The sequence below is a fragment of the Brevibacterium sanguinis genome (assembly GCF_039528855.1).
Taxonomy (GTDB): domain Bacteria; phylum Actinomycetota; class Actinomycetes; order Actinomycetales; family Brevibacteriaceae; genus Brevibacterium; species Brevibacterium sanguinis.
Window position 1 is genome coordinate 1 of sequence record NZ_BAAAMB010000005.1, and the last position, 40,864, is coordinate 40,864.

General features: G+C 68.5%; 39 protein-coding genes and 1 pseudogene. 13 read left to right on the forward strand and 27 right to left on the reverse strand.

The window, feature by feature from the left end; all coding sequences use genetic code 11:
* The 5 genes from ABD154_RS04830 to ctaE all read right to left on the reverse strand — a co-directional run.
* A partial coding sequence (locus tag ABD154_RS04830) for a hypothetical protein (RefSeq protein WP_344250424.1) occupies nucleotides 1-239 on the reverse strand: 239 nt, incomplete at its 3' end.
* Between the two features lie 790 nt (nucleotides 240-1,029).
* On the reverse strand, nucleotides 1,030-2,655 hold the full coding sequence (gene qcrB, locus ABD154_RS04835; RefSeq protein WP_198498745.1) for a cytochrome bc1 complex cytochrome b subunit: 1,626 nt from the start codon (nucleotides 2,653-2,655) through the stop codon (nucleotides 1,030-1,032).
* Complete coding sequence (qcrA, locus tag ABD154_RS04840) at nucleotides 2,652-3,695, reverse strand: cytochrome bc1 complex Rieske iron-sulfur subunit (protein WP_198498746.1); 1,044 nt, start codon at nucleotides 3,693-3,695, stop codon at nucleotides 2,652-2,654. Before qcrA ends, qcrB begins: the two co-directional genes overlap by 4 nt.
* A gap of 52 nt (nucleotides 3,696-3,747) precedes the next feature.
* Nucleotides 3,748-4,533, reverse strand: coding sequence for a cytochrome bc1 complex diheme cytochrome c subunit (gene qcrC, locus ABD154_RS04845; protein ID WP_198498747.1), 786 nt, complete (start codon nucleotides 4,531-4,533; stop codon nucleotides 3,748-3,750).
* Nucleotides 4,534-4,588: 55 nt separating this feature from the next.
* Nucleotides 4,589-5,227, reverse strand: coding sequence for an aa3-type cytochrome oxidase subunit III (ctaE, locus tag ABD154_RS04850; RefSeq protein ID WP_486005686.1), 639 nt, complete (start codon nucleotides 5,225-5,227; stop codon nucleotides 4,589-4,591).
* A 219-nt stretch (nucleotides 5,228-5,446) separates the two neighbouring features.
* Between ctaE and trpD the strand changes: the two genes are divergently transcribed.
* Nucleotides 5,447-6,568, forward strand: coding sequence for an anthranilate phosphoribosyltransferase (gene trpD / locus ABD154_RS04855; RefSeq protein WP_198498748.1), 1,122 nt, complete (start codon nucleotides 5,447-5,449; stop codon nucleotides 6,566-6,568).
* On the opposite strand, the gene ABD154_RS04860 is transcribed toward trpD, so the two are convergent.
* The 3 genes from ABD154_RS04860 to ABD154_RS04870 are packed head-to-tail and all read right to left on the reverse strand — an operon-like array spanning nucleotide 6,536 to nucleotide 9,593.
* On the reverse strand, nucleotides 6,536-8,290 hold the full coding sequence (locus ABD154_RS04860) for a DEDD exonuclease domain-containing protein (RefSeq protein ID WP_198498749.1): 1,755 nt from the start codon (nucleotides 8,288-8,290) through the stop codon (nucleotides 6,536-6,538). The genes trpD and ABD154_RS04860 overlap by 33 nt on opposite strands.
* Nucleotides 8,291-8,324: 34 nt before the next feature.
* Nucleotides 8,325-8,750 carry a hypothetical protein gene (locus ABD154_RS04865; protein WP_198498750.1) on the reverse strand — a complete coding sequence of 142 codons (426 nt, stop codon included), beginning with the start codon at nucleotides 8,748-8,750 and terminating at the stop codon, nucleotides 8,325-8,327.
* 15 nt (nucleotides 8,751-8,765) lie between these two features.
* Entirely contained in the window at nucleotides 8,766-9,593 is an 828-nt protein-coding gene (locus ABD154_RS04870; RefSeq protein WP_198498751.1) for an alpha/beta hydrolase, read from the reverse strand.
* A 101-nt stretch (nucleotides 9,594-9,694) separates the two neighbouring features.
* On the opposite strand from ABD154_RS04870, the gene ABD154_RS04875 reads away from it, so the two are divergent.
* Entirely contained in the window at nucleotides 9,695-10,426 is a 732-nt protein-coding gene (locus tag ABD154_RS04875) for a lysophospholipid acyltransferase family protein (RefSeq protein ID WP_198498752.1), read from the forward strand.
* 251 nt (nucleotides 10,427-10,677) lie between these two features.
* Complete coding sequence (locus tag ABD154_RS04880) at nucleotides 10,678-11,259, forward strand: MerR family transcriptional regulator (RefSeq protein ID WP_137826148.1); 582 nt, start codon at nucleotides 10,678-10,680, stop codon at nucleotides 11,257-11,259.
* Nucleotides 11,260-11,361: 102 nt separating this feature from the next.
* Here ABD154_RS04880 and ABD154_RS04885 read toward each other — a convergent pair whose 3' ends face one another.
* Entirely contained in the window at nucleotides 11,362-12,177 is an 816-nt protein-coding gene (locus ABD154_RS04885) for a ParA family protein (protein WP_137826149.1), read from the reverse strand.
* A gap of 176 nt (nucleotides 12,178-12,353) precedes the next feature.
* On the opposite strand from ABD154_RS04885, the gene ABD154_RS04890 reads away from it, so the two are divergent.
* Genes ABD154_RS04890 through ABD154_RS04900 form a run of 3 tightly spaced genes read left to right on the forward strand, consistent with a single transcriptional unit; the run spans nucleotide 12,354 to nucleotide 17,150 of the window.
* The gene (locus ABD154_RS04890) at nucleotides 12,354-15,755 is read left to right on the forward strand and encodes a pyruvate carboxylase (protein WP_198498753.1); all 3,402 of its coding nucleotides are present in this window, start codon (nucleotides 12,354-12,356) and stop codon (nucleotides 15,753-15,755) included.
* On the forward strand, nucleotides 15,748-16,248 hold the full coding sequence (locus tag ABD154_RS04895) for a peptide deformylase (RefSeq protein ID WP_198498754.1): 501 nt from the start codon (nucleotides 15,748-15,750) through the stop codon (nucleotides 16,246-16,248). The genes ABD154_RS04890 and ABD154_RS04895 overlap by 8 nt, the downstream gene beginning before the upstream one ends.
* Nucleotides 16,245-17,150, forward strand: a complete 906-nt coding sequence (locus ABD154_RS04900; protein WP_269780022.1) for a 3-hydroxybutyryl-CoA dehydrogenase — start codon at nucleotides 16,245-16,247, stop codon at nucleotides 17,148-17,150. The genes ABD154_RS04895 and ABD154_RS04900 overlap by 4 nt, the downstream gene beginning before the upstream one ends.
* 77 nt (nucleotides 17,151-17,227) lie before the next feature.
* On the opposite strand, the gene ABD154_RS04905 is transcribed toward ABD154_RS04900, so the two are convergent.
* The gene (locus ABD154_RS04905; RefSeq protein WP_198498755.1) at nucleotides 17,228-18,487 is read right to left on the reverse strand and encodes an aspartate aminotransferase type Ic; all 1,260 of its coding nucleotides are present in this window, start codon (nucleotides 18,485-18,487) and stop codon (nucleotides 17,228-17,230) included.
* 135 nt (nucleotides 18,488-18,622) lie between these two features.
* On the opposite strand from ABD154_RS04905, the gene ABD154_RS04910 reads away from it, so the two are divergent.
* Entirely contained in the window at nucleotides 18,623-19,345 is a 723-nt protein-coding gene (locus ABD154_RS04910; RefSeq protein WP_198498756.1) for a class I SAM-dependent methyltransferase, read from the forward strand.
* A gap of 57 nt (nucleotides 19,346-19,402) precedes the next feature.
* Here ABD154_RS04910 and ABD154_RS04915 read toward each other — a convergent pair whose 3' ends face one another.
* Complete coding sequence (locus tag ABD154_RS04915; RefSeq protein ID WP_198498757.1) at nucleotides 19,403-19,867, reverse strand: Hsp20/alpha crystallin family protein; 465 nt, start codon at nucleotides 19,865-19,867, stop codon at nucleotides 19,403-19,405.
* 91 nt (nucleotides 19,868-19,958) lie between these two features.
* On the opposite strand from ABD154_RS04915, the gene ABD154_RS04920 reads away from it, so the two are divergent.
* Entirely contained in the window at nucleotides 19,959-20,894 is a 936-nt protein-coding gene (locus ABD154_RS04920; protein ID WP_198498758.1) for an AEC family transporter, read from the forward strand.
* Nucleotides 20,895-21,007: 113 nt separating this feature from the next.
* Here the strand turns inward: ABD154_RS04920 and ABD154_RS04925 are convergent, their stop codons facing one another.
* From ABD154_RS04925 to ABD154_RS04945, 5 genes are all read right to left on the reverse strand, one after another.
* On the reverse strand, nucleotides 21,008-21,523 hold the full coding sequence (locus ABD154_RS04925; protein ID WP_137824099.1) for a ferritin: 516 nt from the start codon (nucleotides 21,521-21,523) through the stop codon (nucleotides 21,008-21,010).
* A gap of 124 nt (nucleotides 21,524-21,647) precedes the next feature.
* Nucleotides 21,648-23,081 (reverse strand): amidase, encoded by a 1,434-nt coding sequence (locus ABD154_RS04930; RefSeq protein ID WP_198498759.1) that lies wholly within the window; start codon nucleotides 23,079-23,081, stop codon nucleotides 21,648-21,650.
* Complete coding sequence (locus ABD154_RS04935) at nucleotides 23,078-24,319, reverse strand: amidohydrolase (RefSeq protein WP_198498760.1); 1,242 nt, start codon at nucleotides 24,317-24,319, stop codon at nucleotides 23,078-23,080. The genes ABD154_RS04930 and ABD154_RS04935 overlap by 4 nt, the downstream gene beginning before the upstream one ends.
* 27 nt (nucleotides 24,320-24,346) lie before the next feature.
* The gene (locus ABD154_RS04940) at nucleotides 24,347-25,078 is read right to left on the reverse strand and encodes a hypothetical protein (protein WP_198498761.1); all 732 of its coding nucleotides are present in this window, start codon (nucleotides 25,076-25,078) and stop codon (nucleotides 24,347-24,349) included.
* Nucleotides 25,079-25,088: 10 nt separating this feature from the next.
* Nucleotides 25,089-25,835, reverse strand: a complete 747-nt coding sequence (locus ABD154_RS04945) for a DUF5058 family protein (RefSeq protein ID WP_198498762.1) — start codon at nucleotides 25,833-25,835, stop codon at nucleotides 25,089-25,091.
* Nucleotides 25,836-25,963: 128 nt separating this feature from the next.
* Here ABD154_RS04945 and ABD154_RS04950 point away from each other — a divergent pair, with 128 nt between their 5' ends.
* Nucleotides 25,964-26,557 carry a maleylpyruvate isomerase N-terminal domain-containing protein gene (locus ABD154_RS04950; RefSeq protein WP_198498763.1) on the forward strand — a complete coding sequence of 198 codons (594 nt, stop codon included), beginning with the start codon at nucleotides 25,964-25,966 and terminating at the stop codon, nucleotides 26,555-26,557.
* Here the strand turns inward: ABD154_RS04950 and ABD154_RS04955 are convergent, their stop codons facing one another.
* Complete coding sequence (locus ABD154_RS04955) at nucleotides 26,558-27,913, reverse strand: MFS transporter (protein ID WP_198498764.1); 1,356 nt, start codon at nucleotides 27,911-27,913, stop codon at nucleotides 26,558-26,560.
* Nucleotides 27,914-28,083: 170 nt separating this feature from the next.
* On the opposite strand from ABD154_RS04955, the gene ABD154_RS04960 reads away from it, so the two are divergent.
* Nucleotides 28,084-28,287, forward strand: a complete 204-nt coding sequence (locus ABD154_RS04960) for a hypothetical protein (RefSeq protein WP_198498765.1) — start codon at nucleotides 28,084-28,086, stop codon at nucleotides 28,285-28,287.
* 256 nt (nucleotides 28,288-28,543) lie between these two features.
* On the opposite strand, the gene ABD154_RS04965 is transcribed toward ABD154_RS04960, so the two are convergent.
* The 8 genes and pseudogenes from ABD154_RS04965 to ABD154_RS05000 form a co-directional block, all read right to left on the reverse strand.
* Complete coding sequence (locus ABD154_RS04965) at nucleotides 28,544-28,990, reverse strand: transglycosylase family protein (protein WP_269780023.1); 447 nt, start codon at nucleotides 28,988-28,990, stop codon at nucleotides 28,544-28,546.
* A gap of 151 nt (nucleotides 28,991-29,141) precedes the next feature.
* Nucleotides 29,142-29,900, reverse strand: a complete 759-nt coding sequence (locus tag ABD154_RS04970; protein WP_269780024.1) for a transglycosylase family protein — start codon at nucleotides 29,898-29,900, stop codon at nucleotides 29,142-29,144.
* 118 nt (nucleotides 29,901-30,018) lie between these two features.
* Complete coding sequence (locus ABD154_RS04975; RefSeq protein ID WP_211977563.1) at nucleotides 30,019-32,397, reverse strand: ATP-binding cassette domain-containing protein; 2,379 nt, start codon at nucleotides 32,395-32,397, stop codon at nucleotides 30,019-30,021.
* A 9-nt stretch (nucleotides 32,398-32,406) separates the two neighbouring features.
* The gene (locus ABD154_RS04980) at nucleotides 32,407-32,826 is read right to left on the reverse strand and encodes a VOC family protein (protein WP_198498767.1); all 420 of its coding nucleotides are present in this window, start codon (nucleotides 32,824-32,826) and stop codon (nucleotides 32,407-32,409) included.
* 1 nt (nucleotide 32,827) lies between these two features.
* The gene (locus ABD154_RS04985; protein ID WP_198498768.1) at nucleotides 32,828-33,259 is read right to left on the reverse strand and encodes a helix-turn-helix transcriptional regulator; all 432 of its coding nucleotides are present in this window, start codon (nucleotides 33,257-33,259) and stop codon (nucleotides 32,828-32,830) included.
* A gap of 1 nt (nucleotide 33,260) precedes the next feature.
* Entirely contained in the window at nucleotides 33,261-34,799 is a 1,539-nt protein-coding gene (locus ABD154_RS04990) for an APC family permease (RefSeq protein WP_198498769.1), read from the reverse strand.
* 15 nt (nucleotides 34,800-34,814) lie between these two features.
* A pseudogene (locus tag ABD154_RS04995) lies at nucleotides 34,815-36,230 on the reverse strand (flavin monoamine oxidase family protein); the annotation flags it as partial.
* Between the two features lie 37 nt (nucleotides 36,231-36,267).
* Nucleotides 36,268-37,251, reverse strand: coding sequence for an SDR family oxidoreductase (locus ABD154_RS05000; protein WP_198498771.1), 984 nt, complete (start codon nucleotides 37,249-37,251; stop codon nucleotides 36,268-36,270).
* A 95-nt stretch (nucleotides 37,252-37,346) separates the two neighbouring features.
* On the opposite strand from ABD154_RS05000, the gene ABD154_RS05005 reads away from it, so the two are divergent.
* A complete protein-coding gene (locus ABD154_RS05005; RefSeq protein WP_198498772.1) occupies nucleotides 37,347-38,315 on the forward strand; it encodes a helix-turn-helix transcriptional regulator in 969 nt (322 codons plus the stop codon).
* Nucleotides 38,316-38,333: 18 nt separating this feature from the next.
* On the opposite strand, the gene ABD154_RS05010 is transcribed toward ABD154_RS05005, so the two are convergent.
* Complete coding sequence (locus tag ABD154_RS05010; protein ID WP_344250448.1) at nucleotides 38,334-39,104, reverse strand: septal ring lytic transglycosylase RlpA family protein; 771 nt, start codon at nucleotides 39,102-39,104, stop codon at nucleotides 38,334-38,336.
* Nucleotides 39,105-39,268: 164 nt separating this feature from the next.
* Complete coding sequence (locus tag ABD154_RS05015) at nucleotides 39,269-39,625, reverse strand: hypothetical protein (RefSeq protein WP_198498774.1); 357 nt, start codon at nucleotides 39,623-39,625, stop codon at nucleotides 39,269-39,271.
* Between the two features lie 55 nt (nucleotides 39,626-39,680).
* Here ABD154_RS05015 and ABD154_RS05020 point away from each other — a divergent pair, with 55 nt between their 5' ends.
* A complete protein-coding gene (locus tag ABD154_RS05020) occupies nucleotides 39,681-40,415 on the forward strand; it encodes a glycerophosphodiester phosphodiesterase family protein (RefSeq protein WP_198498775.1) in 735 nt (244 codons plus the stop codon).
* An 82-nt stretch (nucleotides 40,416-40,497) separates the two neighbouring features.
* On the forward strand, nucleotides 40,498-40,839 hold the full coding sequence (locus ABD154_RS05025) for an RNA polymerase-binding protein RbpA (protein WP_009375781.1): 342 nt from the start codon (nucleotides 40,498-40,500) through the stop codon (nucleotides 40,837-40,839).
* Nucleotides 40,840-40,864 lie beyond the last annotated feature (25 nt).

Consider the following 40,864-nt stretch of genomic DNA (forward strand, 5'->3'; position numbering starts at 1 on the left):
GCCGGAGCGTCTTCTCCTACCCGTCCAGGGCGGGGAACATCGTGCTCCGCGTAGTGGTCGGCACGGTGGTCGCCGTAGTCGTCGACGCGGCGGTCGGAGGCGCGTTGGTCGAAAGCGGTGCGGTCGCCGCGTCTGCTGAGCTGACCCTGCGCCGAGGCGGTCGCACGGATCCGTCGCTGCGGGGTCAGTTTTCGGCCGTCATTGACTCCACCGACATGGTCGACCACGTCGAGGACCACGGGACCTCACGAGCGTCGTCGGCAACAGGTGCTCTCTCCGTTGGAGCGATCGTTCCCGCCTCGGCAACCCGCAGGTGGGGGGGGACGCGCCACGGATGCGTCAAGCGATCTCGGCCCGAGGACAGCGAACACCCTCCACCGTCGTCAACGAACCACCACAACCTGGAAAGCGGCGTCCTCAGCAGTACCGTTGAGAGAGTCCTAGCCCACCGGTTCCTTCGCGTCGACGAGGGGGTCCGTCGGGGCCGGGGAGTGGCCTCGCCGCCGAGGAAGTTCATCGTGATCAGGGGAGTGGTCTCGCCGGCAACGCGGCCTCGTGGTTGTTCAGCCGCGGGGTGCACCTCCCCGAAGGAACGCGCCGGCCGCACTCCGCGCCGAGATCGCCCCGCTCGTTCAACACTGAGCGCGTTTGTCACCGCTTCGGCGAATGACCGGCCGCTCATTCAACACTTGGCGTGAATATCTCGCCTTTGGGGACCACATTTTCACGCGACCTGTTGATTGAGGGGCCGCCAGGCTGTTCGGCAGCCTGAGTTACACCGTGAAGGTTTGCGCAGGACAGGAGAGATGAGCGCGGGGAGATGAGCGCGGGGAGATCGCGGACGCCGTCGATCAGCCGAACGCCAGGTGCACCCATCGGCAGGGTGTTCTCGAGGCTGTGAAGCCGGGGGAGCGGGGACGGTGGGCGGGTACGCAAGAGGGCCCAGCACGCGATGTGCTGGGCCCTCTCGGGTCCGACGAAAGTCAGCGGGTCAGGATCCGACTCTCACCGGAGTCCGAACCGTGACGATCAGTGGCTGATCGACTTCTGATCCGCGCCTTCGACCGCTCCGTGGTCGTGGTGCGAGGCCTCGAGCTCGGTCTTCGTCACCGGTGCCACACGATCTTCGAAGAAGAACTTCGACAGGCGGGCGCGGAACTTCTCGAGCTTGGTCACCTTGCCCTCGGCGTTCGGCTGCGGCGGGATGTAGTGCGGCGATTCGAACGCGGTGAGCTTCCACAGCTTGTTCGGCGGGAGCGCCTCGTGACGCTCGAGGAATTCGCCGTGGGGGAGGCGGATGATGTTCGCCGTCTCCCGACCGTGCAGAGCGACCTCACGGTCCTTGCGCTGCAGTGCGAGGCACATGCGCTTGGTCACGATGTAGCCGATGACCGGGCCGATGAAGAAGAGCGCGCGGAAGATGTAGATCATGTCGTTGAGCGACATGTGGAAGAACACGGCGATGATGTCACCCGACGCAGCAGCCCACATGTTGCAGTAGAAGATGATGCCTGCGACACCGATGGCGGTGCGTGTGGGGTTGTTGCGCGGACGGTCGAGGATGTGGTGCTCGCGGTTGTCCTTGAGCAGCCAGGCCTCGAAGAACGGGTAGACGAACATCGCGGCGAACACACCGCCCATGACGAGCACGGCGCTGTTGATGTTGAACGAGATCGGCCAGCCGGCGATGTAGAACTCGAACCAGCCCGGCACGATGCGGAGGAATCCGTCGGCCCAGCCGATGTACCAGTCCGGCTGCGTGCCGGCGGAGACGGGGGAGGGGTCGTACGGTCCGTAGTTCCAGATCGGGTTGATCGTGAACAGTGCCGAGATGACGGAGATGAGACCGAAGATGAGGAAGAAGAATCCTCCGCCCTTCGCAGCGAACGTCGGGAGGACGGGTTCGCCGACGACGTTCTTCTCGGTGTGTCCGGCGCCGGGCCACTGCGTGTGCTTGTGGACGACGACGAAGATGAGGTGGATGCCGATGAGCGCAATGAGCAGCGCCGGGACGATCATGATGTGCAGCGAGTACAGTCGCGACACGATGTCGACACCCGGGAACTCGCCGCCGAAGAGGAAGAACGAGATGTAGGTGCCGACGAGCGGCAGCGACTTGAGGATGCCGTCGATGATGCGCAGGCCGTTGCCCGAGAGCAGGTCGTCCGGCAGCGAGTAGCCGGTGAAGCCGGCTGCCATCGCGAGGATGAGGAGCAGCACGCCGACGACCCAGTTGAGCTCGCGCGGCTTGCGGAAGGCACCCGTGAAGAACACGCGCAGCATGTGGAGGCTCAGTGCCGCAACGAAGAGCAGGGCGCCCCAGTGGTGCATCTGGCGGATGAAGAGCCCGCCGCGGATCTCGAAGGAGATCGCCAGCGTCGAATCATAGGCCTCGGAGATCTGGACGCCGCGCAGCGGCACCCAGGGTCCCTCGTAGTGGAGCTCGCCCATCGCGGGCTGGAAGAAGAACGTGAGGAACGTGCCCGAGAGGACGACGATGACGAAGCTGTAGAGGGCGACCTCGCCGAGCATGAAGGACCAGTGCGACGGGAAGATCTTGCGCCCGAACTCGCGGACGAGGACGGAGGCCCCGACGCGCTGTTCGGTGAAGTTCGTCAGCTTCCCGACGGTTGTTGTGGGCTGTGTAGTACTCATGGGTGATTGATCTCCCAGAACGTAGGTCCGACAGGCTCAGGGAAGTCCGACTGCGCGACCAGGTAGCCTTCGCTGTCCACCCGGATGGGCAGCTGCGGCAGCGGGCGCTTCGCCGGGCCGAAGATGACCTTGCAGTGCTCGGTCACGTCGAACGTCGACTGGTGGCACGGGCAGAGCAGATGGTGGGTCTGGTGCTCGTAGAGGGCCACCGGGCAGCCGACATGGGTGCAGATCTTCGAGTACGCGACGATGCCGTCGTGCGACCAGTCGGCGCGTGCCGGATCCTCTTTGAGCTCCTTGGGGTCGATGCGCATGAGGAGAACGGCGGCCTTCGCCTTCTCGTCGAGCGCGTGACCGGCGTTGGACTCGTCGCCGATGCCGGAGGGCAGCACGTGGTAGGCGGAGCCGATCGTGACGTCCTCGGCCTTGATAGGGCGCTCCGAATCGGGGCTGGGAATGCCGCCCGGATCGCGGATGAGCCTCACGCCCTCGCCCCACAGGGTCTTGAACAGGGCGTCTCCGGGCAGCGGACCGAGGTCGCGGAAGACGAGGATCGCGGGCAGGGGAGCGATCGCCAGCGCTGCGATGAGCGTGTTGCGCAGGAGCGGGCGACGGGCGATGCCCGACTCCTCCTTGGCCTGGTGGAGGATCTCGAGCGCGATCGCCTGATCCTCTTCGCTGCCGCTGATGTCGTGACGTTCGTCGATGCCCTCGTGATCGCTCATGAGGTTCTTCGCCCACAGCACCGCGCCGGCGCCGAGGGAGAACATCGCCAGGGCGGCACCGAGGCCGACCATCATGTTGGCGATGCGGATGCTCTGCATCTCCTCACCCAGGGGGAAGAGGAAGTACGCGACGATGAACCAGATCGTGCCGACCATCGACAGCATGAACCAGAAGGCGACCTGACGCTCCGCGACCTTCTGGGCGCGGGGGTCCGAGTCGGACAGACGCGGCTTGTGTTCGGGCAGGCCCGGGTTGGTGAACCCGTTCAACTCCTCGAGCTGGCTGCCGCCGCCGGAGTGCTCTTTCGAGGTCATCGAATATTTCCCCGTCTAATCTCGTAATGGAATGTGGTCAACAACGCTGTGCTCATTTCGCTCTCGATGAGAGCCATACGGTCAGACCGATGACTGCTGCGAGTCCGAAGAACCAGATGAAGAGGCCCTCGGCCACTGGTCCGAGCGAACCGAGCTTGAAGCCGCCGGGGGACGGGTTCTCAGAGACTTCCCGGACGTAGGAGATGATGTCCCGCTTGTCCTCGGGAGTGAGGTTCGCGTCGTTGAAGATGGGCATGTTCTGCGGTCCGGTCTGCATCGCCTCGTAGAGGTGCTTGGGCGAGACATCCTGGAGGTTCGGGGCGTACTTGCCCCGGGTCAGCGCGCCACCGGCCCCGACGACGTTGTGGCACATCGCGCAGTTGGTCCGGAAGAGGCCGCCGCCGACGGCGGGGTCGCCCTTCTCGGGATCGATGTACTGGGCTTCGGGGATCGCCGGTCCCGGTCCCAGAGAAGCGACGTACGCTGCCAGCTGCCCGGTCTGCTCCTCATCGAACTGGGGTTCCTTGACGGGGGCCTGCGGGCCGTTGGCCTGCAGGGGCATGCGACCGGTGCCGACCTGGAAGTCGACGGCCGCCGCGCCGACGCCGATGAGACCGGGGCCGGCCTTCGTGCCCTCGGCATTGAGGCCGTGGCACGTTGCGCAGTTCGCGGCGAAGAGCTTCTGGCCCTCTTCGATGTCAGAGGCGCTGGCGGTCTGTGCCTTGGCGCTCGAGGTCTGAGTGAAGAGAGCATACGCTCCGCCGGTCAGCAGCAGGCCCACGAGGAGCAGCACGACGAGTGCCATCGGGTGCCTGCGGCGATCTGCTAAAAGCTTCACGGGAAAGTCCTTTGCTTGAAGTTTCTGATGTCCGGGTGACCGTGTCGGCGGTGGACTACTGGAGGAGGTAGATGACGCCGAAGAGGCCGATCCAGACGACATCGACGAAGTGCCAGTAGTAGGACACGCAGATCGCGAATGTGGCTTCGTGGTGGCCGAACTTCTTCGCCCCGTAGGCGCGTCCGATGACGAGCAGGAAGCAGATGAGTCCGATGGTGACGTGGAGGCCGTGGAAGCCGGTGGTCAGGTAGAAGACCGAACCGTATCCGTCGGTGTCGATCGACAGACCCTCGCGCACGAGCTCCGCGTACTCCATGACCTGACCCGAGACGAAGACCGCGCCGAGGAGGAACGTGAGGTAGAACCACTCGATCATGCCCCACTTGGCGATGTTGAACAGCCCTCCGGTCCGGCGGGGCCGGAACCGCTCAGCCGCGAACACGCCCATCTGACAGGTGAAGGACGACGACACCAGGATGATGGTGTTGCCGAGCGCGAACGGGACGTTCAGCAGCTCGGTCTGCGTCTCCCACAGACCCGGGACGACGGATCGGATGGTGAAGTACATGGCGAAGAGCGCGGCAAAGAACATCAGGTCGCTCGCGAGGAACACGATGAAGCCCACCGTGGTCACATTCGGGCGATTGACTACCGGATGCGCTGGCGCTGTCTGGGATGCAGTGGCAGTTGACACCCCACCATTATTACCCGTCTCGGGGTGAGTTTTCACCTTTTACCCAGGTTTCGGAGGAGAAATTTCTACACGGTGTAGCGAAATCCCCGGATTGGTGCCCCAATCTCGTGATTCTGTGATCTCCACCCCGCGTGTCGAAGACGCGATAGGATGCCGCAGGTAAGGTCCGCCTCCTGTTCGGAGGCGGTGCACGCGCCCCCAGATGGAGAGCACTGAGCAATGACGGATCACCCGCGCACGACAGCCCCGGCGACCACGGTCACCGGGACCGAATCGACAGGTGCGGACGTCACTGCGAACTGGCCCGACCTGCTCATGACCCTCATGCACGGTCAGGACCTCACCGAGGCCCAGGCCTCGTGGGCGATGGATCAGATCATGTCCGGCCAGACTCCCGATGTGACGATGGCCGCATTCCTCGCCGCGCACCACACGAAGGGCGAGACGGTTGCGGAGATCGCCGGTCTCGTCGCGGCGATGATGGAGCACGCCGTGCCCCTGCCCGGTCTCGAGGACTCCGTCGACATCGTCGGCACCGGTGGTGACCGGGCGAAGACGGCGAACATCTCCTCGACCGCGGCGATGATCATCTCCGCCACCGGGCAGCGGGTCGTCAAGCACGGCAACCGGGCGACCTCCTCGGCGTCGGGGTCGGCCGACGTCCTCGAGGCCCTCGGCGTCCGGTTCGACATCACGCCCGAGCAGACGGGCATCGTCGCCGCCGAGGTGGGGCTGGCGTTCTGCTTCGCCAACGTCTTCCACCCGTCGATGCAGTTCGTCGCCGCCGTGCGGCGCCAGATCAGCGTGCCGACGGCGTTCAACATCCTCGGTCCGCTGACGAACCCGGCCCGCGCCCGGCACACCGCGATCGGCGTCGCCGATGCGCAGATGGCCCCGCTCGTCGTCGGCACCCTCGCCAAACGCGGTCACCAGGCGGTCGTCTTCCGCTCCCGGGACGGTCTCGACGAACTGAGCAACACCGACGTCAACGACGTCTGGGAGGTCCGCCACGGCGAGGTCGAGCACACGACGTTCGATGCCCTCGACCTCGGGTTCGAACGGGTGACGAAGGACGACCTGCGCGGCGGCGGACCGCTCGAGAACGCCGCGATCACCCGGTCGGTGCTCGCCGGTGAGAAGTCACCGGTGCGCGACATCGTCCTCATCAACGCCGCCGCTGCGCTCGTCGCCGCCGACGAGGCCGCTGTCGGGTCGTTCACCGAACGCCTCGCCGCGAAGCTGCGCATCGTCGAGGACACCGTCGACGCCGGGCTCGGGGCCCAGAAGCTCGATCAGCTCGTCACGGTCTCACGACGCATCGCCGAGGCGAACGGCGCCTGAGGCCCGGGCGTGGAAGACCGCGCCCTCCCGCGGCAGCGCCCACTCCCCGGTCACCGACCACGGCACGGCCGTCTCCAGCCAGTGGGCGAGCATCCGCGTCTCCTCGGGCAGCGGATCACCGGGGGAGGGGAACAGGCCCGGGGCCGGCACCCACTCCGCGGTCGCCGCGAGTGCTGCGAACGCCGCGTCGAGGCCGCTCGGCGTCGACCGGTGACCGGCCGCGGCGAGCCGACCGCGGCGGATGACAGCGAGGTCGATTCCGCCCTCGCCGCCCGGAGCCCACGCCTGGATCTCCTCGACGGCGGCCAGGCGTACCACGGTCTCCGCGCGGGCGGCTGTCGACAGTGCCGCCCGCATGCCGTCGCGGACCTCGGCGGCAGTCTCGTAGCGGGCCTCACCGGCCAGCCGCGCCATCCGCTCCCGGCTGTGCTCGTGCAGCGAGGTGAAGTCTCCTGACAGCGCGCCGATGAGCCCGGCGATGGCCGTCCGGTACGCGCCCGGATCGGTGACCCCGGCGCAGGGACCCCCGCACTGTCCGACCTGGGCGCTCACGCACGCCCGGTGGGCTGCCAGCGTCGCCGGACTCACCTTCGCGGTGCACCGTTTGACGGGGTAGAGGGTCTCGAGGAGCTCCTTGACCGCCTGAGCCCGCTTCCGGGACCGGAACGGGCCCAGCGGCGGAGCCGGTGAGCGCTCAAGTGCCGAGCGGGAGCGGGCGACGGAGAGCCTCGGGTAGGCCTCGCCGCTGAGGACGACCCAGGCGTTGCGCTCGGGGTTCTTCGACCGCCGGTTGTACGGCGGGGCGAGTTCGCCGATGAGCCGGACCTCGCGCACCTCCGCCTCGAGGACGTGCGCGCAGGGCAGGGCGGTGACCTCCTGCGCCGCGGTGATCATCTCGGCCATCCGCCCCCGATTCTCCGAGGCGTTGAAGTAGCCGCGCACGCGCCGGGCCATATTGCCGGATTTGCCGATGTAGAGGACGCGGCGGGTGCCGTCGACGAACATGTAGACGCCGGGTTCGGCCGGCACGCCCTTGGCGAGATGCGCTTTGGCCTGGCGTCGCGCCCACCCGGCCTGGCGGACCGTCGCGAGCTCTTCGAGGGTGGTGATGCCGAAGCTCCCGAACCGCTCGAGGAGGCGGTGGAGCACCTCGCCGGTCGCCCGAGCGTCCGACAGCGCGCGGTGGTCGGGTTCGACCGCGGTGCCGAAGTGGGCGGCGAGCGTGCCGAGTTTGTGGTTGCGGACCTCGTCGCGACCGAGCACGCGGCGCGAGAGCGTCACCGTGTCGAGCACCTGGGGATTCGGCCAGTGGTAGTCGAGGCGGTCGCATGCGGAGCGGAGGAAGCCGATGTCGAAGGGGGCGTTGTGGGCGACGAGCACGGTGCCGGCGGCGAATTCGAGGAAGCTCGGAAGCACCGAGCGGATCGTCGGGGCGTCATCGACCATGGCGTGGGTGATGCCGGTGAGCCGGGAGACGAACGGGGTGATGACGGAGTGCTCGGGCTTGACGAGGGTCTGGAACTCCCCGATGACCTCCCCGGCGCGCAGCTTGACCGCACCGATCTCGGTGATCTCCGCCGTTCCCGCGTGCGTGCCCGTCGTCTCGAGGTCGACGACGACGAACGTGACGTCGTAAAGCGGGGTGCCGATGTCCTCGAGGCTCAGCTGCGTGTGCTCGAGACGGGTCGGCGCCCGATCGAAGGGAGTGGCGGGAGACGTCATGGTCGCCAGTGTGCCAGGCGCCCCTGACACGCGCTCACACCGAGGCTCCGCTGTCGCCGCCCTCGGTGCGCGACTGCTTGGGCAGGTGGAAGAACAGCCCGATCGCACCGCCGATGCCGACGGCGAGTCCGACGAGGAGGAACCATTGGGGCAGCGGACGGAAGAGGACCGCGCCGATGATGAGGAGGACGACGGCTCCGAAGGTCGCGACGACGGAGAGCATGAGCGTCGGGGGAGCCGTGCGCCACCCGATCGGGGCCGCCGGCTCGGGCTCCCAGTGCTCGGCGTCGGCCAGCCGCTCCCGGATCTCCTCGACGGGCATCTCGCTCATCGGCGCATCCGGTTCGGAGAGCCGGGCCACGACATCCTCCCAGTGGCTGTCGCTGACCCGGGAGGAGTCGCCGATCGTCTCGGATTCCGGCACCTGCCGGCGCCAGTCCTCGGTCTCGTCGTCGCTCATGTCATTCATCAGCAATCACCGCTTGCGCGATATTCCCGGCGCGGGCGAATCCGTCCCCGACCGCGGGGCCCCGGCCGTGCGCGGAGCAGGCGTGCGGTGTGCGGCGGCGGCGACCGCCTCGGCGATGACGTCGGCATCGTAGTCGAGGGTCGCCACGTGTCGACTGCGCCGCAGCGGCACGATGTCGGGGCGCACGCCGAGGCGGGACCGGAGCACCCGCAGACTCCGCGGTCCGACGACGCTGTCCTGACCGGACACGAGCACCGTCGTCGGCGTTCCCACCTGCCAGAGGTTCTCCCGGAGGTCGGTGAGGGCCGCGGCGAACGAGGCGACCGCGGCCACAGGTGTCCGGTCGCCGGCGAACTCGTCCCGGTCGGGATGGGCGATGTCGTTGCCGATCGCCGGGACGAAGGGGACGACGTGCCTGAGCACGGGCAGCAGGGGAGTGAGCGGGGAGTCGATGTGGAGACCGGGGTTGACGAGGACGATCTCATCCGGTGGGTTCGCACCCGTCGCCAGTGCCAGGGTGAGTGCCCCGCCCATCGAGAGTCCGGCGACGACGACCCGGGTGTGGCGGGCCTGGAGCTCACGCAGCTCCGCCTCGGCGGCGGTCAGCCAGTCCGCCCACGTCGTCGCCGCGAGTTCCCGCCACGTGCCGCCGTGGCCGGGGAGGAGGGGAACGGAGACGCTGAGGTCGTCGGCTGCCAGGGCGCGCGCGATCGGCTGCCAGGCCGCCGGTGAGCCGGTGATGCCGTGGAGGAAGAGGACCGCGGTGTCCGCGGTCGGGGCGATCGCCGAGTACGCGGCGCGCGGTGCGGCAGAGGGGGTGAAGTCGATGTCCATTCCACCAGCATCGCACGTCGGCCGGCGGCGCACGGTTCGACAGTGCAGTTGGATATATGATGACCGGGGACGTTCAAGCGTCGTGACATGGAAGGGTGCGCGTGTTCTACTGGTTTCTCAAACGGGTCCTGGCCGGACCCATCCTGCGGATCCTCTTCCGTCCGTGGGTGCGCGGTTTGGACAACCTGCCGCAGGACGGCCCGGCGATCATCGCCGGCAACCACATGCACTTCATGGATTCGATCTTCGTTCCGCTGCTCGCCCCCCGCCCCGTCGTCTACCTCGCGAAGAAGGACTACTTCACCGGACGCGGCATCAAGGGCGCGGCGACGCGGTGGTTCTTCAAACTCAACAACCAGCTGCCGATGGACCGCGGCGGCGGCTCCGGGTCGCAGGCGTCGCTGGAATCCGGGCTCAAGGTCCTCCGCGAGGGCAACTCGCTGGGCATCTACCCCGAGGGGACGCGCTCTCCCGACGGCAAGCTCTACCGCGGCCGGACCGGCATCGCCCGCCTCGTCCTCGAATCCGGTGCCCCCGTCATCCCCGTCGCGATCATCGGCACCGACAAGATCCAGCCCGCCGGCCGTCTCATCCCGAAGTTCCGACGCGTCGGGGTCGTCTTCGGCTCGCCGATGGACTTCTCGAAGTACGAGGGCCTGCCCGTCGACCGCTTCCTGCTGCGGTCGATCACCGATGAGATCATGTACGAGATCATGCGCCTGAGCGGCCAGGAGTACGTCGACACCTACGCCTCGACCGTGAAGACGAAGCTGCTCACCTCGGCGAAGCCGAAGAAGGCAGCGGAGGAACCCGACGACACCAACGCCGGCTGAGGACCCATCGTCCGAGGTCACAGCCCGTGTCTGCCGAGTGCTCCACAGGCAGGGACCGGTGTTCGATTCCTCCCATAACGGCGACACGCGCAAATCGTTACCTTGGGGTGTTTGTCGCGGCCTCCGCGGCAGAATAGTTTGGAGTTGTTGAATCCCACTGTAGGTTCGCTGCGAAGAGCGGTAGAATGATTCCATTCTCTGACCCTTCGAAGCGGCCTCGCTTCCCCCAGGGACTATAAGGAGGAGTCGGTGTGAACCGCTCAAGTCACGAAAGCGTCGAGTCGACGCCACTGCCGTCGGCAGCACAGGGTCTCCTGTTCGACGACGACCTGCCCGTCCTCGACGAAGAGGCCGGCTACCGCGGTCCCACCGTGTGCAAGGTCGTCGGCATCAGCTACCGGCGCCTCGACTACTGGGCACGCACCGACCTCGTCACTCCCTCGATCCGCAATGCCACCGGCTCCGGCAGCCAGCGGCTCTACAGCTTCCGCGACATCCTCGTCCTCAAGATCGTCAAGCGCCTCCTCGACACCGGTGTCGGGCTGCAGTCGATCCGCACCGCCGTCGACCACCTGCGCTCACGCGGCGTCGAGGACCTCTCCCAGATCACGCTGATGTCCGATGGCGCGAGCGTCTTCGAATGCACCTCGCCCGATGAGGTCGTCGACCTCCTCCAGGGCGGACAGGGAGTCTTCGGCATCGCCGTCGGCCGCGTGTGGAACGAAGTCGAAGGCAGCCTCTCGGAACTGCCGAGCGAGCGACTGCCCGAAGACGATTCCGCCGTCCTCGCGATGGACGAGCTCGCGCAGCGCCGCGCCCAGAAGCTCGGCTGAGCACACACCTCAGGGGGAATGGCGAAGGGCCCAACCGGATCGGTTGGGCCCTTCGTCGTTCTGCCGCACTCCGGCAGGGAGAGTCACTCCGGCAGGGAGAGCCTAGGACTGCTTAGCCGATTTTCGGCCGCGGATGTTCTCCGAGCGCAGGGCGCGCTCGAGGAGGGCGTCGAAGGAGGAGGCGACCTCCTCGGCGGGTTTGCCCGGCCACGAATGGATGGGCCGAGCTGAGCCCTGCGCCTGCTGCATGACAGCGCGTTCGGCGAGCGGAGGATTGAGGACGAGCGGGCCGAACATCTCCCGCATCTCCGTGATCCGGTAGTCGTGCTCGGTGGAACCGGCGCGCACGCGGTTGACGACGAGACCGAGCGGTTGGATGTCCGAGGTGCCGCGTTGGCGCAGCTCGTCGGCGGCGCGCAGCGCGCGATCGGCGGCGGCGACGGAGAAGAGACTCGGCTCGGTGACGACCGCCACCCGGCTGCTCGCCGTCCACGCGGTGCGGGTGAGTCCGTTGAGGCTCGGCGGGCAGTCGATGAGGACGAGCCGGTAGCCCTTCGCGATCCGGCTGAGCGCATCCTCGAGCCGGCGCAGGTAGCGCTCGGACAGGGAGGGGCGGTCGAACTCCGCGGCCCGCGGCGAGCCGGAGATGACATCGAGGTGCCCCAGCTTGTCACCGACCCACCCCGAGGGGATGATCGCCTCGGAGAGGATCTTCTGCGATTTCGGGGCGGCGAGGACGTCGGCGATGTCGACCCGCGTCGAGGTGGGGACGTCGAGTCCCGTCGACGAGTCCGCCTGCGGGTCCATGTCGACGACGAGCGTCGGGATGCCGCGGTTGTACGCGGCCGACGCGAGACCGAGGGTCACGGACGTCTTGCCGACGCCGCCCTTGAGACTGCTGATACTGAGGACAAGCACCCTCCTACGGTAACGTATCCTCCCCGTTCGGGCAGGGTCGACCACGCCGAGGTGAGCGCGGTGTCCGAATCGGGGACCCCCTGCATTCAGTGGCCCACGTCACTGAGTAGAGTGGTCTCTCGACAGCCAGTCGACTGTTCGCCGCTCGGCGACCGATACAGAAGCGAGAAACACGGATGTTCTCTAAAGTGCTTGTGGCCAATCGCGGGGAGATCGCCGTCCGCGCGTTCCGCGCGGCGTACGAACTCGGCGCCTCGACCGTTGCTGTCTTCCCCTACGAAGACCGCAACTCCGAACACCGGATGAAGGCCGACGAGGCCTACATGATCGGCGACGAGGGACACCCTGTCCGTGCCTACCTCAACGTCGAGGAGATCATCCGCGTCGCCAAGGAGTCCGGCGCCGACGCCGTCTACCCCGGGTACGGCTTCCTCTCGGAGAACCCCGATCTCGCCCGCGCGTGCGCAGAGAACGGCATCACGTTCATCGGCCCCAAGGCCGATGTCCTCGAACTCGCCGGCAACAAGGTCCAGGCGCTCTCGGCAGCCCGCGGAGCAGGCATCCCCGTTCTCGACTCGACCCGTCCCTCGGCGGACATCGCCCAGCTGCTCGCCGACGCCTCAGCGATGGAGTACCCCCTCTTCGTCAAGGCCGTCGCCGGCGGCGGTGGCCGCGGCATGCGCCGGGTCTCGGACCCCGACCAGCTCGAGGACGCCCTCAAGGCTGCGATGCGCGAAGCCGAAGGCGCCTTCGGCGACCCCACGGTCTTCATTGAACAGGCCGTGCAGCGCCCGCGCCACATCGAGGTCCAGATCCTGGCCGACAACGATGCGAACGCGATCCACCTCTTCGAACGCGACTGCTCCGTCCAGCGCCGCCACCAGAAGGTCATCGAGATCGCTCCGGCGCCCAACCTCGACCCCGAGATCGCCGCGGCGCTGCACTCCGACGCCCTGAAGTTCGCCGAGGCGCTCGGCTACCAGAACGCCGGCACCGTCGAGTTCCTCCTCGAGACCGACGGCCCCCGGGCGGGCAAGCACGTCTTCATCGAGATGAACCCCCGTATCCAGGTCGAGCACACCGTGACCGAGGAGATCACCGACGTCGACCTCGTCGCCTCGCAGATGCGCATCGCAGCGGGGGAGACGCTCGCCGACCTCGGACTGCGCCAGGAGGACATGCGGATCAAGGGCGCTGCCCTGCAGTGCCGCATCACGACGGAGGACCCGGCGAACTCGTTCCGGCCCGACACCGGCACGATCACCGCCTACCGGTCCGCCGGCGGCGCGGGCGTCCGCCTCGACGGCGGCACCGTCCACGCGGGCGCCTCGGTGAGCGCGCACTTCGACTCGATGCTCGTCAAGCTCACGTGCCGCGGACGCGACTTCGCCCAGGCCGTCTCCCGCGCCCGCCGCGCCCTCGCGGAGTTCCGCATCCGCGGCGTGTCCTCGAACATCGGCTTCCTCCAGGCCGTGCTCGAGGACCCCTCGTTCGTCGCCGGCGACCTCGCGACCTCGTTCATCGAGGAGCGCCCGCAGCTCCTCGACGCCCGGGTCAGCGCCGACCGCGGCTCGAAGATCCTCGACTACCTCGCCGACGTCACCGTCAACCGGCCCCACGGCGAGCCGACCGTGCGCCTGCGCCCGGCCGACAAGCTGCCCGTCCTCGACCTCGGCCAGGCTCCGCCTCCCGGCAGCCGCGACCGCCTCCTCGAGCTCGGTCCCGAGGCCTTCGCCCGGTCCCTGCGCGAGCAGGAGGCCCTGGCGGTCACGGACACGACGTTCCGCGACGCCCACCAGTCCCTTCTCGCCACCCGGGTGCGCACCCGCGACCTCCTCGCCGTCGCCGGCCATGTCGCGCGGATGACCCCGCAGCTGCTGAGCATCGAAGCCTGGGGCGGGGCGACCTACGATGTCGCCCTGCGCTTCCTCGGCGAGGATCCGTGGGAGCGGTTGGCCCAGCTGCGCGAGGCCGTGCCGAACATCGCCCTGCAGATGCTCCTGCGCGGGCGCAACACCGTCGGCTACACGCCGTACCCCACCCAGGTCACCGATGCCTTCGTCGACGAGGCGGCCCGCACCGGCATCGACGTCTTCCGCATCTTCGACGCCCTCAACGACATCGAGCAGATGCGTCCGGCGATCGAGGCGGTGCGCGGCACGGACACGACGATCGCCGAGGTGGCCCTCTGCTACACCTCGGACATCCTCGATCCCGCCGAGGAGCTCTACACCCTCGACTACTACCTCCGACTCGCCGAGCAGATCGTCGAGGCCGGAGCGCATGTGCTCGCGGTCAAGGACATGGCCGGCCTGCTCCGCCCGGCCGCCGCAGCGAAGCTCGTGACCGCGCTGCGGGAGAACTTCGACCTGCCCGTCCACGTCCACACCCATGACACGGCCGGCGGTCAGCTCGCGACCCTCTTCGCCGCGGCCGGCGCCGGGGCCGACGCCGTCGATGCCGCCTCGGCGGCGATGGCCGGCACGACGAGCCAGCCGAGCCTCTCCGCCCTCGTCGCCGCGTTCGAGCACACCGACCGGGACACCGGCATCAGCCTCACCGCCGTCGAGGACCTCGAACCCTACTGGGAGTCGGTGCGCAAGGTCTACGCGCCCTTCGAATCGGGTCTGCCCGGGCCGACGGGTCGCGTCTACCGGCACGAGATCCCCGGCGGTCAGCTCTCGAACCTGCGGCAGCAGGCCGTGGCCCTCGGCCTCGGGGAGCGGTTCGAGGAGATCGAGAAGATGTACGAGGCCGCCGATGACATCCTCGGCCACCTCGTCAAGGTCACGCCCTCGTCGAAGGTCGTCGGCGACCTCGCCCTCCACCTCGTCGGAGCCGGCGTCGACCCGGCCGAGTTCGCGGAGAACCCCGAGAAGTTCGACATCCCGGATTCGGTCATCGGCTTCCTCTCCGGCGACCTCGGTGACCCTCCGGGCGGCTGGCCCGAGCCCTTCCGGACGAAGGCCCTCGCCGGTCGCACCCACAAGCCCGTCACCGAGGAGCTCGCTGCGGCGGACGCGGAGGCGCTTGAGACCCCCGGGCCCGAGCGGCAGGCGAAGCTCAACGAACTGCTCTTCCCCGCCCCGACGAAGGAGTTCGAGCGGATGCGCTCGAGCTTCGGCGACCTCTCGATCGTCGAGACCGCCGAGTACCTCTACGGCCTGACCTCGGGTGAGGAGGCGACCGTCGAACTGTCCAAGGGCAAGAACCTCCTCATCGGCCTGCGCGCGATCGGCGACACCGACGAACGCGGCATGCGCTCGGTGATGTTCACCCTCAACGGGCAGCTGCGTCCGCTCGAGGTCCGCGACCGGTCCGTCGAGTCCGACGTCAAGACCGCGGAGAAGGCCGACCCGTCGAAGCCGGGGCACGTCTCGAGCCCGTTCGCCGGTGTCGTCACCCTCCAGGTCGGCGTCGGCGACACCGTCGAGGCCGGCGATGTCATCGCGACGATCGAGGCGATGAAGATGGAGGCCTCGATCACCGCGCCCGTGGCCGGGCCGATCTCCCGGATCGCGATCGACTCCGTCTCCCAGCTCGAGGGCGGCGATCTCGTGGCGGTCATCGATGCCTGAGCGGGACATCCGCCTGTGGGGTGACCCCGTGCTCCGCAGCAAGGCCGACCCGATCACCGTCTTCGACGACTCCGTGGCGGCACTGGCCGCCGACCTCGTCGACTCGTCCCTGCCCGAGGGGCGGGCAGCCGTCGCCGCACCGCAGATCGGGGTGGGGCTGCGGGCCTTCGGCTACGACCTCGACGGGCGCACCGGGTACGTCATCAACCCCGAGATCGTCGAACTCGGCGGTGCGCTGCGCGACATCGACGAAGGCTGCCTGTCCGTGCCGGGGCTCTTCTTCCTCACCCCGAGGTGGGAGTTCGCCCGGGTGCGCGGTGTCGACGCGCAGAACAACCCGATCGAGATCTCCGGCACCGAGGTGTTCGCGCAGATGCTCCAGCACGAGGTGGCGCACCTCGACGGGCAGGTCTACATCCAGACGCTGCCGGGGGAGCGCCGCCGCGAGGCGATGAAGGCCATCCGCAGCGCGGACTGGTTCCTCGCCTCATGACAGTCACCGAGGCGCCCGCCCGGGGTGCCGAGAACGAAGGGAAGTCCATGGTCATCGCCCGCACCGCTGTCATCGGCAGCGGACTCATGGGAGCCGGCATCGCCGAGGTGCTCGCGAAGTCCGGTCTCGACGTCATCGTCTCCGAGGTCAGCGACGAGGCGGCTGCCGCCGGTCAGGCGCGGATCGAGAAGTCACTGGCCCGGGCCGTGGAGAAGGGCAAGCTCACGGCCGCCGAGAGCGAGGCGGCCAAGGCGCGGCTGCGATTCACCACCGACATCACCGAGCTCGCCGACCGGCAGCTCGTCATCGAGGCGGCGAGCGAGAACGAGGAGATCAAGAAGTCGATCTTCGCCCGCCTCGACGAGGTCGTCACCGATGAGGAGGCGATCTTCGCATCGAACACCTCGTCGATGCCGATCATCCGCTTCGCACAGGCGACCTCGCGACCCGAGCGGGTCCTCGGCATCCACTTCTTCAATCCCGCACCCGTCCAGCCGCTCGTCGAGGTCGTGTCCTCGGTGCTCACCGACCCGGGCGTGGCCGAGTCCGTCACGGAGTTCGTGTCACAGGTGCTCGGCAAGACACCGGTGCAGGCCCAGGACCGGCCCGGGTTCATCGTCAACGCCCTCCTCATCCCGTACCTGTGCTCGGCGATCCGCATGCTCGAGTCGGGGGCGGCGACGAAGGAGGACATCGACGCCGGCATGGTCGGCGGGGCCGCCCACCCGATGGGTCCGATCGCCCTCGCCGATCTCGTCGGGCTCGACACCTGCCTGTTCGCGGCTCAGAGCATCTTCGATGAGACCGGGGATCCCGCCGCGAAGCCTCCGGTCCTCCTCTCCCGCATGGTCGATGCCGGTCTCCTCGGGAGGAAGACCGGCCGCGGCTTCTACGAGTACTGAGCCCGCACACGCCGACGGGGCTGTCTGCGCATCGTGCGCAGGCAGCCCCGTCGGCGTCGAACGGCGGGGCCCTGAGCTCAGCCGGCGAGGAGCTTCTCGTAGCTGGCGAGCTTGACGCAGGCGACGAGTCCCTCGGCGGCGAGTTCGACGTCGGCCAGGGTCGGCATCGTCGGAGCGATGCGGATGACATTGCCCTGCGGGTCGAGCCCGTACGGGTGCGTCGCCCCGGCCGGGGTGAGCTTGACCCCGGCCTCGGCGGCGAGCTTGACGATCCGATCGGCCGTGCCCTCGAGGGTGGTCAGGGTGATGAAGTAGCCGCCGTCGGGCTTCGTCCACGTCGCGAGGTCGGTTCCGCCGAGTCCGGATTCCAGAGCGTCGAGCACCGCGTCGAACTTCGGGGCGATGATCTCCGCGTGCTTGCGCATATGGTCGATCACGCCCTGGCTGTCCTTGAAGAAGCGCAGGTGACGCAGCTGGTTGACCTTGTCGGGCCCGATCGCGATGTTCGCGAGGTTCGAGGTGAACCAGCGCATGGTCTCCGGACCACCGGCGAAGAACGAGACTCCGGAACCGGCATGGGTGATCTTCGAGGTCGAGGCGAAGATCCAGGGGCGTTCGGGATGGCCGGCGGCCGCGCAGAGGGAGAGGATGTCGATCGTCTCCGGGTGTTCGTCGCGGAGGTGGTGAAGGGCGTACGCGTTGTCCCAGAGCAGCGTGAAGTCCGGGGCGGCAGCGGGCATCGCCGCCAGCGCGGCGGCCCGGTCGGGAGTGATGGTGATCCCCGTCGGGTTCGAGTACATCGGCACGAGCCACATGCCCTTGACGGTCGGGTCCGCGGCGAGGCGCTGCGCCGCGTCGAGGTCGGGGCCCTCATCGTCCATCGGAATGCTCAGCAGCTCGAAGCCGAGGGATTCGGCGAGAGTGAAATGGCGGTCGTAGCCGGGGACCGGGCAGATGAGCTTGTGGGTGCCCGCCCCCCACGGGGTGGAATCGGCGGCTGTGCCGTGGAGGAGGGCGAAGGTGAGCGCCTGCGCCATGAGGGTGAGCGAGGCGTTGCCGCCGGCGAGCAGCTGCTCGGCGGGCACCTTGAGCAGCGGCGCGAAGATCTCCCGGAGTTCGATGATCCCGTCGAGGCCACCGTAGTTGCGCGTGTCGACACCCCCCGGTGTCCGGTAGTCGTCCCCGGTCACCTGCGTGAACAGGTCGACCGCGAGGTCGAGCTGGGCGGGACTCGGCTTGCCTCGGGTGATGTCGAGGTCGAGGCCGCGCGAGGCGAACTCCTCGTACGCGCGGGAGGCCTTCTCGAGTGCGGACTCGAGATCGGGGGTGGGGGTCATCGATGCTCCTTCTCGCCGCGCTGCGGCGGTGGTGACTGCCGGTGCCTCCATCCTAGTCACAGGGCGGGCCGGGCGTGTTCGTTAGAGTGTGTTCCTGAGACGATCGGCCGCAGAGTCGCAGAGGAGGACAGCGCCATGGTCAGACCCCGGGCTCAGGCCGCGCATGGGACTCGGTTCGGCACTCAGGCCCACCTCTACGACGCCGTCCGCCCCGACTATCCGCAGGCGGCCCTCGACCTCCTCGGCGCCGGCTGGGCCGGGCTGCGGGTGTGCGACCTCGGGGCGGGCACGGGAATCCTCAGTCGGAGGCTGCTCGCCGCCGGCGCCGAGGTCGTCGCCGTCGACCCCGACGCCGCGGCCCTCGAGCACAATCCGGCACCGTCTCTCGTCGGGTCCGCGGAGACGACCGGCCTGGCGACCGGCAGCGTCGACGTCGTCACGGTCGCCCAGGCCTGGCACTGGTTCGACGAGGCGGCGGCGGGGGAGGAGATCGCGAGGATCCTCACGCCCTCCGGTCGGCTGCTCATCCTCATCAACCAACTCGACGTCCGCGTCGACTGGGTGCTGCGGCTCAGCCGCATCATGCACGCCGGGGACGTCTACCGGCCCGCGTACGTGCCCGCGCCGCGCGGCTTCAGCCTCCACGACCGGGCCGTCATCGACTTCTCCACCCCGCTCGACGTCGACGGCATCGTCGATCTCGCGCGCACCCGGTCGTACTGGCTGCGGTCGAGCGAGGCGACCCGCAGCCGCGTCGAGGCGAACCTGCGCGGCTATCTCACCGAGGAGCATCCGATCACCGGCACCGTCGACCTGCCCTACATGTGCCTGGCCTACCTGCTCGCGCGTGAACGCTGAACGGCGGGCAGGCACGCGCTCATGCTTCTCTGCCCGCCGGTGCGGATCAGCCCTGGCTCAGAGGGGCCGGTCGTCCTCGGTCTCGACCACCTCGGTGGATTCGATGACCTCGGTCTGCTTCGGCGCCTGATGGGAGACGCTGATCTTGCGCGGTCGTGCCTCCTCGGCGACGGGGATCGTCAGGGTGAGCACCCCGTCCTCGTAGTCGGCGCGGATCCGGTCGAGGGCGACGCGGTTGCCGAGGGTGAGCTGGCGGGCGTACGTGCCCGAGGTCCGCTCCCTGGTCAGCCACTTGACGTCCTTGTCCGCCACCGGTGAGGTCCGCTGCGCGCGCACCGTGAGCGTGCGGTCCTCGACATCGACGTCGATGCTCGAGGGGTCGACCCCGGGCATGTCGATCTGCGCGACGAACACCTCGCCGTCGCGGTAGAGGTCCATCGGCATGGTCGCGGCGTTCGGGGTGCGGGTGACCTCGGTGAAGAAGCGGTCGAGATCGCGGATGGGATCGAAGCGAGTGGCCATGATCGTCCTTTCATTGGGGGAACCGGTCCTGTATTGAGTCAAACACACTCAATTTTGAAATCAATCCTCACACATGGAACTCTCAAACAATATGAGCCTGTCTCCGATCCTCGCCGCCCTCGTCCCGGTCACAGCACTCATCGTGCTCGGCCTGGGACTGCGGAGGACTCCGCTGTTCTCCGGCGAGGACTTCTGGGCGGGGGCGGAGAGGCTCGCGTACTACTGTCTCCTGCCCGTCCTCCTCTTCACCTCCGTCGCCGAGGTGGACGTCACCGCCGTCCCCGTGCTCCGACTCGCCGTCGCCCTCGTCGTGCCCACGCTCATCGTCTCGCTGTTCATCATCGTCCTCCGCCGCGTCGTCGCCGCGGATCTGCCGGCGTTCACCTCGGTGCTCCAGGGCGGGATCCGCTTCAACACGTACATCGGCCTCTCGATCTCCGCGAGCCTGCTCGGACCGACCGGGGGAGCGCTGGCGGCGATCGTCGCGGCCATCCTCGTGCCCACGGTCAACATCGTCTCGAGTCTCGGGTTCGAGTTCCTCCGCACGGGACGACGGTCGGTCCTCGGCCTCCTCCGCGTCATCGTCCTCAACCCCCTTGTCATCGGGTGCGCCCTCGGGGGACTGTGGAACCTCAGCGGGTGGGCGCTGCCGGAACTCGTCTCCGGTGTCCTCGATCCGCTCGCGGCTGCGGCCCTGCCGATCGGCCTCATCTGCGTGGGAGCGGGACTGCGGTGGTTCTCCCTGCGGGAGCACGGCGCCGGCCTCGTCTGGTCGACGGCGGTCAAGCTCGTCGTCCTGCCCGGGCTCAGCCTCGCCGCGCTCGTCGTGCTCGACGTCCCCGCCGAGGCGGCCGTGGTCGGACTGATCTTCCAGGCGATCGCGACGGCGAGCTCGGGTTATGTCATGGCCCGGCAGCTCGGCGGCAACGCCGAGCTCATGGCCGCGCTCATCGCCGCCCAGACGGTGCTCATGCTCGCCACCCTGCCCCCGACGCTGCTCCTCGCCCAGCTCGTCTTCGGGGTCTGAGGAGTCCGCCGCAGGGGCCGGAAGTCGGCCCGGCGTGGGGAAGCACAACGGCCGGCTCCCCGCGGCGGGGAACCGGCCGTGTCAGCGGAGTCTCATTCGCTGTCAGCGGAGTCTCACTCGCTGTCGGCGGAGATGTCCGGGTGACGCGAACCGAGCGCGTTGTCGATCGAGAGCAGACCCGAGCCGCTGTCGCCGACGATCTCGAGGCGACCGATGATCTCGGAGATGCTCGCCTCTTCCTCGACCTGCTCGTCGATGAACCAGTTGAGCAGGGGAAGGACGTCGAGGTCGCCCTCGGCCTGGGCGGTGCGGTAGATGTTGCGGATCGACTCGGAGACCTTCTCCTCGTGGGCGAGCGCGGCCTTGAAGAAGTCGAGCGGACGGGAGCCGGAGACCTTCGGGGCGGCGATGTCACCGATCTGCGGGGCGAAGCCGCGGTCGACGCAGTGCTGGATGAACTTCGCGGCGTGGACCTGCTCCTCCTCCGACTGGGCGCGCATCCACCGGGTCATGCCGGTGAGCTCGAGGTCGTCGAGCTGAATGGACATCTGCAGGTAGACCATCGAGGCCTCGAGTTCGAGCGTGACCTGCTCGCCGAGGACCTTCTGCATTGCGGGGCTCAGGTGCATGTGAATCTCCTAATGCGTTGTCAGGCAGCGGACTGCCGCCTGCGTCGTGACCAGCTTGACACCATTTCTGGAATCATTCCAGTGTGGAAAGGCTCGGCAAACAGTGCTGAGGCAAGCCGAACCATCACTCGCCGATCTCCGGGTGGCGCTCATTCCACCGGGTGGCCTGTTCGAAGGCGTGGGCGATCTCGAGGAGGCGGACGTCGTCGCCGGGCTTCGCGACGAGTTGGACCCCGACGGGCAGTCCCGCGGCGGAGAACCCGGCGGGCACGGAGATCGCGGGGCAGCCGGTGGCGGTGATGAGGCACAGCGCCCGCATCCAGTCGAGGTAGGTCTCGAGCTGGGTGCCGTCGATCTCCATGGGGTATTCGATGCCGACGTCGAAGGGCAGGACCTGGCACGTGGTGAGGACGAGGAGATCGTGATCGGCGAAGAACCGCTGCACCTCGCCGCTCAGCCTGGCGCGGGCGGCCTCGGCGGAGACGATCTGCGGGCCGGTGAGCCGCTGCCCGGCTTCGATGTTCCAGCGCACGGATTCCTTCATCCGGTCGCGATCGGTCTCGTAGAGCCCGCCCCAGGAGGCGAGGAAGTCCATGGCCCGGCGCACGCCGAAGACCTCGTCGCCGTCGGAGAGATCGGGGATGACATCGTCGACGGAGGCACCGAGGTCCGCGAAGACGGGAGCGGTGGCCGCGACGATGTCGACGACCTCCGGCTCGACGGGCAGGAGGCCCTTGAGGTCGGGGCTGAACCCGATCCGGACGCCCGTGAGGTCGGGGGCCTGCCCGCCGAGGCGGAACTGGGGACGGTCGAAGACGGACCCGGGTTCGGCCAGGATCGCCGGCAGTCCGGGTTCGGGACCGGCGGCGATGCTCATGAGGAACGCGATGTCGGAGACGGTGCGCGCCATGAAGCCGGTCTGTCCGAGCCAGGAGAACGGCGAGGGGGAGGAGTTGGGGATCCGCCCGTTCGTCGGACGGAAGCCGGCGACGTTGTTGAAGGACCCGGGGGAGCGCAGCGATCCGCCCATGTCGGACCCGTCGCCGGAGGCCTGGATGCCCGCGGCCAGGGCCGCTCCGACGCCGCCGGAGGAGCCCGAGGCGGACTTGTCGAGATCGTACGGGTTGCGGGTGACGCCGAAGACGGGGTTGAACGTGTGGGAGCCGGCGGCGAACTCGGGGACGTTCGTCTTGCCCGTCGTGATCACCCCGGCACGGCGCAGCCGGGAGATGATGAGGGAGTCGGACTGCGGCACGCGGTCGGCGAAGATCGGCGACCCCCACGTCGTCCGCATGCCCGCGGTGTCGTTGGTGTCCTTGTGGGTCATCGGCACTCCGTGGAGCGGGCCGATCTCGGCTCCGGCCGCGAGCGCCTCGTCGGCGGCTGCGGCTTCCGCCCGCGACCGGTCGTCGTCGCGGGTGACGACGGCGTTGAGCGCGGGGTTGACCTCGTCGATGCGGCGCAGCTGATCGTCCAGCGCCTCCCGGGCCGAGATCTCCTTGTCAGCGATCCTCGCGGCGAGTTCGCGGGTGCTCATCCAGCGCAGGTCCTCACTCATCCCTCCGCCCTCCCGAGGTCGGAGAGCACGGCCGTCAGGGCGGCGCGCAGGCCCGTCTCCAGGGTGGTGGGCACATCGTCGGGGGCGAAGTGCGGGGAGTGGTTGCCCGCCGGCGGTTCGTCGCCGTCGAGGATGGCGGGGGAGTAGCCGCCGAAGAACCAGTAGACGTAGGGCACTCCGAGCGCGTCGCCGAACGCCCCGAAGTCCTCACTGCCGGTCACGGCGGGCACGACGTGGACGTGGTCCTCGCCGAGTTCGGCGCCCGCGGCGGAGACGAAGGCGGCCGTGCGATCGGGATCGTTGACGCAGCGGGGAAAGGAGTGCATCGGTTCGATGAGAGGCTCGGGGGCGCCGGAGGCCTCGGCTTCGGCGCGGACGATGCGGTGGACCCGGTCGAGGACGACGGCGCGGACGTCCTCGTCGAAGGTGCGGATGTTGAGGGTGAAGACCGCGGTCTCGGGGATGATGTTCTCCTTGAGTCCGCCGTGGAACGTGCCGACGGTGACGACGGCGGTGTCGCGGCCCGAGATCTCCCGGGACACGATCGACTGGAGGCGGGTGATCATGAAGGCGCCGAGGACGATCGGGTCGATCGCGTTCTCCGGCTGGGAGCCGTGCGCCTGCTTCCCGCGGACCGTGACGCGCAGGGAGTCCGACATCGCCATCGCCGTGCCGGAGGAGACGTAGACGTCTCCGGCACGTCCGGGCCACACGTGCTGACCGTAGACGACCTCGGGATTGACCACGGTCTCCCACAGGCCGTCGTCGAGCATCGCCTGCGCTCCCGCAGCGGTCTCCTCCCCGGGCTGGAAGAGGAGGACGACGGTGCCGGCCCACGCTTCCCGGTGCTCGGTGAGGAACCGGGCGAGGTAGAGGCCGACGGTGATGTGGGTGTCGTGGCCGCAGCCGTGCATGACCGGGGTCGTCGTCCCGTCGGGCAGGGTGCCCTCGGCGTGGGAGGCGTAGTCGAGTCCGGTGTCCTCGGCGATCGGCAGTCCGTCCGTGTCGGCGCGGTAGGCGACGACGGGTCCCTCGCCGTTCTCGATGACGGCGACGACGCCGGTGCCGCCGAACGTCTGGGGTGCGAGGCCGAGTCCGGTGAGGAACTCGGCGATCGCTGCCGCCGTCTGCGTCTCGGCCATGGAGAGCTCGGGGGTGCGGTGGAACTGCTGGTAGTCGGCGACCGCCTCGGCGAGGGAATCGGTGACCGCGGTGCGCAGGCGCGTTGTCAGCGGCATGGCGTCCTTTCGTGCTCGGTCGGGAGCTCAGTTGATCCCGACGGTGTCCTCACCGGAGTCATCGCGGGTGTCGGTGACGGCCCGGTTCCGGGTGAACCACGTGATGACGATGGTGACAATGACCACAATAGCGACGTCGCCGGGGGCGAGGACGGGCACGACCGGAATGAGGACGAGGATGACGAGGGCGGCGACGGCCAGCGCGATGATCGTCGACTTCACCTGCCGGAGTGAGACGATGAGCTGGACGGTGACCCCGCCGAGGATCGCCGGGAGGATGTAGAGCTGGGCGATGAGGGTGATGTTCTCCGGGATGACCGTGACGAGCCAGGTGCCGAGGACCCCGACGAAGAGGACCATGGAGACGACGTGGATCATCGCGGCCCCGCAGATCGCCATCGTCGCCGCGTACTCGCCCTTCCGGGTGCCCGGCTTCGCCCCGATCGTGTCCTGGGCGACGATCGCCGAGGGCAGCAGCTTGTTCGCGACGTTGCCGATCATGAACGCCTGGTACATCCCGGCCGGTCCGAGGATGGGGAAGTACGTGAGCGGTTCGACGACGTAGAAGACGCCGTAGACGGCGAAGACGGCGAGGAACGCGGTGAGGATGTCGCCGAACCCGATGTCGGCGTCGGCGACGACGAGGAGGTAGAACGGCACCGAGGTGGCGATGAGGAACCCGATGAAGAGCGTGATCGAGCCCCACTTCGTCGTCGTGGCTTCGAATGCCTCATGCGAGGGCGAGGGAATGACGGACATGAGGCCTCCTTCAGGCGTCGGGCATGCCGAGGCCGGCGTAGTGGGCGAAGTAGGCGGCGACGAGACCGGCGAGCACGGAGATGCCCAGTCCCCATTCCTTCAGCCACGACTGGCGGAGGACGTGGGCGGCGGCGAGGCAGATCGCCATCGTCACCGCGGACACGGCGATCGCGATGACGTGGGTGGGCGACTTCGGGATCTCGCGGAACGTCAGCGCCGCGAACGCCGCGAGCAGCGCGGCACCGGGCACGAGCGACATGAGGGCGGGATTGATCTTCTCGAGCTTGTGGGAGCTGCGTTTGAAGATCGGGGTGAGGATGAGCGCCGAGAGCATCCAGCCGGCGCCGGAGAGGCTCATCGCCATGAGCGCGACGATGAAGACGCCGCGGGTGAAGGTCGCATCGCCGAGGTTGGCGTCCATCGTCCCGGCCGCGATCGAGGCCGAGGCCACCTCGGTGGCGGCGGAGCCGATGAGGCCGACGCGGACGATGACCGGGGGAGTGCCGAAGAGCGGCAGGAGAGCGATGGCGACGAGGACGACGGCGAGCGAGGGGCCGATCGCCGCGACCCCGCCGGCCCGGAAGGCGGCGGTGACCTCGGCCTGGCTCATGTCGGCCGAGGCGGCGTTCTGCCGCACCGCGCGCATGTAGATGAGGGATTGGATGACGACGACGCCCATGACGGACAGCGCGAGGATCCACAGGACCGGGGCGTTGGCCAGGGGCAGATAGTCGGCGGAGGCACTTGCCGTCACCATGGTCGGACTCCTCACCTCGGGTGATTCTTCTCGTGTGAGCAAGATAACCCCAAACGCCGAGGCGGCCCAGAGGCAGCGCGAAACTTCCCATCAGATGAGAAGCCGGTGGTCGTGGCAGAATCGGTGACATGCTCGAGCCCGTCATCGCCGAGAATCTCGACCGCGCCGAAGCCTGCTGGGTGCAGGCGCTGCGGCGTCTGGGACCGCCCGAGGCGAGTGCGCACTATGCCGCGCCGAGCGGCTGCGGGGGCTGGTCGAACCGCGATCTCGTCAACCACCTCATCGGCGGGGGACTGCGGTACGCGATGCTGCTCGCCCAGGACCCGCCCGCCGAGGTGGAGGCGACGAGGGACCGGGACCACCTCGGCGAGGATCCGCTCGAGGCGTTCTGGACCCATGAGCACCGCTTCCGCCGGCTCGCCGCCGAGGTCGATCTCAGCGTCTCGGTCAGCCACCGCATCGGGGATCTGCCGGGCACCCAGCTCGTGCGGATGCGGATCCTCGAACTCGCCCTCCATGCCGCTGACCTCTCCGCCGGCACCGGCGATCCGTGGCCGGTCGATGAGGCGCTCGCGGAGTTCATGGCGACCGACCTCGCCGCGCTCATCGTCGACCTCGGCGACACCGGCGGCTATGCGCCGCCGCGCACCGACGCGCCGGCCGCGAGTGCGGCCGACCGGGTGCTCCTGCTGTCGGGACGCCCGGTCAGCCGCCGCGGATGATCATTCCTGGGCGGCGGCGCCGCGGACGATGACCTTGTCGCGTTCGGGATTGGCGAAGAGCAGAGTGAGCACCGCCGAGACCGCCGCGGCGACGCCGAGGACCTGGAAGGCCGTCGCATAGCCGAGGCCGGGGCTGGCGGCGGCATCGACGATGAGCCCGGTGACGTAGGGTCCGACGAGCCCGCCGATGGCCATGAGGGCGAGGAACACCCCCAGGGTGCCGGCGGTCTGCTGGGGCGGACAGATCTCGGAGACCGCGGCATTCGACAGCGGGAGGACGACGACCCCGACGCCGTAGCCGATCGCGACGATCGCGACCGCGGCGGCCGCGTTCTCGATCGAGGGCAGGAGGAAGAGGATGCCGCCGCCGACGACGACGAGCAGCGAGGGTCCGACGATGCGGACGAACCGCGACGACCAGCCGCGGGCGAGGAGGAAGTCGGAGAGCAGGGTGCCGCCGATGAGGCTGATGAGACCGACGATCGAGGGGATCGCGAGCATCGACCCGGCCTCGAGGCGGCTGAAGCCGAGACCGACCTCGAAGTACGACGGCAGCCAGGTGAGGACGACGGTGACGAGGGCGTAGATGCTCGCCACGAGCGGGACACCGGTGAGGAAGGTGCGGGTGAGGAAGATCCTCGCCCACGGCACGCGGGGCTCGTCCGAGTCATCCGCGGCGGTGTCCTCGGCTGCGGCGTCGGAGTGCGCCTTCTTCGCCGGTCCGGTCGCCTTCGCCGGGATGTAGGGGCCGACCTCCCAGAAGCGCAGCCAGAAGAAGCACCAGACGATGCCGATGACGGCCATCGTGATGAGCGCGCTGCGCCAGCCGAACGTCACCGAGAGGTAGGCGAGCAGGGGAGCGAGGACGATCTTCGCCACCGAGGCGGCGCTGGCGAGCAGCGCACCCGGGAAGCCGCGGCGTGACGAGGGGTGCCACGAATATGCGGCGGTGTGGATGAGGGCGGAGCTCGGGCCCTCGGCGAAGCCGAGGAGCATCCGGGAGGCGACGAGGACGGCGAAGGTCGCGGCGACGACGAGCGGGAGCATGGCGGCCGCCCACACGAGTGCGAGCACGAGGAGGACGGTGCGCAGCGACATCCAGCGGTTGAGGGCGCCGGCGAAGAAGCCGCCGACCGTGAAGGCGAAGAAGAAGAGGCTGCCGACGAGGCCGATCTGAGCGGCGCTGATGCCGAGTTCCTCCCCGAGGGCCTGGGCGATGATGCCGAAGGCGGCCTTGTCGCCGTAGTTGACGACGTAGAGGACGACGAGCAGACCTGTCAGCGACCAGGCCTTGCGGCGGGATTCCGACCCGGCTGAAGCGAGTGCGACAGGGGGAGTGGACTGAGGGTGAACCATGAAGCTTCCTTGCGTCGTGGTGACATCCGACCGATCTCCTGTGGCCGCGATCACACTCACCCTATTGAACGCTCGTTAGATAAGTCAACAGTCCGATGTCTGCTCCTTCCGTGGAGGCGAATCGACGCCGAGATCGGCTGAGCCCGGGGTGTGACTAGGGGAGTAGTCCGATGACTGAGAGTCGGGGCAGAGCATTCGGTTGGACGCTGGTGTCGCTCAGGCGAGTTCATCCGACCACCGAGCAGGTGGAGATGCCGGTGCGCGATGCGCTGGCCGGCAATGGTTCCGAGAAGTCCGGGCAATCCGAAAGCCGCCGTCGCACAGGCGGGCCGCAAGTCATGGTCGCGCAGGCCGGCGAAAGCGGCGATCAGTGAGTCGCGCGCAGCACGGGCCGACGCTGCGGACTCCGTGTCGACCCGCAGACTCCGGGATGGCCTGCACGCTCCATGTCGACCTGCGGGCTCCATGAGAGACACGAGATGAGGCCGGGGCAGTGGCTTCATCGGTTTAGTTAACATAATGTATATTATCGGCGCTATACGCTGGAAGGCCGGGACGCGGCAGTGCCGTGAATGTGCGTGTGGCCGCGAACAGCGTCCAGCTGTCCGCGGCCACACGATGATCCGACGGTCATCCGCTCCCGACGTAGCCGCCGAGGCCGACCTTGCCGGAGTCGTCCGAACCACCGGAGCCGCCGCCGTCGTCCGCGGCGCCGGTCTCCTTCGTCAGGCCGGCTTTCTCACCGCATGTCGGCCAGGCACCGGGTCCCTGTTCCGCGAGCGTCTTCTGGGCGATGCGGATCTGCTCCTGCTTGCTCGCCTCATGCGGCATGCCCTCACCGCCGAACGCCTTCCATGTCTGCTCCGAGAACTGCAGACCGCCGTAGTAGCCGTTGCCCGTGTTGATGCTCCAGTCACCGCCGGACTCACAGTCGGCGACGCGATCCCAGACGCTCTCGGATTCAGCGGCCTGGGCTGGTGGACTGAGGCCGACGAGTCCGGCGGCGGCGATCGCGCCGACTCCGGTGAGCAGTGCTGTTCTGCGCAGAGTGGTCGCAGCGTGTCTCACGAATGTCATCTCCAAAGATCGACTGCATTCGGTCAAGCGGTCCGGCCGTTACCGAACCGTTATCCACGCTAACGACGATGAGCACATCTGTCCGGGGTCCGCGCGTGGGAATCGTCTCAGAGGACGGTCACCGTGCCCTGAGTGCGCCGACTCCCCCGGATCAGAAGATCTGGATGACGTGCCCGGTGAGGCCGGTGCCGTTCGGCGGGCTCCCGCCGTCGTCCGACTCGGGTGCGTCGCCGGTGTCTGCCGAGTCGCCGGCGGTGCCGTCGGCAGGCGCGTCGTCCGTCGGCTCTTCGGGCGCTGCCGGTTCTTCCGCGGCGGGCTCCTCAGGCTTCGGCTCTTCAGCCTTCGGCTCTTCAGCCTTCGGCTCTTCAGCCTTCGGTTCCTCGGCCTTGGGCTCCTCGGGTGCCGGCGGCTCCTCAGCCTTCGGTTCGTCCTTCTTGGGTTCCTCGGCCTTGGGCTCTTCGGGCTTCGGCTCGTCCTTCTTCGGCTCTTCGGCCTTCGCGTCCTCGTCCTTCTCGGCCTCGGAGGCTCCGCCGTCATCGGCAGCGCCGTTCGCCTTCGTCAGGCCGGCCTTCTTCCCGCACGTCGGCCAGGCGCCGGGACCCTGCACGGCGAGCGTCTTCTGCGCGATCCGGATCTGCTCCTCACGGCTGGCTTCGTGCGGCATGCCCTCACCGCCGAACGCCTTCCACGTCTGCAGCGAGAACTGCAGACCGCCGTAGTAGCCGTTGCCCGTGTTGATGCTCCAGTCGCCGCTCGATTCGCAGGCGGCGACGCGATCCCACACACTCTCGGACTCATCGGCCTGGGCGGGCGCATTCGCACCGAGGAGACCGGCCGCGGCCAGTGCCCCGGCCCCGACGAGCATCGCGGATCTGCGCAGGAAGGTGCTGACGAGTTTCACAGTGGTCATCTCCGTTGTGAGGTGGGTGCATGCCCTTGGGAAGGAGCCTCGGACACGGCCGGACGTTACCGAACCGTTAGAAACGGTAATCGACTTCTCCGGCCGTGTCTATACGGGCACGGAAAGTTCACACCTGTACACTCTGCCGGACATAATCGCCGAGGTGGCGCGCCGTGAGCGTGGCACCGTCGGCGATGAGCTCGGCGGGATTGCCGGTGAAGACGACCCGCCCGCCGTCGTGTCCGGCTCCCGGCCCGAGATCGATGATGTGATCGGCATGCGCCATGACCGCCTGATGGTGTTCGATGACGATGACGGTACGGCCGGCGTCGACGAGGCCGTCGAGGAGGCGCAGGAGGTTCTCGACATCGGCGAGGTGGAGGCCGGTCGACGGCTCGTCGAGCACGATGACCGACGCCGCGTCGGCGGCCTTCGCCGACAGATGCGCGGCGAGTTTGAGGCGCTGCCGCTCACCGCCGGACAGCGTCGTCAGCGGCTGGCCCAGACTGATGTAGCCGAGACCGACGTCGACGAGGGTGGCGGCGATCTTCGCGGCCTGCGGGATCCTCGACTCCCCCGCTGAGAAGAAGTCGACCGCCTCGGCGGCGGGCATGTCGAGCACCTCGCGGATGTTCCTGCCCCCGAACGTGTAGTCGAGCACCGCGGCCTGGAAGCCCTTGCCCTGACAGACATCGCACGGGGCCGACATCCCCGCCATCATCCCGAGATCCGAATAGATCACGCCGGCCCCGTTGCACACCGGACAGGCCCCTTCGGAGTTCGCGCTGAAGAGGGCCGGTTTGACGTCGTTGGCCTTCGCGAACGCCTTGCGGATCGGTTCGAGCATGCCGGTGTACGTCGCCGGATTGCTCCGTCTCGATCCCCTGATCGGCGTCTGGTCGATGATGATGACCCCGTCGCGGGTGACGAGCGAGGTGTCGATGAGCGTGCTCTTGCCGGATCCGGCGACCCCGGTGACGACGGTGAGCACCCCGAGGGGGATGTCGACGTCGACGTCGCGGAGATTGTGGCCGTCCGCTCCTCTGATCTCCAGTGCGCCCGTCGGTGTGCGCACGGCCTCCTTGAGCGCGGCGGTGAAGCCGAGATGATCGCCGGTGCGCGTGCCCGACTCCCGCAGACCCGCGACCGTGCCGGTGAAGCAGATCTCTCCCCCTGCGGTGCCGGCACCGGGGCCGAGGTCGACGACATGATCGGCGATGCCGATCGTCTCCGGTTTGTGCTCGACGACGAGGACGGTGTTGCCCTTGTCCCGCAGCTGCAGGAGCAGACGGTTCATCGACTCGATGTCGTGAGGGTGGAGGCCGATCGTCGGTTCGTCGAAGACGTAGGTGACGTCGGTGAGCGCGGAGCCGAGATGGCGGACGAGCTTGATCCGCTGGGCCTCTCCCCCGGACAGCGACCCCGATGAGCGCTCGAGGGAGAGGTAGCCGAGTCCGATGTCGACGAAGGCCTGCACGGTCTCTTTCAGAGACGCGACGAGCGGTGCGACACCGGGGTCGTCGATCTCAGCGAGCCACGCGGTCAGCTCCGAGATCTCCATCGCGCACACCTCGGCGATGGACTTCCCGGCCAGCAGCGAGGACCGCGCCGCCGCATTGAGCCGCGTGCCGTGGCACTCGGGGCACTCGGTGAAGACGACGGCGCGGTCGACGAACTCCCGGATGTGCTTCTGCATGCCGTCGCGGTCCTTGGACAGGAACGACTTCCGGATCTTCGGGATGAGGCCGTCATAGGTGAGGTTCGTCCCGCTGACGACGATCTTCTCCCCCTCGAGATCGAGCAGGGCGCGCCGCTGCGCGGCCGTGAACTCGGCCACCGGGACGTCGGGGTCGAAGAACCCCGACTCCGCGTAGAAGCGGACGGACCAGCCGCCGACCTTGAACCCGGGGACGGTGATCGCCCCCTCGTTGATCGACTTCGTCTCGTCGACGATCTGCGCGACGTCGATGTCGGTGGCCGTGCCCATCCCCTCGCAGTGCGGGCACATGCCGCCGTTGACGCTGAATTCGCGCCGTTCGACCTCCTTCGCATCGCCCTTGACCGTCGTCACCGCGCCCTTGCCGCTGATCGTCGCGACGTTGAACGAGTAGGCGTTGGGCGAGCCGAGGTTCGGTTCGGCGAGCCGGGAGTAGAGGATCCGCAGCTTCGCGTTGATGTCGCTCACGGTGCCCACGGTCGAGCGCGGGTTCGCCCCGATCCGCTCCTGATCGACGAGGATCGCCGTCGTCAGGTTCTCGAGGACGTCGACGTCGGGCCTGGCCATCTGCGGCATGAACCCCTGGACGAAGGCGCTGTAGGTCTCGTTGATCATCCGCTGCGACTCCGCGGCGATCGTGCCGAAGACGAGTGAGCTCTTGCCCGACCCGGAGACACCGGTGAACACGGTGAGCCGGCGTTTGGGCAGGTCGACGGAGACGTCGCGGAGGTTGTTCTCCCGGGCCCCGCGCACCCGGATGAGGTCATGGCTGTCCGCTGCCTGGGTCATCGCGGCCCTTCAGTCCCGCTGCTGGACGCGGATGAGGTTGCCGGCCGGATCGCGCAGCGCGAAGTCGCGCAGACCGTAGGGCTGGTCCATCGGCTCCTGGACGATGTCGGCGCCCTTCGCCTCGACCTCGGCGAAGACGGCGTCGACAGCGGGGCTCGCGAAGACGATGGACGCGTAGCTGCCCTTGGCCATGAGCGCCTCGATGGTCTCGCGCTCGGCATCGGTGAGCGTCGGGTCGACGACGGCCGGGGTGAGCACGATCGAGGTGTCGGGCTGGTCGGGGGCGCCGACGGTGATCCAGCGCATCTGGCCCTGGCCGACGTCGAGGCGGACCTCGAAGCCGAGGACGTCGCGGTAGAAGGTCAGTGACGCCTCGGCGTCGGTGTGCGGAAGGAAGCTGGCAGTGATCGAGATGTCCATGACTCTCATGCTAGTCGCCGGGGCGGTGTCCCACTTCTCGATTCCTGACGGGCCTGAGCACGGTCTTGGCGATGATCGTCGGAAGGTCGAGGTCGCCGTGGACCGCCCGCTGCCGGTAGCTCGTCGGTGACATGCCGACGAGCTCGGAGAACCGCGTGCTGAAGGTGCCGAGCGAGGTGAACCCGACGGCGAAGCAGATCTCGGTGATCGAGAGGTCGCCGCGGCGGATGAGCGACATCGCCCGCTCGATGCGCCGGGTGAGCAGGTAGGCATACGGCGACTCGCCGTAGGCGGCCTTGAAGCGGCGGCTGAGATGACCGGCCGACATGTGCACCCCGGCCGCGAGGTCGGGGACGTTGAGGGGTCGGTCGAACTCGCGGTCGATGCGATCGCGGACCCGCCGCAGCGCCCGCAGCTCGGCCAGCCGATGCCTCTCCCCCACCTCAGGCCGCCTCGGCGTGGATGCCCTTCTTCAGCGTCTCCCCGCGGAAGTACGCGGGGTGGCGCACGGCCTGGATGATCATGATGACGACGCCGAGGAGGAGCACCCCGATCCCGAGGACGAAGACGAGGCCGATGCCGAAGACCGATGACCCCGACCCGTACGAGGGGTCGAGGGAGTCGATCGCGGTGCGGACGAAGATGACGAGGAGGGTGAGTCCGCCGAGGAGGGGGAAGAGGAAGCGGAAGAACACCGTCCGGGCGGAGAGGAAGAGGGACCGGCGGAAGTACCACGTGCAGGCGAGTCCGGTCACCCCGTAGTAGAAGCAGACCATGAGCCCGAGCGCGGTGATCGTGTCCCACAGGGCGTTCTCGGACAGCAGGCGCATGACGACGTAGAAGATGATCGCCGCTGCCGCCGAGGTGATCGTCGCGACCGAGGGCGACTTGAAGCGCGGGGAGACGTTGCCGTAGCGCTTCGGCAGCGCACCGTAGTGGCCCATCGCGAGGATCGTGCGTGAGGGTGAGACCATCGTCGACTGCAGCGAGGCGAGTGACGAGGAGAGCACGGCGATCGAGACGATGATGGCGAAGGGGCCCATGATCGGTGAGGCGAGTGCTGCGAAGATCGACTCCTGGTTCTCCGGGTTGCCGGCCCCGAGGCCCTCCGTGCCGACGCCGGCGTAGGCGATGACGGCGATCGTGCAGGCGAGGTAGATGACGACGATCGCGACGATCGTCAGCATCGCCGCCCGGCCGGGGGTCTTCTCCGGGTCCTTGGCCTCCTCGTTCATCGTGATGACGGTGTCCCAGCCCCAGAAGAGGAAGATCGACAGCGACACGGCCGCCGCGATCGTCGAGAAGTCCCCGGCCGCGACCGGGTTGAACCAGTCGAGGCTGACCGGGGTGGCGTCGAAGGCGGTGCCGTTGGCGACGTGGATGAGTGCGGCGATGACGAACCACCCGAGCGCGATGACCTGGAAGGCGACGAGCCAGACCTGGACCTTCTCGGTGGCTTCGACGCCGCGGTAGGAGATCCAGGCGGCGACCGCGGTGAGCAGGATGGTGATGGGGATGTTGATCCACAGCACCCGGGTGAGGTCGGCGATCGCGGGATCGGAGAAGATCTGGCTGAGGAGGATGAAGAGGAAGTCGACGCCGACGGCGGCGAGGTTGGACAGGACGAGCACGGTCGCGGCGATGAGCCCCCAACCGCCCATCCATCCGAGCCACGGGCCGAAGGCGCGCGTCGCCCACGTGAAGGTCGTGCCCGAATCGGGCATCGCGGTGTTGAGCTCCCGGTAGCCGAAGACGACGAGGAGCATGGGGACGAAGCCGATGAGGAGGATCGCGGGGGTGTGGACCCCGACCTCGGAGATCGTCGGGCCGAGCCCCGATGTGAGCGTGTACGCGGGCGCGATGCAGGCGATGCCGATGATCGCGCCGCCGATCGCACCGACCTTGCCGGCGGAGAGCCCCTTTGCGCTCAGGCCGGAGTCGGTTTCGATGGGGCGTTCTGGTGCGGGTGTTGCCGAAGTCATCCGTTCATCTAACCACTAGTCGGCGAGAGCGCGAAGCACCGTCTCAGCGGTGTCCCGCCCGATCCGCACCGCGCCGTCGACGTGCTGGTAGCCGCGGCCGGCGATGTCCGAGCTCGCGAAGTGGAGCGGCCCGACGGGATCGTTCTGGTACCGGCCCCAGCGGCTCAGTCCCCCGAGGTCGTAGCTCGTCGCGTACGCCCCGCGCGTCCATTCCTCGGCCCCGAAGTCCGAGAGGTGGAAGACCGTCGGGGTGAGCGCCTCCGGTCCGAGGAACGCGGCGATCGCCTCGAGGATCTCAGTCTTCCGGTCCTCCTCGCTCAGTGCCCACATGCGGTCGGCGTTGACGTCGGAGATGAAGCCGACGAGCGTTCCCTGCTCCTCCCCGTGATTCGTGTTGTCGTAGACCTCCTGGACGAGGTGGCCGGCGCCGAAACCGGTGCCCGACAGGCCCTGCTCCCGCCAGAACGGGCGCGGGTACGTCGCGTGGACCTTGATGACGAGCCCCATCGACTGGTGTTGGTGGAAGACCTGCTGGAGGCGCGGCAGGTGCGGGACGTAGGTGATCCGGGAGTAGAGGTTGGGCGGGACGGCGACGATCACCGCGGTGCCGGTGTAGGACGCGTCATCGGTGGAGACGACGACGTTCTCACCGCTCCAGTCGATGGTTCGGACGGGGCTGTTCAGCCGCACGATGTCCTCGCCGAGGTCGGCGGCCAGGCGCTGCGACACCGACTGCATGCCGCCGACGACCCGGCGGTCGAGGATGAAGTGGTCGTCGACGAGGTGGGAGAACGATCCCGCCGAGGCGGCCATGAGGATCGCCTGGAGCGCCGAGAACGCGGTCGTCGGCTTCGTCAGCATGCCTCCGGCGACGAACATCCCGATGTTCGCCACCGCGAGCGCGTCGTCGGACTGCCCCTCCAGCCAGTGCTGGAAGGAGACTGCGTCGAGGTCGGCGGCCTCGGCGGCGTCCCACGGGGCGTCGGCGCCGATGCGCTCGGCGAGGTCGTCCAGCAGGCCGATGAGGCGTTCCATCTCCGCCTGCGTGGCCGCGGGCACGGGGAACATGCCGCCGTCGTAGACGGTGCGGGTCCCGTCGGGTGCGAGGTAGACGCTGTCGCCGTCCCGGTAGCGCTGGTAGGTCGTCAGGCCGAGTTCGTCGACGAGGTCGAGGATCGCCGTCTGGTCCGGTGAGATCCACTGGCCGCCGATCTCGAACATCTGTCCGTCGATCGTGTCCGTCCACGTCCTCCCGCCCACCCGGTCGCGGGCTTCGAGGACGATGACCGACCGGCCCGCCGCGGTGAGCGCGCGGGCGGCGGTCAGCCCCGTCGGCCCGGCTCCGACGATGATGACGTCTGCTGTCTCCTCCGACATGGCGCTCCCCTCAAGGATCGTGGTTCCTCTGATGTACTGCCAGAGTAGTCCCGGGCACCGGGGTTGGGTAGCGGTGTCTCACGACACCCGGTCATCGGAAGGTCATCGGGTCCGCGGACGGATCGTCCTCCTTCGCGGCGAGGTAGCCCCACGAATCGGGTCGGGAGCCGTCGAGGTCGGTGAGATCGTAGGTGCCGGCGAGGTCGAAGCTGCTCAGCGTGAGTCCCGTGAAGCGGTGACGGTCGGGATCGGCGGCGAGTGCGGCGATGCCGCGGCCGATCAGGTGCGGGGTCTCGGAGATCGCGAAGTCCCGGGGTGCGGCCTCGTTCGACTCGTCGAGGGCGTCGGTCAGCCACGTCTCCTCAGTCGTCGCGAAGCCCTCGAGCATCATCTCCGAGCGCAGCCAACCCGGGGTCAGGGCCACGGCGGTCGCGCCGACGGGGGCGAGCTCATGGGAGAGACCGAAGGCGAACCGGCTGATCGCCGTCTTCGTGAGGTCGAGCCAGATGGATTCGCGGAAGTGCGTCGCGTTGTAGGCGCTCGTGCCGTCGGTGATCTCGATGTGGAGCCCGCCCGGTGTGCGGGTGAGCAGCGGGAGGAGGGCACGGGCGGTGAGGAGGTGGCTGAGCAGACCGGTCTCGAGGAGTCGCCGACCCTGGGCGCCGTCGCCCTCCCACAGCGGCTGACCCCAGGACACGTACGCCTCTCCGCCGATGTCGCCGACGAGGATGTCGAGGCCCCGGCCCTCCGCCTCGACCTGCTCGGCCAGGGCGGACAACGACTCCTCGTCGAGGTGGTCGCAGACCACGGCCTGCCCCTCTCCCCCGGCGGCGCGGATGAGGTCGACCGTCTCCTCGATCGTCTCCGGTCGCCCGTAGTCCGATGGTGCGCCGGCCGTCGACCGGCCGGTGCACCACACGAATGCTCCGGCGGCGGCGAGTTCCCGGGCGATCGCCCGGCCGGCGCCGCGGGTCGCCCCGGCGACGAGAGCGGTCCGGCCGGCCAACGGTCGGCTGTCGAGACGGGTCGGTGCGGGTCGGGTGGAGGACTGAGCTGGAGCTGGTGAATGCGTCATGGATCGATCCTCGACCCCGATCCCTGACATCCACTGTCAGGGATGAGCATAGAATCTCTGTCCATGGATGCTGTGTCGCCGGTCGGGAGAGCTGCGTGAAGGCCGCCCGACTCGTCTCGGAGATCGCGCTGCTCTCGGCGCGGTCGCATCCGCTCACGGCGAGCGACCTCGCGACCCGCCTCGAGGTCACGGTGCGCACGATCTACCGCGACCTCGCTGAACTCTCCCGGATGGGCGTGCCCATCGTCACGGAGTCCGGTCCGGGCGGCGGGGTGAGCCTCCTCGGCGAGTGGACGTCACCGCTGTCGGGCCTCACCCGCACCGAACTCGATTCGGTGCTCCTCGGATCCTTCGCCTCCGCTGATCTCGGGCTCTCCGGCGACCTCGCGACAGCGCGGGCGAAGATCGCCGCTGTTTCCGGTCACGACGATCTCACGCGCACCGTCATCGTCGACGGTCCCGACTGGTTCGCCGAGGAGGCCGCTCCCCCGGCACTGAACACCGTGGCCACCGCACTGCGCCAGCGCCGCGGTCTCCGCTTCGCCTATGCGCGGGCCGACGGCACCCGGCAACGCAGCGTCATTCCGCTGGGTCTCGTCGTCAAGGCCGGGCGCTGGTACCTCGTCGCCCAGCCGCCGGGAGTCGCGCCCCGGACGTATCGGGTCTCGCGGATCTCCGAGGTCCGCGTGCACTGGACGCAGGCGACCGGTCCCACGGGATTCGACCTCGCCGACCACTGGCAGCAGGCGCGCATCGACTTCGACCGGAGTCTGCGCACACTGCCGGTCCGGATCCGGCTCCCGCAGACGGCGTGCGCTGATCTCGTCCACCACGTCCCCGGTCCCCTCACCGCCGAGGCGGTGGCCGCCGCCCGTCCGGTCACCGGGGCCGACGGGGTGGGCCGCATCGAGGTCGACATCGCCCTCGAATCGGTCGAGGTCGCCGTCTCGCAGCTGCTCACCGTGCCCGGGGTCGAGGTCGTCTCCCCGGCGGAAGTGCGCGAGAAGCTCGCACGCCGGGCGTGCGAGCTTCTCGAACTCAACAGAGGGACCGGCCGGCTGTGACCGGCCGCGCGATCGGTGTCAGAGGACTTCGTAGGTGCCCTGGATCTCCCCGGCGCTGATGCCGCCGACGGCGGACATCGCGGCCTTCGAGAGGTCGATGCAGCGGGATCCGCTGTAGGGGCCGCGGTCATTGATGCGCACGGTCACGGACTTGCCGTTGGCCTTGTTCGTGATCTTCACCTTCGAGCCGAAGGGCAGACTCTTGTGCGCGGCGGTGAGCTCGTTCGTGTTGAACGTCTCGCCGTTCGCGGTCTTCTGTCCGTCGAAGCCGTCACCGCCGCCGTAGTAGGACATCGGGCACGAACCGGAGCTGCCGGCCGAGGACCCCGACTTCGAGGGTGCGGAGTCGTCGGATCCGGAGGACTTCGATCCGGAGCTCTGTGCCGTCGACGACTTCTCGCTCGAGGCCGACGGCTTGGGCTCCGGTGCCTTCGTCTTCGCTTCGAGCGAGAGCTTCTCCGGCTCGGCCTTCGCCTGCTCCTCGGCCTTCTTGAGGTTCTCATCGGCGGCCGGGCTGGCAGCGGGAACCTCGACGACGACCGGGCTCTGCGCGACGACCTGCTCCGCGGGTCCGGCGGCATTCGGCGCCATCGCGAACGTCGACCCGACGACCGCCGAGGTGGCGGCGGCGGGCACGATGAAGGCCGAGAGCACGGGGCGCGACCGGACGGCGGAGAGGACTCCGGTCGCCGAGTTCGCCTCGGGTGCGTGGCGCCCTGTGCGCTTCTTCGCCGGCTTGAGTGCGGCGAGGAGCGAGCCCTTCGTCGAGGTCGAGGAGTGTTTGCCCACAGTCCGTCCTTCGCGTGAGAGTGCGCGGCACACGCTCAGCGAGCCTGTGCCCCAAGTTATCGGATCGTTACCTGGGGCCAGTCTAGTTAACGAACTGTTACATTTTCAACGCGGCACGCGCAATCGCCGCCCGAGCGCAGGAGACTTCCGTCACTGCGGCGGTGTCAGTCGCGGGTGCGCCCGGCGGCATCGCCGGTGTCCCGTGACCGCCGCGTGACCAGTCGGCGGACGCTGTCGGCGCCCGAGGTCACGGTCTCCTGTGCCCGGTCGAAGGCGCGTTCGACCTTGCCGCTGCGCACGGCGTCGTCGATCGCATGGGAGACGCTGCCGAGCGCCCTGTTCACCGACGACTCGGCGGCCTCGATGAGGCGTGAGCCCTTTGCGGCCTCACGGACGTTCCTCACGCCGCTGCTCGCGGCGCCGTAGGCGCGGGTCGCCGCGGTGCGCGCCCGCTCGGTGGGGGTGCGCTTGGTCGAATCGATGACGAAGTCCGGTTCGATGGGGTCCTGTGCTCGGCTCATGCCTCCATCGTTGTCGACACCAGGAGAGATTTCAACAGGACTCTAGGATTGGATCATGAATTCCCAGCCTGAGATCATCGCCCACCGCGGCGGCCTGTGGCCCGGCACGAGTGAGAACACGCTCACGGCGTTCACCGCGGCCTGGGACGCGGGAATCGTCTGGATGGAAACCGACGTCCACGCCTCCGCCGACGGCGTCCTCTTCGCCGCCCACGATGCGGATCTGCGGCGCATCGCGGACTGCCCGCATCTCATCCGGGACCTGCCGGCCGACGAGCTCGACGCCATCGACCTCGTCGACGGCGGACGCCTGCCCCGCCTCGGCGATCTCGTCGATGCCCTGCCGGGTGCGAAGTGGAACATCGACGTCAAGGCTCCGGAGTCGATCGCGGCGATGGTCCGCTTCGTCCGCCTCGGCGGCATCGAGGACTCCCTGCGCCTGGCGTCGTTCTCCGATGCCACGCTGCGCCGGCTGCGGGCGAGCCTGCCCGGGGTGGCCACCTCGGCGGGCACCGGGGAGACGGCACGGTTCCTCCTCGGCGCCCTGCCCGGCTTCCCGACTCGCGGTCTGCTCGAGCTCTCCCCCGACCTCGACGCCTTCCAGGTGCCGATGCGCTGGAAGGGCGTGCCGATCGTCACGGGCGACTTCGTCGACCGCGCCCACCGGCTCGGCCTCGAGGTGCATGTGTGGACGATCAATGAGGCAGCCGACATGCGCACGCTCGCCGGCCTCGGCGTCGACGCCATCGTCACCGACGACGTGCCGCTCGCGCAGCGCACGCTCGGCTGACCGTCCGCGCAGGGGAATAGCCCGAAGCGGTAGACTGTTGCTTTCGTATGCACGTCTGCAGTCGAGTCGGAAGGTCGAAGAGATGAGCGAACGCAGTCTTCGCGGAACACAGTTGGGCTCGCGCAGCCTGGAGTCGGAGGAGGGCGTCGAGCCGGCGCCGCGCCAGATGGTCGAATTCGAATGCGAGGACGGCACCCGCTTCAAGGTTCCGTTCTCGATCGAGGCGGAGGTCCCCTCGACGTGGGATTCGGGCATCCACGGCATCGGCGTGCGCGTCGGCGTCAACGAACCCGACGGCGAACCCGAGAAGCACGTGCGCTCGCACTGGGACATGCTCCTCGAGCGCCGGTCCTTCGACGAACTCCAGGTCCTCCTCGACGAGCGCCTGGCGATTCGCCGCGGTGAGGTGCCCGCGCAGAGCTGAGACTCCGCTGCCCGACACGAGGGGC

What these genes read in the sequence shown, in the direction of transcription:
- qcrB (WP_198498745.1), bottom strand. Translation starts at nt 2,655, where the DNA reads ATGAGTACTACACAGCCCACAACAACCGTCGGGAAGCTGACGAACTTC.
- qcrA (WP_198498746.1), bottom strand. Translation starts at nt 3,695, where the DNA reads ATGACCTCGAAAGAGCACTCCGGCGGCGGCAGCCAGCTCGAGGAGTTG.
- trpD (WP_198498748.1), top strand. Translation starts at nt 5,447, where the DNA reads ATGACGGATCACCCGCGCACGACAGCCCCGGCGACCACGGTCACCGGG.
- ABD154_RS04860 (WP_198498749.1), bottom strand. Translation starts at nt 8,290, where the DNA reads ATGACGTCTCCCGCCACTCCCTTCGATCGGGCGCCGACCCGTCTCGAG.
- ABD154_RS04865 (WP_198498750.1), bottom strand. Translation starts at nt 8,750, where the DNA reads ATGAGCGACGACGAGACCGAGGACTGGCGCCGGCAGGTGCCGGAATCC.
- ABD154_RS04870 (WP_198498751.1), bottom strand. Translation starts at nt 9,593, where the DNA reads ATGGACATCGACTTCACCCCCTCTGCCGCACCGCGCGCCGCGTACTCG.
- ABD154_RS04890 (WP_198498753.1), top strand. Translation starts at nt 12,354, where the DNA reads ATGTTCTCTAAAGTGCTTGTGGCCAATCGCGGGGAGATCGCCGTCCGC.
- ABD154_RS04895 (WP_198498754.1), top strand. Translation starts at nt 15,748, where the DNA reads ATGCCTGAGCGGGACATCCGCCTGTGGGGTGACCCCGTGCTCCGCAGC.
- ABD154_RS04900 (WP_269780022.1), top strand. Translation starts at nt 16,245, where the DNA reads ATGACAGTCACCGAGGCGCCCGCCCGGGGTGCCGAGAACGAAGGGAAG.
- ABD154_RS04905 (WP_198498755.1), bottom strand. Translation starts at nt 18,487, where the DNA reads ATGACCCCCACCCCCGATCTCGAGTCCGCACTCGAGAAGGCCTCCCGC.
- ABD154_RS04910 (WP_198498756.1), top strand. Translation starts at nt 18,623, where the DNA reads ATGGTCAGACCCCGGGCTCAGGCCGCGCATGGGACTCGGTTCGGCACT.
- ABD154_RS04915 (WP_198498757.1), bottom strand. Translation starts at nt 19,867, where the DNA reads ATGGCCACTCGCTTCGATCCCATCCGCGATCTCGACCGCTTCTTCACC.
- ABD154_RS04920 (WP_198498758.1), top strand. Translation starts at nt 19,959, where the DNA reads ATGAGCCTGTCTCCGATCCTCGCCGCCCTCGTCCCGGTCACAGCACTC.
- ABD154_RS04925 (WP_137824099.1), bottom strand. Translation starts at nt 21,523, where the DNA reads ATGCACCTGAGCCCCGCAATGCAGAAGGTCCTCGGCGAGCAGGTCACG.
- ABD154_RS04930 (WP_198498759.1), bottom strand. Translation starts at nt 23,081, where the DNA reads ATGAGTGAGGACCTGCGCTGGATGAGCACCCGCGAACTCGCCGCGAGG.
- ABD154_RS04935 (WP_198498760.1), bottom strand. Translation starts at nt 24,319, where the DNA reads ATGCCGCTGACAACGCGCCTGCGCACCGCGGTCACCGATTCCCTCGCC.
- ABD154_RS04940 (WP_198498761.1), bottom strand. Translation starts at nt 25,078, where the DNA reads ATGTCCGTCATTCCCTCGCCCTCGCATGAGGCATTCGAAGCCACGACG.
- ABD154_RS04945 (WP_198498762.1), bottom strand. Translation starts at nt 25,835, where the DNA reads ATGGTGACGGCAAGTGCCTCCGCCGACTATCTGCCCCTGGCCAACGCC.
- ABD154_RS04950 (WP_198498763.1), top strand. Translation starts at nt 25,964, where the DNA reads ATGCTCGAGCCCGTCATCGCCGAGAATCTCGACCGCGCCGAAGCCTGC.
- ABD154_RS04955 (WP_198498764.1), bottom strand. Translation starts at nt 27,913, where the DNA reads ATGGTTCACCCTCAGTCCACTCCCCCTGTCGCACTCGCTTCAGCCGGG.
- ABD154_RS04960 (WP_198498765.1), top strand. Translation starts at nt 28,084, where the DNA reads ATGACTGAGAGTCGGGGCAGAGCATTCGGTTGGACGCTGGTGTCGCTC.
- ABD154_RS04965 (WP_269780023.1), bottom strand. Translation starts at nt 28,990, where the DNA reads ATGACATTCGTGAGACACGCTGCGACCACTCTGCGCAGAACAGCACTG.
- ABD154_RS04970 (WP_269780024.1), bottom strand. Translation starts at nt 29,900, where the DNA reads ATGACCACTGTGAAACTCGTCAGCACCTTCCTGCGCAGATCCGCGATG.
- ABD154_RS04975 (WP_211977563.1), bottom strand. Translation starts at nt 32,397, where the DNA reads ATGACCCAGGCAGCGGACAGCCATGACCTCATCCGGGTGCGCGGGGCC.
- ABD154_RS04980 (WP_198498767.1), bottom strand. Translation starts at nt 32,826, where the DNA reads ATGAGAGTCATGGACATCTCGATCACTGCCAGCTTCCTTCCGCACACC.
- ABD154_RS04990 (WP_198498769.1), bottom strand. Translation starts at nt 34,799, where the DNA reads ATGACTTCGGCAACACCCGCACCAGAACGCCCCATCGAAACCGACTCC.
- ABD154_RS05000 (WP_198498771.1), bottom strand. Translation starts at nt 37,251, where the DNA reads ATGACGCATTCACCAGCTCCAGCTCAGTCCTCCACCCGACCCGCACCG.
- ABD154_RS05015 (WP_198498774.1), bottom strand. Translation starts at nt 39,625, where the DNA reads ATGAGCCGAGCACAGGACCCCATCGAACCGGACTTCGTCATCGATTCG.
- ABD154_RS05020 (WP_198498775.1), top strand. Translation starts at nt 39,681, where the DNA reads ATGAATTCCCAGCCTGAGATCATCGCCCACCGCGGCGGCCTGTGGCCC.
- ABD154_RS05025 (WP_009375781.1), top strand. Translation starts at nt 40,498, where the DNA reads ATGAGCGAACGCAGTCTTCGCGGAACACAGTTGGGCTCGCGCAGCCTG.